The sequence below is a fragment of the Pseudomonas sp. SWRI18 genome, from assembly GCF_014268345.1.
In the GTDB taxonomy this organism is placed as follows: Bacteria; Pseudomonadota; Gammaproteobacteria; order Pseudomonadales; family Pseudomonadaceae; genus Aquipseudomonas; species Aquipseudomonas cedrina.
In genome coordinates this window covers 1-54,379 of the sequence record NZ_JACCQQ010000027.1, presented here as the reverse complement: position 1 = coordinate 54,379, position 54,379 = coordinate 1, and the positions used below count along the sequence as shown (strand labels likewise).

Below are 54,379 nucleotides of genomic sequence, written 5' to 3'. Positions count from 1 at the left end.
TGCTAGGTAGAAGACCATGGCACGACTAAAAGAGATTTACTGGAAAGAAATCGCACCGAAGCTTAAGGAAGAACTTAAGCTTTCGAACGTGATGGAAGTTCCACGCGTTACCAAAATCACCCTGAACATGGGTTTGGGCGAAGCGGTCGGTGACAAAAAAGTCATCGAGCACGCTGTTGCTGACCTGGAAAAGATCACCGGTCAAAAAGTCGTTGTGACTTACGCTCGGAAATCCATCGCTGGCTTTAAAGTCCGCGAAGGCTGGCCGATCGGCGTCAAAGTGACTCTGCGCCGTGAGCGTATGTACGAATTCCTGGATCGTCTGCTGTCGATCTCCCTGCCTCGGGTTCGCGACTTCCGCGGCCTGAATGCCAAGTCCTTCGATGGTCGTGGTAACTACAGCATGGGCGTGAAAGAGCAGATCATCTTCCCGGAAATCGACTACGACAAGATCGATGCTCTCCGCGGTCTGGACATCACCCTGACCACCACTGCCAAGAACGATGATGAAGGTCGCGCCCTGTTGCGTGCTTTCAAATTCCCGTTCCGCAACTGATTGGAGTAGGACCATGGCCAAGATGAGCATGAAAAACCGCGAGCTGAAGCGTCAGCTCACGGTTGCCAAGTACGCCAAGAAGCGTGCAGCACTGAAAGCGATCATCGTTGATCTGAACGCAAGTCCAGAAGCGCGTTGGGAAGCTACAGTTGCCCTGCAGAAGCAGCCACGTGATGCAAGCGCCTCGCGCATGCGTAACCGCTGCCGCCTTACCGGTCGTCCACACGGCGTTTACCGCAAGTTCGGCCTCGGCCGTAACAAACTGCGTGAAGCGGCAATGCGTGGTGACGTACCAGGTCTGGTTAAAGCCAGCTGGTAAGTACTTTCAGCGTCAAGGCGGTTGGTATCGCAAGATACTGACCGCCGGTGACCTTGAATCTGGAACAAGCCCCTTTTGGGGCTTGTTTCATTTCCGCAGTGTGTCTAAAATACGCGGCTCGCCTGAGCCCGTGTGTTTTATGCTCGGAGATTCTCGGCGACATATGTAGCCGCAAGGCTAATTTTTTTGTATTAGGAGCGTCTAGCCATGAGTATGCAGGACCCGTTAGCGGACATGCTAACTCGTATCCGTAATGCCCAGATGGCTGAAAAGTCCGTCGTAAGCATGCCATCTTCCAAATTGAAGGTAGCTGTTGCCAAAGTCCTCAAAGACGAAGGCTACATTGCGGGTTATCAGATCAGCAGCGAAATCAAACCTCTGCTGTCCATCGAGCTGAAGTACTTCGAAGGCCGTTCGGTCATCGAAGAAGTGAAGCGCGTTAGCCGTCCAGGCCTGCGTCAGTACAAGTCCGCTGAAGATCTGCCGAAAGTTCGTGGCGGTCTGGGCGTGTCTATCGTCTCCACCAACAAAGGTGTGATGACGGATCGTGCTGCGCGCGCTGCCGGTGTCGGCGGCGAAGTTCTTTGCACTGTGTTCTAAGGGGGGATAAGCATGTCACGCGTCGCTAAGAACCCCGTTAAGCTGCCAGCCGGTGTCGAAGTCAAATTCGCAGGCCAACAGCTTTCGGTGAAGGGTGCCAAGGGCACTCTTGAACTGAACATCCATTCGTCCGTTGAGATCGTTGAAGAAGCTGGTGAGCTGCGTTTCGCTGCTCGCAATGGCGATCAACAAACTCGCGCAATGGCCGGTACCACGCGTGCGTTGGTAAACAACATGGTCCAAGGCGTAAGCCAAGGCTTCGAGCGCAAGCTCCAGCTGGTCGGTGTTGGTTACAAAGCGCAAGCAAAAGGCACGGTTCTGAACCTTGCCCTTGGCTTCTCGCACCCAGTGGATTACGAACTGCCGGAAGGCATCACCGCTGAGACCCCTAGCCAAACCGATATCCTGATCAAGGGCATCGACAAGCAGCTGGTAGGTCAGGTGGCCGCTGAGATCCGCGACTTCCGTCCACCAGAGCCGTACAAAGGCAAAGGTGTGCGCTACGCGGACGAAGTCGTCCGTCGTAAAGAAGCCAAGAAGAAGTAGGGCATAGCAAATGACCGACAAAAAAGTTACTCGACTGCGTCGCGCTCGCAAAGCACGCCTGAAAATGCACGAACTCGAAGTCGTGCGTCTCTGCGTGTACCGCTCGTCGCAGCACATCTACGCCCAGGTCATCTCGGCCGACGGCAACCAGGTCCTGGCAAGCGCCTCGACTTTGGATAAAGAACTGCGTGATGGTGCCACCGGCAACATCGACGCGGCCACTAAGGTTGGCCAGCTGGTCGCTACGCGTGCTAAGGCCGCTGGCGTCTCGCAAGTGGCTTTCGACCGCTCTGGCTTCAAGTACCACGGCCGCGTTAAAGCGCTGGCTGATGCTGCTCGTGAAGCTGGGCTGGAGTTCTAAGTTATGTCAAATAACGACCAAAAGCGCGACGAAGGCTACATTGAGAAGCTGGTTCAAGTTAACCGTGTAGCCAAAACCGTTAAAGGCGGCCGTATCTTCACTTTCACCGCGTTGACCGTGGTGGGTGATGGTAAGGGGCGTGTTGGCTTCGGCCGTGGCAAGTCACGTGAAGTGCCTGCCGCGATCCAGAAGGCAATGGAAGCTGCTCGCCGCAACATGATCCAAGTTGATCTGAACGGCACCACGCTGCAGTACGCAATGAAGTCCGCCCATGGCGCTTCGAAGGTGTACATGCAGCCTGCTTCTGAAGGTACCGGTATCATCGCTGGCGGCGCTATGCGTGCTGTCCTCGAAGTTGCTGGCGTCCAGAACGTTCTGGCCAAGTGCTACGGCTCGACTAACCCTGTAAACGTGGTTCACGCCACTTTCAAGGGTCTGAAAGCTATGCAATCTCCTGAGTCCATTGCTGCCAAGCGCGGCTTGACTGTCAAGGAGATCTTCTGATCATGGCTACCGTTAAAGTAACGCTGATCAAAAGCATGACCGGCCGCATCCCTAACCACAAATTGTGCGTTAAAGGTCTGGGTCTGCGTCGCATCGGTCACACTGTAGAAGTCCAGGATACTCCCGAGAATCGCGGGATGATCAACAAGGCTTACTACATGCTGCGTGTAGAGGGTTAATCGATGAAACTCAATGATCTGAGTCCAGCGCCGGGTTCCCGTCGCGAAAAGCATCGTCCGGGCCGTGGTATCGGTAGCGGTTTGGGTAAGACTGGTGGCCGTGGCCACAAAGGTCAAACCTCCCGCTCCGGTGGCACCATCGCTCCAGGCTTTGAAGGCGGTCAACAGCCGCTGCATCGTCGCCTGCCTAAGTTCGGTTTCGTATCCCTGAAGGCCATGGACCGCGCAGAAGTGCGTCTGTCCGAGCTGGCTAAAGTGGAAGGCGACATCGTTACTGTGCAGACCCTGAAAGATGCCAACGTGATCAACGTCAACGTACAGCGTGTGAAAATCATGCTGTCCGGTGAAGTGACTCGCGCTGTCACTATCGGCAAGGGAATCGGCGCCACCAAAGGTGCGCGTTCGGCTATCGAAGCAGCTGGCGGCAAGTTCGAGGAATAAATGGCTAAGCAAGGTGCTCTCTCAGCGCTCGGCAAAGGCGGTATGTCTGAACTTTGGGCTCGTCTGCGTTTTCTGTTCCTGGCGATTATCGTCTACCGAATAGGCGCACACATCCCGGTTCCAGGTATCAACCCGGACCGACTCGCAGACCTGTTTCGACAGAATGAGGGGACCATTCTTAGCTTGTTCAACATGTTTTCCGGCGGCGCGCTGGAACGGATGAGCATCTTTGCACTGGGGATCATGCCGTACATTTCGGCATCGATCATCATGCAGCTGATGACCGCCGTCAGTCCGCAGTTGGAGCAGTTGAAGAAGGAAGGTGAAGCTGGTCGTCGCAAGATTAGCCAGTACACCCGCTACGGCACTGTCGTCCTCGCCCTGGTTCAAGCTATCGGCATGTCCGTTGGCCTGGCCGGGCAGGGCGTTGCGTTCACTGGTGACTTTGGCTTCCATTTCGTCGCGGTATCCACTTTTGTGGCTGGTGCGATGTTCATGATGTGGCTGGGTGAGCAGATTACTGAGCGTGGTGTTGGCAACGGTATCTCGATGTTGATTTTCGCAGGTATCGTCGCCGGTCTTCCGAGAGCAATCGGGCAGTCTTTCGAGTCTGCACGACAGGGTGATATCAATATCTTCGCCCTGGTTGCCATCGGTTTGCTGGCAGTAGCGATTATCGGTTTTGTGGTGTTCATTGAGCGTGGTCAGCGTCGTATTGCTGTTCACTACGCCAAGCGTCAGCAGGGCCGTAAGGTCTTTGCTGCGCAGACCAGCCACTTGCCGCTGAAAGTGAATATGGCCGGCGTTATTCCGGCAATTTTCGCGAGCAGCATTTTGCTGTTTCCGGCTTCGTTGGGTACCTGGTTTGGTCAGTCCGAAAATATGGGCTGGCTGCAGGACCTCTCTCAGTCGATCGCTCCTGGTCAGCCGTTGAATATTCTGCTGTTTAGTGCAGGGATTATTTTCTTCTGCTTCTTCTATACGGCGTTGATGTTCAATCCGAAAGACGTAGCGGAAAACCTGAAGAAGTCCGGTGCCTTTATTCCGGGTATTCGTCCAGGTGAGCAGTCTGCGCGCTACATTGATGGCGTTCTGACTCGTTTGACCCTGTTCGGTGCTCTATATATGACGGCCGTGTGTCTGCTTCCCCAGTTCCTGGTGGTTGCAGCAAACGTTCCGTTCTACCTTGGCGGGACCTCGTTGCTGATCGTGGTCGTGGTTGTGATGGACTTCATGTCCCAAGTACAATCGCACCTCGTTTCGCACCAGTACGAATCCCTGATGAAGAAAGCCAACCTGAAGGGCTACGGCAGCGGCATGTTGCGCTGAGTACCCCATAAGGTTCGAGGAGTTGGTGATGAAAGTTCGTGCATCGGTGAAAAAGCTGTGCCGTAACTGCAAGATTATTCGCCGCGAAGGTGTTGTTCGAGTAATTTGCAGCGCGGAACCGCGTCACAAACAGCGCCAAGGCTGAATGTGATCCGCTTGAAGCCCGGCAGCTAGTGCGCTGCCGGGTTGATTATTTGTTATTACAGCGATATTATCTCGCGCCCTATTTCTTGGCTTCCGGGGCGTAGGTAGCTGTCAATTGGAGTCCCACTGAATGGCCCGTATTGCAGGCGTTAACATTCCAGATAACAAGCACACTGTTATCTCGCTGACCTACATCTATGGTGTTGGTCGCACTACTGCGCAGAAAATTTGCGCAGACACTGGGGTAAACCCAGCCGCAAAGATCAAGGATCTGAGCGACGAGCAGATCGAGCTGTTGCGTGGCGAAGTGGCGAAGTTCACCACTGAAGGTGACCTGCGTCGCGAAATCAACATGAAAATCAAGCGTTTGATGGACCTCGGTTGCTACCGCGGTCTGCGTCATCGTCGTGGTCTTCCAGTACGCGGTCAGCGTACCAAGACTAACGCGCGTACCCGTAAAGGTCCGCGTAAGCCGATCCGCAAGTAATCGCCCACGCGAATCGACAGGAAAATTATCATGGCAAAACCTGCTGCTCGTCCTCGTAAAAAAGTTAAAAAGACAGTGGTTGATGGCATCGCCCACATCCATGCATCTTTTAACAACACCATCGTGACCATCACCGACCGTCAAGGTAACGCGCTTTCTTGGGCTACCTCCGGTGGTTCGGGTTTCCGCGGTTCCCGCAAGTCCACCCCGTTTGCTGCTCAAGTAGCTGCTGAACGTGCTGGCCAAGCTGCGCTGGAATACGGCCTGAAAAACCTCGACGTTAACGTCAAAGGTCCAGGTCCAGGTCGTGAGTCTGCTGTCCGTGCTTTGAACGGCTGTGGCTATAAGATCGCCAGCATCACCGACGTGACGCCAATCCCGCACAACGGGTGCCGTCCGCCGAAGAAGCGCCGCGTGTAATCCAGGAGATTGTAAAGAATGGCTCGTTACATTGGTCCAAAATGCAAACTCGCTCGTCGCGAAGGCACCGATCTCTTCTTGAAGAGCGGCGTGCGCGCGATCGAATCGAAGTGCAACATCGAAGCAGCACCTGGTATCCACGGCCAACGCCGCGGTCGCCAGTCCGATTACGGCACCCAACTGCGTGAAAAGCAGAAGGTCCGTCGTATCTACGGCGTTCTCGAGCGTCAATTCAGCGGCTACTACAAAGAAGCTGCTGGCAAGAAAGGTGCAACCGGTGAAAACCTGCTGCAACTGCTCGAATGCCGTCTGGACAACGTTGTATACCGTATGGGCTTTGGTTCGACTCGTGCCGAATCCCGTCAGTTGGTATCGCACAAGTCGATCAGCGTTAACGGTCAGACCGTAAACGTTCCGTCCTACCAGGTTCGTGCTGGTGACGTGGTCGCAGTTCGCGAGAAAGCTAAAAACCAACTTCGCATTGTCCAAGCTCTCGATCTGTGTGCCCAACGTGGCCGCGTAGAATGGGTAGAAGTAGACACTGAGAAGAAGTCGGGCGTTTTCAAGAACGTTCCTGCTCGCAGTGATCTGTCCGCCGACATCAACGAAAGCCTGATTGTCGAGCTCTACTCCAAGTAAGGGCTAGAAAATAGGTGCATCCATGCAGATTTCGGTAAATGAGTTCCTGACACCCCGCCACATTGATGTGCAGGTTGTCAGTCCAACCCGCGCCAAGATCACTCTCGAGCCTCTCGAGCGTGGTTTTGGCCACACCCTGGGCAACGCGCTGCGCCGCATCCTGTTGTCCTCAATGCCCGGCTGTGCAGTAGTCGAGGCCGAGATTGACGGTGTGCTCCACGAGTACAGCGCCATCGAAGGTGTACAGGAAGACGTAATTGAAATCCTGTTGAACCTTAAAGGTCTGGCTATCAAGCTGCACGGCCGTGACGAAGTTACGCTGACCTTGTCGAAGAAGGGTTCGGGGGTGGTTACCGCTGCCGATATTCAGCTGGATCATGATGTCGAGATCGTTAACCCCGATCACGTAATCGCTAACCTGGCGTCTAACGGCGCCCTGAACATGAAGCTCACCGTAGCTCGTGGTCGTGGTTATGAACCGGCCGACTCGCGTCAGAGCGATGAAGACGAAAGCCGCAGCATTGGTCGCTTGCAGCTTGACTCTTCGTTCAGCCCGGTTCGCCGTATCGCATACGTGGTGGAAAACGCCCGTGTCGAGCAGCGTACTAACCTGGACAAGCTGGTTATTGATCTGGAAACCAACGGTACTCTGGATCCTGAAGAGGCTATCCGCCGCGCTGCAACCATTCTGCAACAGCAGTTGGCTGCGTTCGTCGACCTCAAAGGTGACAGCGAACCAGTGGTAATCGAGCAGGAAGACGAGATCGATCCGATCCTGCTTCGCCCGGTTGACGATCTGGAACTGACTGTACGTTCGGCTAACTGCCTTAAGGCGGAAAACATCTACTACATCGGTGACCTGATTCAGCGTACCGAAGTAGAGCTGTTGAAGACTCCGAACCTGGGCAAGAAATCCTTGACTGAAATCAAGGACGTTCTGGCCTCCCGCGGTCTGTCCCTCGGCATGCGCCTCGACAACTGGCCGCCTGCAAGTCTTAAGAAGGACGACAAGGCGACTGCCTGATCGTCGTAATCACCGAACGTGAGTTTGGTAAGGAATGAACCATGCGTCATCGTAAAAGTGGTCGTCACCTGAGCCGTACCAGCTCGCACCGCAAGGCCATGTTTCAAAACATGGCGGTGTCGCTGTTCGAGCACGAGCTGATCAAAACTACACTGCCGAAAGCTAAAGAACTGCGTCGCGTTGCTGAGCCGCTGATCACTTTGGCCAAGACAGACAGCCTGGCTAACCGCCGTCTGGCTTTCGACCGTACTCGTTCGAAAGCTATCGTTGGTAAGCTCTTCAACGACCTGGGCAAGCGTTACGCTACCCGTGAGGGTGGCTACCTGCGCATCCTCAAGTGCGGTTTCCGCACTGGCGACAACGCGCCTATGGCGTACGTCGAGTTGGTTGATCGTGCTACTGCCGGCGAAGCTGTAAGCGCCGAGTAAGACGAACAAGCTGTATCGAAAAACCGGGCCTAGCGCCCGGTTTTTTGTGCGCGTAATAAAGCGCGATTTGTACAAGCTTCCCTGGGTAGCGCTCGGCACTATGAGGGGCCTGTTGGTAGTTATTTTCTATTGATGCCGACAATTTAATAAATTTGTAGCCGTCATGCTGATGATCAATACTCCTCCCAAGCCGATTAGCCGGCAGTTCCAAGCCCGACCTAAGGAAATTGCGCATGAGCCAGAATAAAGTCCTTACCACCGCCAGCGGTGCACCCGTTGCGGATAACCAGAATTCCCGTTCTGCGGGCCCGCGCGGCCCATTGCTGCTCGATGACTTCCACCTGATCGAGAAGCTGGCGCACTTCAACCGCGAGAACATCCCCGAGCGTCGTGTGCACGCCAAGGGGTCGGGCGCTTACGGCACCTTCACCGTCACCCAAGACATCACTCGATACACCAGCGCCAAGCTGTTTGAAGCTGTTGGCAAGCAAACCCCGACCTTCCTGCGGTTTTCAACCGTCGGTGGCGAACGCGGTTCGGCCGACACCGAGCGTGATCCACGTGGCTTTGCGTTGAAGTTCTACACCGAAGAAGGCAATTGGGACATCGTGGGTAACAACACCCCAGTGTTCTTCATCCGCGACCCATTGAAATTCCCGGATTTCATCCACACCCAGAAACGCCTGCCGCAAAGCAACCTGAAAAGCGCGCAGATGATGTGGGACTTCTGGTCACATTCCCCTGAGGCGCTGCACCAGGTCACCATTCTGTTCTCGGACCGTGGCATTCCCGACGGCTATCGTCACATGCACGGCTTTGGTAGCCACACCTACAGCCTGATCAACGCCAGCGGCGAGCGTCATTGGGTCAAGTGGCACTACAAGACCCAGCAAGGCATCAAGAACCTGGCGCCGGCTGAAGCTGCACGCCTGGCCGGCACCGACCCTGATTACGCCCAGCGCGATCTGTTCGGCGCGATCGAGCGCGGTGATTTCCCGAAATGGCGCGTCTGCATCCAGATCATGAGCGAGGCCCAGGCGAACGCTCATTATGAGAACCCCTTCGACGTGACCAAAACCTGGTCGCAGAAAGAATTCCCGTTGATCGAGGTTGGTGAACTGGAGCTCAACCGCAATCCGCAGAACTACTTCGCTGAAGTTGAGCAGGCTGCTTTTGGCCCGAGCAACATGGTTCCTGGTGTTGGCCTGTCGCCGGACCGCATGCTGCAAGGTCGTGTATTCGCGTACGCCGATGCCCACCGCTACCGCGTCGGCACCAATCACCAGCAACTGCCGGTGAATGCCCCGCGTAATCAGGTGAACAGCTATCAGCGTGACGGTTCGATGGCATTCGGCAGCAACGGTGGTGCGGCGCCCAACTATGAGCCGAACAGCTACGCCGATGCGCCGAAGCAGGCACCTCAGTATGCAGAGCCGGCTTTGGCCTTGAGTGGTGCCGCAGACCGTTATGATCACCGTGAAGACACCGATTACTACAGCCACGCCGGTGCGCTGTTCCGCCTGATGAATGATGAGCAAAAAGCCTTGCTCACCAGCAACATCGCGGGCGCAATGGGGGGCGTTTCCAGTGATGTGGTTCAGCGTCAGTTGCAGCACTTCTACAAGGCAGATCCTGCTTATGGAGAAGCAATCGCAAAGGCACTGGGCGTATCGCTTAACTAACTCTAAACGATAAGCAGAACCGCCCTCATTTGGGCGGTTTTTGCGTTATTTCAGCTACTTTTCTACGAAAACCTTCACTTTTCTGCCGTTGGTCCCGTGACCTTCGAGTCAGCATGGTTCAAACTACAGCCTTTAAAGCAGGGAGATGTAGGGCGATGCAAGGTCACCCCGACGTAATCGATTACCTCAACACGTTGCTGACGGGCGAACTGGCTGCTCGTGACCAATATTTCATCCACTCGCGCATGTACGAAGACTGGGGCTTTACCGAGCTCTACGAACGTATCAACCACGAAATGGAAGAAGAGGCGCAGCACGCCGACGCACTGATGCGCCGTATCCTCATGCTTGAAGGCACGCCGCGTATGCGTCCGGATGACTTGGATGTGGGCACCACGGTACCTGACATGCTCGCTGCCGACCTGCGCCTCGAGTACAAGGTCCGTGCCGCGCTTTGCAAGGGCATCGAGCTCTGCGAGCAGCACAACGACTACGTCACGCGGGAAATCCTGCGAGTGCAGTTAAATGATACCGAAGAAGATCACACCTACTGGCTGGAAAAGCAGCTGGGCCTGATCAAGCTGATCGGCCTGGAGAATTACCTGCAATCGCAGTTCTGATTCCCGGCTACGAAAAAGCCCCTGTCACAGCAAAGTGACAGGGGCTTTTCATTGGGCCCGGAAAAGTCAGGCCCGGTCGCGCTCCAGCAGCGGCTTCAAGTAGTAACCGGTGTGTGACTGCGGCATTTCGGAAACCTGTTCCGGTGTGCCTACCGCGATGATCTGGCCACCCTTGGAACCGCCTTCCGGCCCCAGGTCCACCAGCCAGTCGGCGGTCTTGATCACATCCAGGTTGTGCTCGATGACCACCACGGTATTGCCGTGGTCACGCAGGCGGTGCAGCACGTCCAGCAGTTGCTGGATATCCGCGAAGTGCAGGCCGGTGGTCGGCTCATCGAGGATATACAAGGTCTTGCCGGTATCGCGCTTGGACAGCTCGCGGGACAGCTTCACCCGCTGCGCCTCACCACCGGACAGCGTGGTCGCCGACTGGCCCAGTTTGATATACGACAAGCCCACATCCATCAATGTCTGCAGCTTGCGCGCCAATGCTGGAACCGCGTCGAAGAACACCCGCGCTTCCTCGATGGTCATTTCCAAGGTTTCGTGAATATTCTTGCCCTTGTATTTGATCTCCAAGGTCTCGCGGTTATAGCGTTTGCTCTTGCACACATCGCACGGCACGTAGATATCCGGCAGAAAGTGCATCTCCACCTTGATCAAGCCATCGCCCTGGCACGCTTCGCAGCGCCCGCCCTTGACGTTGAACGAGAAACGGCCTGGCCCGTAACCCCGCGAACGGGATTCCGGAACACCCGCAAACAGCTCGCGAATGGGCGTGAACAACCCGGTGTAGGTCGCCGGGTTGGAACGCGGCGTACGGCCGATCGGGCTCTGGTCGATATCAACGACTTTATCGAGCAGTTCCAGGCCTTTGATGCTGTCGTGGGGCGCCGCTTCAAGGGTGGTCGCGCCGTTCAAGGCGGTGGCACTCAAGGGGAACAACGTGTTGTTGATCAGCGTCGATTTGCCCGAGCCAGAAACACCGGTCACACAGGTCAGCAGGCCCAGCGGAATCTCCAGGTCGACATTGCGCAAGTTGTTGCCACGCGCGCCCTTGAGGTGCAGCGCCATCTTCTTGTTACGCGGCGTGCGCTTGGCCGGCACTGCAATTTTCACGCGGCCCGACAGGTACTTGCCGGTCAGCGAATCCGGATGCGCCATGACTTCGGCAGGCGTGCCCTGGGCGACAATATGTCCGCCATGCACGCCCGCGCCCGGGCCGATGTCGACTACGTAATCCGCCAGGCGAATTGCGTCTTCATCGTGCTCGACCACGATCACCGTGTTGCCGATATCGCGCAGGTGTTTCAACGTACCCAGCAAGCGATCGTTGTCCCGTTGATGCAAGCCAATCGACGGTTCATCGAGGATATACAACACACCCACAAGGCCGGCACCGATCTGGCTAGCCAGGCGAATCCGCTGGGCCTCGCCGCCCGACAACGTGTCGGCACTGCGATCCAGCGACAGGTAATCCAGGCCGACGTTGACCAGGAACTGCAGTCGCTCGCGAATTTCCTTGAGAATTTTGTCGGCGATTTCGCCGCGGCGGCCGGTCAGCTTGAGTACACCAAAGTACTCACAGGCATCGCCGATCGGCAGGTTGGTGACCGCAGGCAGCGTCTTTTCGCCGACCCATACATGCCGCGCCTCGCGACGCAGGCGTGTACCGCGGCAATCCGGGCAAGGCTGGGTGCTGAGGAATTTCGCCAGCTCTTCACGCACGCTGGCCGATTCGGTCTCGCGATAGCGGCGCTCAAGGTTCGGCACGATGCCTTCGAACGGGTGGGAGCGCTTGACGATATCGCCACGGTCGTTCAGGTACTTGAAATCTACGTTCTGCGAACCGCTGCCGTTGAGGATGACCTTCTGCTGGTCCGCCGGCAACTGGTTGAACGGTAGTTCGAGGCTGAACTTATAGTGCGACGCCAACGACCCCAGCATCTGGAAGTAGTAGACGTTGCGCCTGTCCCAGCCACGAATCGCCCCCTCCGCCAGCGTCAGGTCGCCGTTGACCAGCCGCTTGATGTCGAAGAACTGCTTGACCCCGAGGCCGTCACAGGTCGGGCAGGCGCCGGCCGGGTTGTTGAAGGAAAACAGCTTGGGTTCCAGCTCGCTGATGGCGTGGCCGCAGATCGGGCAGGCAAAGCGCGCGGAGAAGATGATCTCTTCGCCCGGCTCGTCGTCCATCGGCGCCACCAGGGCGATGCCATCGGCCAGTTTCAGCGCGGTTTCGAACGATTCGGCCAGGCGCTGCTGCAGGTCGGCGCGTACCTTGAAGCGGTCGACCACCACATCAATCGAGTGCTTCTTCTGCTTGTCGAGCTTGGGGGCTTCGTCCAGCTCATAGAGCTTGCCGTTGATGCGCGCGCGCACAAAACCTTGGGCACGCAGCTCTTCGAAGACGGAAAGGTGTTCACCCTTGCGCTCACGAATCACCGGGGCCAGCAGCATCAGCTTGGCGCCTTCCGGCTGGGCCAGCACCAGGTCGACCATCTGGCTGACGGTCTGGGCTTCCAGGGGAATATCGTGGTCCGGGCAACGCGGAATACCCACGCGTGCATACAGCAGGCGCAGGTAGTCGTAGATTTCGGTAATGGTGCCCACGGTGGAGCGCGGGTTATGGGACGTCGACTTCTGCTCGATGGAGATTGCCGGCGACAGGCCTTCAATGGTGTCGACGTCGGGCTTTTCCATCATCGACAGGAACTGGCGGGCGTAGGCCGACAGGGATTCCACATAGCGACGCTGGCCTTCGGCATACAGCGTGTCGAACGCCAGGGACGATTTGCCGGACCCGGACAAGCCGGTGATGACGATCAGTTTGTCCCGGGGCAGGGTCAGGTCGATGTTCTTCAGGTTGTGGGTTCTAGCCCCACGAATCAGGATCTTGTCCAAGATGGCCTCGCACGGCGGGCTTAAATAATGCCGGAGTATACGGCTAAAGACTGGATGAATATACACTGTCAAAAGGCCGCTTGCAGCCTTGGATGAAAGCTGCGCGGCAAAGCGCCGCATATACCCTCTCAATCGATGGGACTGGTAGAATCGCCGCCGGTTCACACGAGGTTTTTCCATGCACGATCCCCACAGCGAACGCATGAGTAGCGGCGAGACCCGAGCGGCAAGCGGTCTGGCCCTGGTGTTTGCCTTCCGTATGCTTGGCATGTTCATGGTGTTGCCGGTGCTGGCGACCTATGGAATGGATCTCGCAGGCGCGACCCCCGCATTGATCGGCCTGGCGATTGGCGCCTATGGGCTGACCCAGGCGATTTTCCAGATTCCGTTCGGGATCATTTCCGACCGCATCGGCCGCCGTCCGGTGATTTACCTCGGATTGATCGTCTTCGCCCTGGGCAGCGTGCTCGCGGCTCAATCCGATTCCATCTGGGGCGTGATCGCCGGACGCATCCTGCAAGGCGCCGGTGCGATTTCCGCCGCGGTCATGGCGTTGCTCTCGGACCTGACCCGCGAACAGCATCGCACCAAGGCCATGGCCATGATTGGCATGACCATCGGTCTGTCGTTTGCCGTAGCCATGGTGGTCGGCCCCTTGCTGACCCGCGCGTTCGGCCTGCACGGGTTGTTCCTGGCAACCGGCGGCATGGCGTTGTTCGGCATCGTGATAGTGGCCTTCATGGTGCCGCGCTCCACCGGCACGCTGCAGCATCGCGAATCGGGTGTCGCGCGCCAGGCGCTCTTGCCGACGCTCAAGCACCCCGACCTGCTGCGCCTGGATTTAGGTATCTTCGTATTACATGCAATGCTGATGTGCAGCTTCGTCGCCTTGCCCCTGGCGCTGGTGGAAAAAGCCGGGCTGCCCAAGGAACAGCACTGGTGGGTGTACCTGACCGCGCTGCTGATTTCGTTCTTCGCCATGATCCCGTTCATCATCTATGGCGAGAAAAAACGCAAAATGAAACGAGTTTTGCTCGGCGCCGTCGCGACGCTGATGCTCACTGAGCTATTCTTCTGGCAGTTCGGCGACAGCCTGCGGGCACTGGTAACCGGCACGGTGGTGTTTTTCACCGCGTTCAACCTGCTGGAGGCTTCATTGCCTTCGCTGATCAGTAAAGTTTCACCGGCCGGTGGCAAGGGCACGGCAATGGGGGTGTATTCCACCAGCCAGTTCCTGGGTTCCGCACTGGGCGGCATCATGGGTGGCTGGATGTTCCAGCATGGCGGTTTGTCGGTTGTTTTCCTGGGATGCGCCGGGCTGGCTGCACTTTGGCTGGCCTTTGCTGTTACCATGCGCGAACCTCCCTATGTGACGAGTCTGCGCTTGCCGTTATCGCCCGACGCGATGCGCGAAGCTGGCCTGGCCGAGCGCCTGAAAACCGTTACCGGGGTTACCGATGCCGTGGTTGTCGCTGAAGAAGCCGCCATCTACATCAAACTAGACACCGAATTATTGGATCGCGCGACGCTCGAGCAACTGGTCAACCCAGTGCCGACAGCGCGCCCAGCTTAGGAGAACGTTATGGCCCGTGGGGTTAACAAAGTCATATTGGTCGGTACGTGCGGCCAGGATCCCGAAGTTCGCTACTTGCCTAACGGTAACGCCGTGACCAACCTGAGTCTGGCGACCAGCGAGCAATGGACCGACAAGCAGACCGGCCAGAAGGTCGAGAAGACCGAATGGCACCGTGTGTCGATGTTCGGCAAGGTTGCGGAGATCGCCGGTGAGTACCTGCGCAAAGGTTCGCAGGTGTACATCGAAGGCAAGCTGCAAACCCGTGAGTGGGAAAAAGACGGCATCAAGCGTTACACCACTGAAATCGTGGTCGACATGCAAGGCACCATGCAACTGCTCGGCGGCCGTCCACAGCAGGGCGACCAACAAGGCGCAGGCAATAACTACCAGCAGTCCGCACCGGCCCCACGCCAGCAGGCTCCACGTCCGCAGCAGTCAGCACCGCAACAGTCGCGCCAGGCGCCGCCTCCACAACAGGCTGCTCCACAACCGGCTCCGGATTTCGACAGCTTTGATGACGATATTCCGTTCTAGGTCCAGGACACAGAACGAACAGAACCCCCGCAGGCTCAGGCCTCGGGGGTTTTTTATTGCGGTCAAATTGAGTCGCAGCCGCGAGTGCTCCAGCGCTGGCAATTGTTCTCACGGCCCACACGTTTTAGGCTGTACCCAATCCTCAATAAACCGGAACGCCGCGATGACCTGGTCAGCCCAGCAATACACCCTGTTCGAACAGCAGCGCACCCGTCCTGTCCGTGACCTGGTCGCGGCCATTCCAAACACCGAGGTGCGTAACGCCGTTGACCTGGGTTGCGGCCCCGGCAATTCCACTGAGGTATTGGCCGAACGCTTCCCGCACGCCCACGTCACCGGCCTGGACAGCTCCGACGACATGCTGGCCGACGCGCGCAAACGCCTGCCGGCGCTCAGCTTCGAGCTGGCGGATATCGGTGCCTGGAAACCTGCGCAAACCTTCGATGTGATCCTGGCCAACGCGTCCCTGCAATGGCTGCCGGATCACGCCACGCTTTACCCGCACCTCGTCCATCAGTTGACGCCCGGCGGCACACTGGCGGTGCAGACGCCTGACAACCTCGATGAGCCCGCCCACCGCCTGGCCCGCGAAGTCGCGGCTGACGGGCCGTGGTCGTCCAAAATCGGCGCGGTCAAGCACAATGAGCGCCACACGGCGAGCTATTACTACGCGTTGCTGGCTGAACACTGCAGCACCGTCGATGTGTGGCGCACCACTTATCTGCACCCGCTGGCGGATCACGCCGCCGTGGTGGAATGGTTCAAGGCTTCGGCGCTGCGGCCCTTTCTGGCTCCGTTGAGTGAGGCTGAAAAGACCGCCTTCCTACGTGAATATCAAGCGCGTATTACCCAGGCTTATCCCGCCCTGGACGATGGCACCGTGTTGCTGCCCTTTCCGCGCTTGTTCATCATCGCTGCACGCTGATACTCGAGTGGCGGTCAAGCGGCTGCCGCTTGCGCCTTCAGGTATTCATCTGCCGACACCACGCTTGCGTAACCAAACGCCAGCGACGCCATGTAAGCCCCGTGCACCTGCGCCGCTGGAATCACCTGCCCATTAAATTCCTGATCGCGCGTCGCGCACGCGTCATGAATCACAGTCACTGTGTAGCCCAGGTCCGCCGCCGCTCGCACCACGGCATCAATGCACATATGGCTCATGCTGCCGACCACGACCAGTTCCGTGATGCTGCGTTGTTCCAGTACCGCACGCAGATTGGTCTCGCGAAACGCATTCACGAAATGTTTGAGCACCACCGGTTCATTGGCTTCGTTCAGCACTTTGGTGTGCAGGTGCGCGCCCTCGGAGCCCGGCGTGAAAAACGGCGCGTCCTCGGAAGTAAACTCGTGACGCACGTGAATCACCGCATCGCCCGCCTGGCGAAACGCTTGCAACACGTGCGCGGCCTTGTCTGCCGCGGCCTCCACACCGTCGAGTGGCCACTTGCCCTGGGGGAAGTAGTCGTTCTGGATATCGATTAGGATGAGCGCTTGCTTGGCCATGTGTGTTGCCTCGTGATGGGGTGATGGGCTCAGTATGTTAGCTGGCGCCTGACTCCGGGATTGGCTGCACCGACAATAACAGGGGGAAAACTGACAATGGTCGTTGTTGAGTTGGGCGTGTTGATTTACCAGGGCGCGCAATTGGCCGCCGTGCATGGTTTGACTGATTTGTTCGGCGTGGCTAACCGCATTGCCGCCGAGCATCAATCGGCGCAACTGCCGTTGCTGCGCGTCAGCCATTGGCAGGTGGATGCGACCGGCCAGCCGGTGCGCGTATTCAGCAGCCATCCCGGCCCGGCTCAACCGATGATGGCCGTTCTGGTGCCGCCGTCAATGGGTGAGTTCACCGAAGAGCAGGCACCCCCTGCGTTGCTGGAGTGGCTTCGCCAGCAACATGCGACAGGCACCGTGCTCGGCGGCGTGTGCATCGGTTCGATCATGCTGGCGCGCAGTGGATTGCTTGACGGGCGTAGCGCCACCACGCACTGGTCTTCCGCCGAATCCTTCGCCGCCCGTTACCCGGCCGTGCGCCTGGAGGCGGACAAGCCCATCGTCGATGACGGCGACCTGATCACCACCGCCGGCTTGATGGCCTGGTCCGAACTCGGCCTGCGCCTGGTCGACCGCCTGATGGGCCCAAGCCTCGCGGCCGACACTGCACGCTTCCTGGTAATCGAACACAGTGACAGCGCCAGCCAGTGCGGCAGCAATTTCGCGCCGATTCTCGGCCACGGTGACGCTGCCATCCTCAAGGTCCAGCACGGGTTGCAGGCGAGCGGCGCGGTGGATGTTTCCCTGGCGGCGATGGCGCAGGAAGCAGGCCTGGAAGAGCGCACCTTCCTGCGGCGGTTTCGCAATGCCACTGGCTTGAAACCCACCGAATATTGCCAACACCTGCGAGTGGGCAAAGCGCGGCAGATGCTGGAGTTTACCAATGGCACTATCGACCATATTGCCTGGACCGTGGGTTACCAGGACCCCAGCGCGTTTCGCACCCTCTTCAAGAGAATTACCGGCTTGGCGCCAAGTGACTATCGCAGCCGCTTTGGGGTTTGAATCGTGCAGAACGCCGCAACGTCAACGCGGCGTCGTGCAGAATAAAACAGGCCAACTGCCATCTCTTCTTCGTTAACCGGCGGATTTGTAAAACCCTCCGTGCTGAAGAAGTCTTGGCCTGATCCCTGCAACCTTCTTGCCTCACCACAGCGGGATGGCCAAGGAGGATGCATGACCCCGACTCAGCGCAAGAAGCTGGTAGTCGCTCACTCCACGCGAGTCGGCGCGCCAACGCATGAGATCGAAACCAACCGGGCCTTGGCGCGCTGGCTGGCGCAGATACTGGGGCTCGAATTCGGCGGCAGCTACGACCCCGATCTGCACGCGGGACGAGCGTTGTACCTGTTGCCCACGCAGACCCTGATTGGCTCGGATCAGGCGCAGGCGCTCAGTGTCCGAGGGCCGGAGGATCTGTGGGGCGGCTACGTCGACCACGACTTCATCTGCACCAAAGCCATCACTCATGGCGTGATCGGCCCGCAGGCCAAAGCGCCCGAGGGCTGGTCGGCATTGTTCTGCGAGCGTGTGCGAGACGTCGTACTGGATGGCTTGAGCGTTTTCGCCCTGGAGGACGCCCGACCCGCCGCCACACGCTTGCTCTACAGCGGGCCCGTGCGCATGAAGCCGGTGCACGCCTGCGCGGGCCGCGGCCAGGAAGTTATCCACAGCCTCGACGAGCTCGATGCCGTGCTGGCTCGGCCCGATGCCGCCACACTCTTCAACGAAGGCGTGGTGCTGGAACAAGACCTGAAGGATGTGGTCACTCACAGTGTCGGCCAGAGCTTTATCGGCGCTCATGTGTTCAGCTACTGCGGCGAGCAATACCTGACTGAAGACGGGCAGGGCGCTGAGGTCTACGGCGGTTCCAGCCTGTTGGTGGTGCCTGGCGGCTACGCTGATCTGTTGAAGCTCGAACTGCCCGACGACGTACGCGAAGCCATCGGACAAGCCCAGGTCTTCGACAGCGCCGCTGATGAAGCCTACCCCGGTTTCTATGCGTCGCGACGCAACTACGACATCGCCCAGGGCCTGGACAGCGAAGGCCAACGTCGCAGCGGCGTGCTCGAACAATCCTGGCGCATGGGCGGGGCCAGCAGCGCGGAAGTCGCGGCGCTGCAGAGCTTTGTCAACGACCCGGGCCTCAAAGCCATTCGGGTGTCTTCGGTGGAAACCTACCAGGACCAGGCGTTGCCGGCCGATGCCATCGAGGTGTACCGCGGCCCGGCGGAAAGCAGCGACTTTCTTCTCAAGTACGTGACGGTTGAATCTTATGACGGCTAGAAGCGAAAGCATTGCGATCGACATCGACGACGAACAGATGAGCGGCACATTCCTGAGCCCCAAATCGAAAGTGCCGGGCGTGTTGTTCGTGCATGGCTGGGGCGGCAGCCAGGAGCGCGACCTCGAGCGAGCCAAAGGCATCGCGGGGTTGGGCTGTGTGTGCCTGACCTTCGATCTGCGCGGCCACGCGGGCGCCGGTATTCCGTTATCCCGCGTCACCCGTGAAGACAACCTGCGCGACCTGCTGGCGGCCTACGACCGCTTGCTTGCGCACCCGGCCATCGACACGTCGGCGGTGGCGGTGGTGGGCACCAGTTACGGCGGCTACCTGGCGGCGATTCTCACCTCATTGCGCCCGGTGCGCTGGCTGGCGCTGCGCGTGCCTGCGCTGTACCGCGATGAAGAGTGGCTCAAGCCCAAGCGCGACCTGGACAAGATGGACCTGATGGATTACCGCAGCACCTTGGTGCATGCCGAAACCAATCGCGCCTTGCACGCGTGTTCGGCGTTTACCGGTGATGTGCTGATCGTGGAGTCGGAGACGGACGATCACGTGCCCCACGCCACCATCATGAGTTACCGCGCGGCTTGCCAGCAGACGCATTCGCTGACCCATCGCATCATTGACGGTGCCGACCATTCTCTCAGCGATCCGGTGTCCCAGCAGGCCTACACCTCGATCCTGGTGGATTGGATTACCGAGATGGTGGTGGGGGAGCGGTTGAGCATCATCCAATCTCGATAAGTTGGTGGTCTTTAGACCGCCTTCGCGAGCAAGCCCGCTCCCACATTCGACCGCGTTCCAAAGGATGTACACGGTTAAATGTGGGAGCGGGCTTGCTCGCGAAGGCGATCGACCAGCCACTACAGCCTCAAGCCGGTGTCTTCTTCACCCGCAACGCCTTGGCCTTCGCCTCCACCCCCAGGTACATCACCAGCGCAATCAGCAGCGGCAAAATAAAGTAGATCGCCCGGTACGCAATCAACCCGGCCAGCAAACTGCCCCGCGACGCTTCATGCTGCAACAACGCAATAAACACCGCTTCCAACACGCCGAGCCCGGCCGGGATATGCGTAAGCACCCCGGCGATCGCGCTGATCAGCAACACCCCCAGCACCAGTGGGTAGTCCAGTTTGGACGGCAGCAGGGTGAAGATCACCGCCGCCATCAGCGACCAGTTCAGCGCGCCCAACATTAACTGCAAACATGCCATGCGCAGCGACGGCAGGTTGATTTCCATGCCGCGAATGGTCCACGCACGCTTTCTCGAAAACTGGCACGCCGCCAGGTAACCCAGGCTGGCCAGCACCAGCAACGCGCCGATGCCTTGCAAGGCCGTGGTGCTGACCTTCCAGCCCGGCGGCATGGTGACCAGGCCGCTGCTGAAAATCACCCCCGAGATGGCCATGTAGCCGAACCAATTGGTGGCCAGGCTCAGGCCGAGGATCTTGGCGATATTGCCGGTGCTCACCCCCAGCCGCGAATACAGCCGATAGCGCATGGCGATACCGCCGACCCACGCACTCAGGTTGAGGTTGAACGCATAGCTGATGATCCCCACCGGCAGGATCTGCTTCCACCTCAGGTTCTGGCGAATGTAGGTGCGGCCGATCAAGTCGAAGCTGGCGTACACCAGAAAGCTGCACAGCGTCAGGGCGCCCGCGATCAGAAGGGTGCGCACCTTGAATTCGCCCAGGGTCTGCAGCACTTCGCTCCAATCGATGCGCCGCGCGAGCATCGTGAACAGTACGATCAGCAGCAGGAAGAAGACGACAGTCAGCGGTTTCTTCCAGCGCTGGAACCGCGAGCCTTTGGTTTCAGACGTCATGGGGCTGGGCCTCAAAGGGTTTCAATCGTGGCTTGTGCGCAGGCAGCCAGCCGGTCAGCACAGGGAAGTGGCGCATCACATGGAACACCAGGAAACCCACGGTCAGACGCCACAGCCACAGGCGTGGCTTGCGCTTCTCCGGGATGGTCTGGCAATGATTCCTGGCCAGGGCTTCCAGGCTGTCATAAAGCTGTTGATTGAAGCCACGATCACGAATCAACACGTTGGCTTCCAGGTTCAGCGCCAGGCTCAGCGGGTCCAGATTGCTCGAACCCACGGTGCTCCAGTCGTCATCCACCAGCGCCACTTTGCCGTGCAGCGGGCGTTGGCAATATTCATGAATCACCACGCCATCCTTGAGCAAATAGTCATAGAGCATGCGTGCCGCCAGTTTGGCCAGCAGCACGTCGGGCTGGCCCTGCATGATCAGTTGCACGTGCACGCCACGGCGCGCGGCGTTGCGGATCTCGCGCAACAGGCGGTAGCCGGGGAAGAAGTAGGCGTTGGCAATCACCGCGCGTTTTTGCGCCTTGCTCAATGCGTGGATATACGCCTCTTCGATGTCGTCGCGATGCTGCAGGTTGTCGCGATAGATCAGGCGCACCAGGCCGTCGCCTTGCTCGCTCGACCACGCCGAAGGCCGTTGCTGGCGCCGTCGCCAGCCGCGTCGCGTGCGCACCTGGCGCCCGCTTTGTGCCAAGGCGAAATGATGCAGGTCGGCCACCACCGGCCCTGTCACTTGCACGGCGTAATCCTGCTTGGCTTCGGGGCCAAAATCGCCCAGGTGATCGGCGGAAAAATTGATCCCGCCGATAAACCCCACGCTGGCGTCCACCACCACGATCTTGCGGTGCAGGCGACGAAACCAGTTGGTGCGGATGCCCAGGGTCTTGGACGCGGGGTCAAACATCTGCACCATCACGCCGGCCTCGGCCAACTCACGCAGGAACGACGGGCTCAGCTCGCCGCAGCCAAAACCGTCCAGGCTTGCCACCACCTTCACGCCACGCTGCGCCGCCTCGATCAGGATGCCTTGCAGCTCGTGTCCAACCTTGTCTTCGAAAAGGATGAAGGTCTCCAGCAGGATCTCGCGCTGAGCCCGGCGCATGGCCTCGAACACCCTGGGAAAGTACGCCTCGCCGTTCTCCAGCAACTCGATCTGGTTGCCGCTCTGCCAGCCGTAATCCACGTCACGGGCCTTGGTTTCATCCGGCGGCTGGTCGGTGGAAATGTGTTCTACCGCGACGTTCATAACTCGACCTCCACCGACAGCGGCACATGATCGGATAAATGGGACCAGGGGCGCGTGTTCAGCACCCTGGGGTTATGCGCGGTCAGATTGCGTACGTAAATGCGATCCAGCGCCAGCAATGGCAAGCGCGCTGGAAAGGTGCGCGCGAGTTTGCCGTCGGCTTCGAAAAACACTTCCCTCAGGCCGCTCTGGCTCAGGTCGGCGCGCTGGCGCCAGTCGTTGAAATCGCCAGCCACCACCAGTGGCGCATCGGCCGGAATCTCGCTGATACGTTGCTCCAGCAGGCGCAATTGTTGCTGGCGATGCACCTCGCGCAAGCCCAGGTGCATGCAGATCGCGTGCACTTCCTGGCCGGTGCTCGGCAGGCGCAGCACGCAATGCAGCAGGCCACGGTTTTCGTGGCCGCTTTGGGAAATGTCGAGGTTGTCGTAGCTCACAATCTGGAATTTCGACATCAACGCATTGCCGTGGTCGCCGTGGGGGTAGACGGCATTGCGCCCATAGGCGAATTGCGGCCAGATACTGTCAGCGAGGAACTCGTACTGCGGCATTTTCGGCCAGTCGCTGTAGCGCTGCGGATGGCGTTCGTGGGTACCGTGGATTTCCTGCAGGAACACGATATCGGCGCCCACGCTGCGCACCGCTTCGCGTAACTCAGGCAGGATGAAACGTCGGTTCAGCGCGGTGAAGCCTTTATGGATATTCACCGTCAGCACCGTAAAGCGCTTGATGGCGGTGGTGGGCGCGGTGGGCATCAATTCCGGATGGGTCATGGCAACACCCCCGACGCAGGCAGTTTTCCGGGCTCGGTGGCGAGGTGTTTATCCAGCTCGAAACGCTGTAGCAATTGGCGTGCATCAAACGGCGCACGCACCTTGATGTCATTGTCGAAAAAGCAGAACACGTCCCGCTGTTTGCGGGCGCGGGGCTTGTGGTGCGGGTCGGCCAGCTTGGCGTCCGCAGGCTGCTTGCCCTGGCTCCAACGCTCGATGCGATCGCCCCAGCGCTTGAGGGCCTCGTCACTATAGCCACTGGCGTACAGCTCCTTGTCGCCGTGCAGGCGCAGGTACATGAAGTTGGCGGTGACATCTTCCAGGTAAGGCCACTTGCTGGCGGTGTCCGCTACCACGAGTGCCACTCCATACTTGTCCAGCATCTGCACAAACTCCGGCACGGCAAAACTCTGATGGCGGATCTCCACCGCGTGGCGCAGCGCGCGCTTGCCATGGGCTTGCATGCTCGCCTTGCCGTTCAGGCGCGGTTCATGCTGACGGGCGAGGGCGGCCGCCTGTTGGGTGTCGGTGGGCAGTTCCTGCAGAAAGGCTTCGAACAGCGGCGGGTCGAACTTGAAGCTGGGCGGGAACTGCCAAAGGATCGGGCCGAGCTTTTCCTTCAGCTCCAGTATCCCGGAGGCAAAAAAATTGGCCATCGGCGCATGCACGTCCCTTAACCGCAGGATGTGGGTAATGAAGCGCGGCGCCTTGACGCTGAACACGAAGCCTTCGGGCGTGTCGGCGTACCACTCGGCGTAGCGCTTGGGGGTTTGCAGCGCATAGAACGAGCCATTGATCTCAATGCTGTTGACGGCGCGTGACGCAAACTGCAGCTCGCGTTTCTGGGTCAGCCCTTCGGGGTAGAAATCCCCGCGCCAGGGCGTGTAGCGCCAGCCGGAAATGCCGATGTGAATCGCCGCCATGAATGCTCCCGTCAAAAAGGGTCGGTTGACCTCCGTTTTTGGATGACTGCGGCATCCGCCTGAAAGTTTCGCGCTTCCTACAGGCGGCACTTTCTCGGGAACGATCAGGCATCAAACCCGTCAGTTCCTTACAGAACCTTTTGCGGGAGCTCGGTGTGTTGCTGAATCTAAAGACTGCATTACTGCTGGGTGCGCTGATGTTTTGCGGCAGTGGCGCCCTGCAAGCGGCCGCGACCGCGCCAGAACCGGATGCGCCGGCCAAGCCGGAATTGCTGGTGGAAGGCGGATTGCTGGGGGCCATCAGTTCCAGCATTGATGACGTGCAGCAAAAGTTGGACCTCAATCAGGGCCTTGTTGATCAATGGCGTCTGCGCGCGGATCGGGCGGCAGATGAAGTGGGTCGCCTGGTCGACCAGACCGCTGCGCGTTCGCCCTGGAGCGTGGCGGGCGACTTTCTGTTGCTGTCCGGGGTCTGGATCGGCGCATTTGCGTTGCTGACGTTGCTGGGGCGCTTTGCCGTACGGCGTCTTGGCCAGCGCCTCTTTTTCGAACGACGTAAACGGCTGCTGGCCGTGCTTGGCTATGTGCTGCCCTATACGGTGCCGGCGCTGGTGTGCCTGCCGCTGACGCTGTATGTCAGCCACTTTCTGGCGACTTCCGTGGGCCGCGCGCTGGCGCTGTGTTTTGCCTACGCCACCAGCAGCGGCATCTTTTCCACCTCGATGCTGCTCTGCGTGATTGTCATGTTCAACGTCGGCCACAAGCGCCCGGCGGTGCAGATCATTCGCAGCTACTGCCCCAAGCCGCTGTTCCTGATCGGCTTTCTCGCAGCCCTCAGCGATGCCCTGACCAGCCCGCAGATCGCCCGCCAGTTGGGCGGCAATATCACCAGTAGCATCGCCGTGTTCACCGGTCTGTTCGCCGCGGTGATCTTCGGCGTGCTGGTGGTGCGCCTGCGCCGCCCGGTGGCCCATCTGATCCGTAACCGGCCATTGGCCCAACGCCTCAAACACCCGGCGTTGCAGCAGTCGTTGCGGGTGTTTTCCGGGCTGTGGTACTGGCCGATTCTGTTGATGGTGCTGGTCTCGGCGATCAACCTGATCGGCGCCGGCGACGATAATCAGAAGGCGCTGCGTTGCGCGTTGTTCACCACGATCCTGCTGATCGGCACGGTGTTCCTGAGCACCGTGCTGCAGCACCTGTTCAAGTCGCGCAGCCAGGTCGCGATCCAGCGCAGCAGTGCCTACAAGGAACGCTTCCTCAGCCTGTTGCATGCGATCCTGCGCATTGTCATGGCCGTTGCGTTCATTGAAGTGCTTGGGCGGATCTGGGGCGTGTCGCTGTTCGAGTTCGCCGAGCGCAACTCCATTGGCCGGGCGATCAGCGACTCTCTCAGCAGCATCGGCCTGATCCTGCTGATGACCTGGTTGTTCTGGGTGGTGCTCGACACCGCGATCCAGGAAGCGCTGAAGCCGCCGGTGAACAAACGCTCCAGCCGCCAGCCCAGCACGCGAATCAAGACCATCCTGCCGCTGCTGCGCAATGCGGTGAAGATTATCCTGGTGGTGATCTGCGCGATCACCACCATGGCCAACCTCGGCATCAACGTCGCCCCGCTGCTGGCCGGCGCCGGCGTGGTGGGCCTGGCGATCGGTTTCGGTTCCCAGCAACTGGTGCAGGATGTGATCACCGGCCTGTTCATCATCATCGAAGACACGCTGTCGATCGGCGACTGGGTGGTGCTCGACTCCGGCCATGCCGGCACCGTCGAAGGCCTGACCATCCGCACCCTGCGCCTGCGCGACGGCAAGGGCTTTGTGCACTCGGTGCCGTTCGGGCAGATCAAGGCCGTCACTAACCAATCGCGGCAGTTTGCCTATGCGTTTTTCTCAGTGCAGTTCACCTATGACACCGATGTGGACAAGGCGGTGGAGCTGATCCAGGAGGCCGGGCAGTCGATCCGTGATGACGTGTTCCTCAAGTACAACCTGCAAGGCCCTTTGGAGGTGTTTGGTGTCGACAAGATGGACCTTAACGGCGTGGTGCTGACCGCACAGTTCCGCACGGTGTCGGGTGGGCAATATGCGGTGAGTCGTGCGTTTAACCAGCGGTTGAAGAAGCTTGTGGATAACTGTGATGAGGTGCACTTTGCGCAGACTTATCCACAGCAGGTGCTGTTGCCCAAGCGCATGGCGCAGGATGAGGCCGTGGTGCTGACTGAACAGCCGCGCACCCAATGATCAGCCGTGCCTGGGCTGACGCCTTCGCGAGCAAGCCCGCTCCCACAGTTTGACCGTATTCCAAGGATGTACCCCGGTCAAACTGTGGGAGCGGGCTTGCTCGCGAAGAGGCCTTCAATGTCACCCCATTTCAATGCCTGATCAACTTCTCCTGCACCGCCAACTGATCCTCCTCCAGCAACACCTGCTGCTTGCCGGCCACCCTCACCGCCGCCGGCAACCCATCCCGGTACACAATCCGATTACCGCTCACCGCGGGCACCTTATCCCCCGGTAATAGCGTACCCACCAGATTCAACGGATCGGCCCCGCACACCGCAATCAAACTCCCATCATGGGGCCGACGCCGCACTTCACGCAGCAATGCAATCGCCTCCGGCAACGCAAACTGTTCCCCCGCCAGGCCGCTGACAAAGCGCCCGCCGCGAATGTCCCCGCGCGCTTCCAGGCGATGGAAGGTGCGCAGTAACTCGCGCCAGCTTGGCAACCAATCCGCCTCGCGCTCCAGCAAGCGCCAGAACACCACGCCATAACGGCGCAGCAGCGTCATCGCCACATGCTCCAGCGTCTCGGCCGAATGCGGGCCGGCGGCGGTTGATGAACGCCGCACCAGGGCCCAGCGCCCGGCGTCATCCATGCCGCCGATAAACGCACCGCGCCCACGCCGACTGCTGCGCGCCTGGCGTTTGCTCGCAGGGGTGGTGAGGGCGCGCAGCCCGGCGAAGCTGTCGGCGTTTACCAGCCCGGCACCCACTAATTCCTGCAGGGCGGTTTCCAGTTCGCTGCGCAGCAAGTGGGCTTCGTGCACCAGCTCATCGAAAAACAAGGCGCCTTGATCGCGCAGGGCTTGATGCACCTTCTGCGCCTTGGGCGACAGCGTTGCGGCGTCGGTGAGCTCGGTCAATCCGCTCCACAATCCCACCTGGCTACGTGGCAGCAACACCACCGGCGTGCTGCGCAAGGCCATGGCGCCGGCCTTGTTGCTCAAGCGCGTCCACACCAGCTTGCCGCTGCGGCACAGGTCATCCAGCCAGGTGGACGAATAATCCTTGAGCCGCGCACTGAGCAGGTCACTGTCCCACGCGGAGGTGGCGGCGGCGTAACCTTCGAACTGGCCGACGATCTGCGCCAACATCGCGCTGCCCTGGCCGCGGGTGCCGTCGGACAGGTGCTGCCAGTCGAACAGGAAACGCATGAAGTCCTGCAACGCCACCGGCTCGATTTCGCGGCGCAGGCGCTTGATCGTGTAGCGGTGGATGCGCGCAAGCAGGTGACGTTCGCACCATTGCTCTTCGGTGGCGTCGGGGCTGAAATGGCCGCGCAGCACGTAGCCTTCCTGTTCCAGGCGGGCCAGCGCTTGAGTGACATCCGCCAGCGGTAACGCGAGCGGTGTGGCGATTTCGGTCAACGTCAGGGGGCCGAACCCACCGAGGCGCGCGCGCAGCACTTCCACCACGGCCTCATCAAAGGTCCAGGGTTCATCGAAACCCGGCAGCAGTGGCAAGTTGCTGGGGTAGATCGCCTGCAAACAGCTCAGGCGCTCGACCGCGACCCACACGCCGTTGTGCAATTGATAGGCGCGGCCACCCTTGGCCAAGGCGTGCAGCCACTCGCGCCACTGCACGGTGACTTCGGCGTCGGCGATGCACGCCAGGCTCATCAACGCCTCATGCATTTCATCCACGCCGTTGGGCGCCGGCCACGCTTCTTCGCGCACCCCTGCGATGGCGTCGACATCCAGGGCGCCGAGGTCGTCGGTGCTCTGCGGGTCAGTCCAGCGTCGGTTGAACACCGCCTGGGTGCGGCGTTCTTCCAGTGGCGCGTCGTCGAGAAAGGTGTAGGGCCGCGCGCTGAGAATTTCCGCAGCCATGGGCGAGGGCGCCGGCAGGTCGCGGCTGATCAGGCGCACCTCGCCGCGCTCCATGCGCCGCAGCAGCGCCAACCAGGCGTCGCTGTCCATGGCTTCGTGCAGGCAATCGTCGAGGGTCTGTTCGATCAACGGATGGTCCGGGACTTCGCGTTCGCCGGCGAGGTTTTCCAGGCAGGCGATCTGATCGGGAAACACACTGGCGATCAGGTCTTCGCTTTTCATGCGCTGGATCTGCGGCGCTACCTTGCGTCCGCCGGTATAACGCGGCAGTGCCAGGGCCACACCGGCATTCCAGCGCCAGCGCACGCCGAACAGCGGCGCATCCAGCACCGCCTGGATCAGGATGTGCTCGGCGCTGTTGCTGTTGAGGTAACGCCACACCTCGTCCAGCTCGAAACTGTGGCTGGTGGACAGCGACAGCACGATGGCATTTTCGCTGGCCGCCGCCTGCAATTCGAAATTGAAGGTGCGGCAAAACCGCTTGCGCAGCGCCAGGCCCCAGGCGCGGTTGACGCGGCTGCCGAACGGCGTGTGGATGATCAGTTGGGTGCCGCCGGAAGCGTCGAAGAAGCGCTCCATGATCAACGTGTCCTGGGACGGCAACGCGCTCAGGGCCAGGCGAGTGCGCGCCAGGTAATCGAGGATTTGTTCGGCACTGGCGTGGTTCAGGCGCAGGGTGTCGGTGAGCCAGTCCAGGGCGGGTTGCAAGTCGCCAGGGGTGGCGCTGAGCAGCACGTCCAACAGGCCTTGCAGGCGCGCCACCGAGGCCGACAATTCGTTGCTGCGCCCCGGCGCTTCACCGAGCCAGAACGGGATGGTCGGGGGCTGGCCATGGGCGTCTTCGACCCGCACTTTGCCGGCTTCGACCCGCAGGATCCGGTACGACGTGTTGCCCAGCTGGAAGATATCCCCGGCGATGCTTTCCACCGCGAAGTCTTCGTTGACGCTGCCGATGTTCAGGCTCTGGGGTTCGAGCAACACGCTGTAGTCGGCGTTATCGGGAATGGTGCCGCCGCTGGTCACGGCGGTGAGTTTGGCGCCTCGGCGGCCGCGCAACGTGCGCGTTAGGGCGTCGCGGTGCAGGTAGGCGCTGCGGATGCCCTGGCGCCCGTTGTAGCCGTCGGCGAGCATTTGCAACAATGCCTGGTAGTGATGCTCATCCAGCTCGGCATAGGGCGCGGCGCGGTGGATCAGATCCAGCAACGCCTGTTCCGACCATTCCTGGGCGCTGACTTCGGCAATGATCTGCTGGGCCAGTACGTCCAGCGGCGCGACTGGTATGTGCAGGGTGTCCAATTCGCCCCGGCGCACGCAGTCGAGCAGCGCGGCGCATTCGATCAAGTCGTCGCGGGTGGTGGCGAACAGCCTACCCTTGGGCGTGCCGCCGACCTGGTGCCCGGAACGTCCGACTCTTTGCAAAAAACCATTGATCGAGCCGGGCGAGCCGATCTGGCAGACCAGATCCACATCGCCGATATCAATCCCCAGTTCCAGCGATGCGGTGGCGATCAGCACTTGCAGCTCGCCGGCCTTGAGGCGTTGTTCGGCATCCAGGCGCATCTCCTTGGCCAGGCTGCCATGGTGCGCAGCAACCGCCGTTTTGCCCAGGCGCTCGCTCAAATGCCGGGCCAGGCGTTCGGCCAGGCGGCGGGTGTTGACGAAGACCAATGTGGTGCGGTGTTCGCGGGCCAAGTCGGCGAGGCGGTCATAGACCAGCGCCCACACATCGTTGGCCATGACCGCCGAGAGCGGAACCGGTGGCACCTCGATATCCAGGTCGCGGGGGCGGGCGTGGCCGATGTCGACAATCGCGCAATCGCGGCCGCTGCCCACCAGAAACCGCGACACCGCCTCGATGGGCTTTTGCGTGGCCGACAGGCCGATGCGCGTCAACGGTTCACTGCACAGCCCCTGCAGACGCTCCAGGCTCAGGGCCAAATGGCTGCCACGTTTACCGGCGGCGATGGCGTGGATCTCGTCGACGATCACCGTGCGTGTGCTGGCGAGCATCTGCCGGCCGGAGTCCGAGCCCAGCAGCACGTAGAGCGATTCTGGAGTGGTCACCAGGATGTGCGGCGCTCGCTTGCGCATCTGTGCACGGTCTTTTTGCGGCGTGTCGCCGGTGCGCACGGCGGTGCGGATCACCAGCGGCGGCAGGTCCAGGCGCTGCAAGTGCTCGGTGATCCCGGCGAGCGGGTTTTGCAGGTTGATCTGGATATCGTTGGACAGCGCCTTGAGCGGCGACACATAGACCACCAGGGTTTCATCCGGCAGTTGCCCACTGTTGGCCAGGCCCTGGTGAACCAGGTCATCGAGCACCGCCAGGAAGGCCGTCAGTGTCTTGCCGGAGCCGGTGGGCGCGGCGATCAGTGTTGATTGACGCTGGCGGATCAACGGCCAGGCCTGGGCCTGGGCGCTTGTCACCGAAGGGAAGGTGCTGGCAAACCAGGCGCTGACGGCGGGGTGGAAACCGTTCAAGGCGCTGTCGGTGGATTCGGGTCGGTTCATGTAGTGATTGATACTGCCCGATCCAACAAGTTGCAATCGCGCAGTTTATCCGTGACGGTTGCGCTACAAACCCGCAAAATGCAACGATTCTGACAAATACCTGAACAACCTTCGTTCCACACTGACCGGGCCTGCTCAATCTATGCGAATGCGCCTTATGTTACTGGGCGGCGGGAATGCCCTCGGGCAGGCGCTGATTCGCCTGGGTGCAGAGGAAGACATCGGTTTCCTCGCACCCAAACCGCCCCAAGACGGCTGGGATGCCGCGAGCCTCACCCAATTGCTCGACGACACCCGTCCCGATGCCTTGATCAACCTCGCCTACTATTTCGACTGGTTCCAGGCCGAAGCGGTCAGCGAAACGCGCCTGGCCTCCCAGGAATTCGCCATCGAGCGCCTGGCCGAGCTGTGCCAGCACCACAACATCACCTTGCTGCAACCCTCCAGCTACCGCGTGTTCGATGGCTCCCGCGCCACCGCCTACAGCGAAAAGGACGAGCCGGTGCCCCTGGGCCTGCGCGGCCAGGCGTTGTGGCGGATCGAGCAAAGCGTGCGCGCCACGTGCCCGCAACATGTGTTACTACGGTTTGGCTGGTTGCTGGATGACAGCGTCGACGGAACGCTCGGGCGCTTCCTGGCCCGGGCCGAGAAACCGGACGAATTGCTGATGGCGGACGACCGTCGCGGCAACCCGACGCCGGTGGACGATGCCGCGCGGGTGATCATCTCGGTGCTCAAGCAACTCGATTGCGCGGCGCCGTTGTGGGGCACCTATCACTATGCCGGCCAGGAGGCGACCACACCGTTGGCGCTGGGCCAGGCGATCCTCACCGAAGCGCGCACCTTTCACCCGCTGGCGATCGAATCCCCCACCGCCCAGGCCCACGCGGCCCGGCCGGATGCCGGTGAAGAACCGCAACACGCGGTGCTCGCCTGCAAGAAAATCCTCCATACCTTCGGCATCAAGCCACGGGCGTGGCGGGCAGGGCTGCCGGCGTTATTGGACCGCTTCTATCGCCATAGCTGACACGCCTGAAAACCAAATGTGGGAGCGGGCTTGCTCGCGAAGGCGGAGTGTCAGTCAACAGATTCATGACTGATCCACCGCATTCGCGAGCAAGCCCGCTCCCACATTAGTTATGTAGTGGCAGTTAAAACCGGGTCAGAACTTATAGCCAATCCCCACCATGTAAACCATCGGGTCCACGTCCACATTGACCTTGGCGCGAGTGCCCGGCGCCACGCCGTTGTTTTCCACGGTGGCCTTGGTGCTGATGTCGATGTAGCGCGCCTGGGCGTTGATCATCCACTTGTCGTTGATCATGTAGTCCGCGCCGATCTGCGCGGCCCAGCCCCAGGAGTTTTCAGCCTTGAAGTTGCTGAAGCCGGCGCCTTGGGCACGGCTGCCGACGTGTTCGTCGTAGATCCAGGTGTAATTGATACCGGCGCCCACATAGGGTTGGAAGGCCGACTTGTTGTCCAGTGGGTAGTAGACAACGCTCAAGGTCGGCGGCAGGTGTTTGAGGGTGCCGAGCTTGCCGTTGGCTGGGCTCAGCGCGGTGCCCTTGATCTTCACATCGTGCTCGAACGGTGTAGCGGCCAGCAGTTCGATACCAACATGGTTGGTCAGCATGTAGGCGAAGTTCAGGCCCAGTTGAGTGTCGCTGCTCATGGTCGCCTTGCCGCCCAGGTTGGTGCCCGCCAAGGGGCCCTGGTCGACTTTGACGTGGCCGCTGTCCGCCTTCGGGTTCACCGTAATTGCACCGGCGCGAACCAGAATGTCGCCCGCTTCGTGAGCGTGTGCGACAGGGGCGACGAGGGCGAGCGCGAAAAGGGACGCGCCGAGCAGAGACTTGTTCATGGGAGCTCCAAAGGACGTTTAAAAGTTGTACGTCCAATGGTAAAGATCGTTCCGCCCGGTCTTTTGACTCAGCTCAATGAAAGCTTCATCAGCTCTATTCCGGCAGCTCATACATATAAATCTTCTCGGCCTCCATCTGGTAACCGGCGTCGGCCAGTTCGCTGCTCGACGGCTTGACCTGCATCGCGCCTTCGATCCAGTACGGCTGGTACAGCTCATCAAGCTTCACGCCGACTTCGCTGGTGACATGCACGATCTGGTTGGAAGGTGGCGGCGGCACATGGATGCAGGCGCCGAAATACGGCACCAGTAAAAACTCGGTGGTGCGGCCGTTCTCGCCGACTTCCAATGGCACGATATAACCCGGCAGGCGGATGTGCTTGCCGTCAAGGGCCGGCACCACAGGCGCGTGGGGCATTTCCTGCTTGGCCGCCGGCGCCGATTCCAGCGCATCGGCCATGCCGGATAAATTGTGCAGCGGCTGCATGTTCGGTACTTCCGGCTCGGCGTCCGGCGGGATCAGCTCCGACCAGGTCAGCTCTTTGGGCTCGGCGGCCCAGGCGGGCAGGGCGATCAGCAGCAACAGGGCAAACAGGGCACGGCGCATCGAAACCTTCCTCATAAACGGATGGACAGGCCATCGGCCAAAGACTGCCGGTAGGCGCGCCACGCGGGCACGCTGCCCATTAACAGCGCGGCGGCCAGGATACCGGCGAGCAGCGTCCATTCATATTCGCTGGGCCACGACATCGGCAGGTCCAGCCCGTAGTTGGCCTGCAAATACCCGCGCGAGGCGGCGATGCACACGTAGAGCATACCCACGCCCGCGACCACGCCGGACAAGGCCAGGGCGAACGCTTCGAAGATCAGTAACGTCGCGATATGCCACGGGCGGGCGCCCACCGAACGCAGGATCGCCATTTCGCGGCGGCGCTCGTTGAGGCTGGTGAGGATCGCCGTGAGCATGCCGATCAAACCGGTGAGCACGACGAACAGCGAGATCACGAACAGCGCCTTTTCAGCGGTGCCCATCATGCTCCACAACTCTTGCAGCGCCACGCCGGGTAGAATCGCCAGCATCGGCTCGCCACGGAATTCGTTGATCTCCCGTTGCAGGGCGAAGGTGGAAATCTTGTTGTTCAGGCCCAGCATGAACGCAGTGATGGCCTGCGGCGTGAGGTCCATATTGCGCGCCTGGTCGGCGCTGATCCGGCCTTTGCCCTGGGCCGGCACGCCGTTGTGCCAGTCGATATGGATCGCTTCCATCCCGCCCAGGCTGATATGCAGCGTGCGGTCCACCGGTGTGCCGGTGCGCTTGAGAATACCGACCACGGTGAAAGGTTTGTCATCGTGTTTGACCAGGCTGACCACCGCCACGCCATGGGCCAGCACCAGTTTGTCGCCGAGCTTGTAGTGCAGCGCGTCGGCCACTTCGGCGCCGAGCACCACTTCGAACGGGTCGGTGGCAAAGGCGCGGCCGCTGGCCAGTTCGAGGTTTTGTTTGCGTCCGTACTGGTAGTGTTCGAAGTAGGACGCGTTGGTGCCCATGACGCGGTAGCCGCGATGGGAGTCGCCGAGGGAAATCGGGATGGCCCACTTCACTTGAGGGCTGGCGGCGAAATGCTCGTAGCTGTCCCAGCGGATGTTGTTGGTGGCGTTGCCGATGCGAAACACCGAGTACAGTAGCAGGTTCACCGAGCCCGAGCGGGCGCCGACGATCAGGTCGGTGCCGCTGATGGTGCTGGCGAAACTGTTGCGCGCCTCAACGCGCACGCGCTCCACCGCCAGCAACAGGCACACCGACAGGGCGATGGCGAAGGCGGTGAGGATCGCGGTAAAGCGGCGGTTAGCCAGGCTGGCCATGGCTAGACGGAACAGATACATCTCAAACCTCTGCGGGCGTTGCGGCGCGATTGAGTTCGGCCAGCGACAGGTTGCGGTCGAACAGGGCGGCCAGGCTTTGGTCATGGCTGACAAACAACAGGCTGGCGCCTGCGTCGCGGCACTCGGCGAACAACAGCTGAAGGAAGGCTTCGCGGGCGTCGTAGTCCAGGGCCGAGGTGGGTTCGTCGGCGATCACCAGTTCCGGTTGGCCGATGAGTGCGCGGGCGGCGGCCACCCGTTGTTGCTGGCCGATGGACAGCGAGTCGGCGCGGCGTTCCAGCAGGTTGTTGTCGTTCAAGCCCAGATGCGCCAGCAAGGTCGCGGCGGCCCGGTCGACACTGCCGTGGCGCTGCTTTGCCCGTTGTGCGCGCAGTTTGGAAAAATGGCACGGCAACTCGACGTTTTCCCGCACCGACAAGAACGGCAACAGGTTGAACTGCTGGAAGATGTAGCCGGTGTGATCGACGCGAAAACGGTCGCGGGCCCCGGCGGAGAGTTCGGTCAGCTCCTGGCCCAGCAGGCGAATGCTGCCCCGGCTGGGTTTCTGCACACCGCCGAGAAGGCCCAGCAGCGTGGTTTTGCCGCTGCCGCTGGGGCCCTTGAGGAACAGGGTCTCGCCCGCTCCCAGGCGGAACGCGGGAATGTCCAGCAACTGCGGGTGACCGGGCCAGTTGAAGCCCAGGTCAGACAGTTCGATTAAGGCATGAGTCATGGGGAATCAATGTCACCGTTTTAGGACTTGACGCCGATCCTCTGTGGGAGCTGGCTTGCCTGCGATAGCATCACCTCGGTATCACTGATACACCGAGGTGCCTGTATCGCAGGCAAGCCAGCTCCCACATTGACCGTATTTTCAGCTTAGAACTTCAGGGTGGCAGCCTTGGCCGTCGCATCAACACCTTGTTGGCCGCTCGGGCCGATCAGTTGTACCTGAATTTTCTGGGTGGCGGGGAAGGTCTTGAACACCTGGGTCAGGTCAAGATTGCTCAGGGCCGTCGGCGTGGCGCAGGTGAACTGGTAGTGAGCGTGGATTTCGCTGTGGTCGTGATGGTGCTCGTGGGCAGCGTCTTTGGCGTCGTGATCATCATCATCGTCATGGTCGGCTTCGGGTTTGTCGCCGAACAATGGGCTGTTGAGTTCCTGGGAGCTGACCACGCAACCGGCGGCTTTGGGCAGGTTGAACAAGGCCGCCGGGTTCTCCAGCTGTTTGCGCGCGGCGGCGACCTTGGCTTTGTCGGCGGCGCTGGTAGCCACGTGTTCAAAACCCACCAGGTTCATCGCCGGGCTGTCCAGCTCAAGCTCCAGGACTTGGCCGTCGAGTACGGCGTTGAGTCGCCCGACGCCGTGCTCGTGGGCGCCGAGGCTGCCGTGTTCATGGTCGTGATCGTGTTCATCGGCCGCATGGGCAATGGCCAGTGGCAGCAGGGCAAACGGCAAAGCAAGCAGCAGACGGCGCATGGGAAAGCTCCAGGACATGAAAGTTTTGTTATGTGATCTTATAACAAATGGTGTCGAGAGTTTGACTGCCCGCTTGGCGTTGCGCAAGCCACATGGGAGCATGCCCGTCAGAAAAAAGTGCAGGAGTAGGACGATGTTGCGAATTCGTGGAACCGTCGGCGACCTGCCGGTGGACTTGACCCTGGAGTTGGACGACGGCGATTGGGCGCGACTGGGCGCGCAATGGCAGGCAACGCCCGTGCCCAGCACGGCCGCCGCGCCAGTAGCGCCGGTCAAGCACAATGATGACCTGTGGCAGAACGCCCAGGACCTGTTGCGCAAGGCCGGGCAACTCAGCGGCCTTGAGCTGCTCGACCAACTGGAAGGCTTGACCGGTGACGCCTCGGCGGGCAAACGCCTGCTGGTGCGCCTGCGCCACAGCGCCCAGGTTAAAGTGGCCAGCGGCGGGGATACGCCGCTGTACAGCTGGATCGGCGATTAGTACAGCGCGGCAAACATCTTGCGACGGTACACGGTCACCAGCGGGTGATCGTTGCCCAGCAGTTCGAATACCTGCAGCAAGGTTTTGTGCGGCAGGCCTTCGCTGTAGCCGCGGTTGCGGATAAACAGTTTGAGCAACCCTTCCAGCGCTGCATCGTACTGCTGACGCGCCAGTTGCTGAATCGCCAATTGGTAGGCCGCTTCGTCGTCCTGCGGGTTTCGCGCCAGGCGGCTTTTCAAGTCGGCGGCGTCCGGCAGTTCGGCGGCCTGACGCAGAAAGGTGATTTGCGCCTTGGCCCCGGCGAGGGCAGCTTTGTGGTCGTCGCTTTTTACCGCGTCCAGCACGGTCTGGGCTTCGCCCAATTCACCGCGCTCGGCCAGGCAGCGCGCGTACAGGATCAACGCGGCGGCATTGGTATTGTCTTCGCCCAGGAGCGCTACCAGCAGCCCTTCGGCGTCGCTGATGCGGCCTTCCGTAAACAACGCCTGGGCCTGCTCCAACGGATCTGCCGCAGCCGGCGGCGGCATCTGCACATGGGGTTCTAGCATCGCCCGCACCGCCGACTCCGGCTGCGCCCCGGCAAACCCGTCCACCGGCTGGCCGTCCTTGAACAGCACCACCGTCGGCAGGCTTTGAATGCCAAAGCGCGCGACGATATCCTGCTCGGCCTCGCAATCGACCTTGGCCAGCAGCAACTCTCCCTGATAACTCTCGGCGATCTGCGCCAGCATCGGCATCAAGGCCTTGCACGGTGCGCACCACTCGGCCCAGAAGTCCACCAGCACGGGTTTTTCGAAGGAATTCTGGATCACCGCCTGTTCGAAGTTGGCGGTGGTGACGTCGAAGATGTACGGGGTGGGCTCACTCATGGGGAATCTCGAATAAAGCGGGAATGGGGCAACTATAAGGGCTGGCGCAGCCTACCGGAAGCGGCAGGGTGTTCAGCCACGCAGCGCGTGCCAAAAAGGGTCTTGATACCAGTCGGTAGGGAACCCCATCGCTTTGAGGCTAACCTCGGGAAACTCATGGACGAGCTGATACAGGCGTTGATCCCAGCGAGCTGGCGGACTCACCTGATGCATCAAGTGATTCAGAATGCAAAGAACCGTAAAAATGCGGGTATGCGGCCCAGGCTGGAACAGATGCTCGGGCCATGGAAAATGGGCTTTCTTCGGTAATTCGGGACGAATACCCAACTCCCGGTTCCACATCCGCGAATGATGGGCGCAGATGTTTCGAATGATGGTCAAGGCGTGCAGCCATGACTGCATCAGGGGCGCCGCAAGTCCCAGGCGCTTGGCAATGGCTTTCTTGTCCGCGTCTTTGGCCAGGCCTTTATACAAGTGAGACAAGTCACCCAGCGTCAGTTCTTCCAGCATGGCCCAGCCAGGCATCAGAGGAGGATCAGCGTAGGTGGCAGGATAGTGGCGAGCGTAGTTTTCTCTCGCTCTCTGGCGTTTGAGGATGGTTTTTCTTTTGTCATCTGCGTGCAGCCTGTCGATGCGCTCGCATTCGCGTTGGTAGTCACGTGTTGCGTTGGATTGTTTGACCGACAGGTTTGCCAGCAGGCGCTGATGATCAAACGTAGGATGAAACATCCGGACGTTGATATGCCAGTGACTGCCATGGGCAGGTCCCATGTGGTTACTGATAACTGCGCGCGATGCAATTTCGACCCTTTCTATGGCATCCATCGTCAGTAGACGAAGTCGACGGTCAAAATCGTAGAGGCGGGTTAACTGACAAAATTGGCTACCGTTTCGAAAGCGATGGTCGATATCGTCCGGATGTTGGAGAGGCCGCATGTAGGGGCTTAAACGAAAGAAACTGACGGACCGCAAAAAAGCCTCGGCGCGAGCTTCATTTTGAATAAGCAAGCCGCGGCGCTTGAGCAGTTCCAACTGGGCAGGAACATCGATGGCGGGCTTACTGAATGACCTCATGCCCTAAAAGCACCAGGCATAAAAAACCCGCACAATTTGTGCTTGGCTACTGACGCAGCCAGAGGCATGGCGGGTGTATTGCCGCAGAGGTTAGGCAGCGGTCCGGGTTTTTGCAAGGCCTTTTTACAGGGGGCGGTGAGCGAAAACGTCTGGAAATGCATGCCGGTTGATTGCCCTAGCTGCGTGCGAAAGGAGCGCATTTTCCATAGCCTCACCTTTTCTGTCTCAGCCAACGTATTGCCAGACATTTGTAACGCTCGGGGCTTACCGCCGCGAATGGTACAGGCTCACCTTGCGAAACTCCCAAGGCTCGGCCAGGTCCGGCAAGGTCAGTGCCTCAAGTACCTTCAGGCGCTGATAATTCGGGTGTTGAAAATCCCTCACCCGAGAATCCGCCACCAGCGCTTCACGGCCCCGTGTCAGGAATTGGTCCAGCAGCGGCAGGTTCGCTCGGTCATAGAGCACGTCAGCCACCAGGATCAGGTCAAAGCGGTCGGCTTCGGCAAAAAAGTCCGCCGAATAACCCAGTTCCACTCCATTGAGTTGGGCATTGGCTTGGCAGGCTGCCAGCGCCAGAGGGTCAAGGTCGCAAGCGACCACTTCCGATGCGCCTGCCTTGAGCGCCGCAATCGCGGCGACCCCGGAGCCCGCGCCAAAATCCAGCACGCGCTTGCCGGCCACCCATTCAGGGTTCGCCGCCAGGTACCGCGCCAGTGCCAGGCCGCTGGCCCAGCAGAAACTCCAGTAGGGCGGTTCGTGCAGGATGCGCCGGGTTTCTTCGGGGCTGAAGGCGCGGTCCATGTTGTCCGCATCCAGCAGCCACAGCGACAGCGCCGTGCCCGGCAGTAGGCAGGGCACCAGGTGGGCGTCGCCGATCAGCTCGCTCAGGGCGTGCTGCAAGTCCAACGGTGGCGTCATGGTGCCTTGACGAGTTCCAGGGGGCCGGTGGTCTGGGTGATCGCCTGGGTGATGCGCACGGCGGGCAGGTGCAGGATCAACTGGCCGGACTGGCTGGCGCGGCCGCGCAATTCAACCCGCGCACCGGCCGGGAACGCCTCGGGGTTGAAGCGCAGGCGGAAGGCCAAGGGCTTGCCGTTGCCGGTCAGTACGCTGCTGGCGAGCAGCTGTTGCGGACGCGAACGGTCGTCGATCACCAGCAACGCCATCTCGACTTCTGCGCCGGCCGGCACGTTGGTCAGGCTGCCGTTGATCTCGCGCTGGTAGGCCGGCAACGGGCCAAGGTCTTCAATGCCCGGGACTTTTTTCTCTTGCGCGGGCGTGGGTTGTGGCGCGGAAGGCTTGGGGGCTTCGCTGCTGCAGGCGACCAGAACACTGAACAAGGTGAGTAAAACAAGTGGTCGTAACTGCATATACGGCTCCAGAAAGGACAAAATCCGTGGCTTGAATAATATGAAACATATAAGCCTGCCTATATACCGTAAAGGCTATGGCTTGTCTTGCCATGGGGATGCGCTACCATGGCCCTCCCTTTATTTGTTGCCTGCCAACCATGCACTGTCCCTTCTGCGGTGCCAACGACACCAAGGTCATTGACTCACGTCTGGTCGCCGAGGGCGATCAAGTACGTCGCCGGCGCGAATGCCTGGCCTCTGGCTGCGGTGAACGTTTCACCACCTTCGAAACCGCCGAACTGGTGCTGCCACGTCTGATCAAGTCCGACGGCAGCCGCCAGCCTTTCGACGAAGACAAACTGCGCGCCGGTATGCAGCGCGCCCTGGAAAAACGCCCGGTGAGTGTCGAGCGGCTGGAGGCGGCGCTGGCGCATATCAAGCACAAGCTGCGTGCCACCGGCGAGCGCGAGGTCAAGAGCCTGGTGGTTGGAGAGCTTGTGATGGGCGAGCTGCAAAAGCTCGACGAAGTCGCCTATATCCGTTTCGCTTCGGTGTATCGACGCTTCCAGGACCTCAATGAGTTCCGCGAAGAGATCGACCGCCTGGCCCGTGAGCCGATCAAAGAATGAATCCACCTTCCATGACAGAGCTGGCTGTCCTCGACGCCCACTACATGGCCCGCGCCCTCAAATTGGCGCGCAAAGGCCTGTACACCACCCATCCAAACCCACGGGTAGGTTGTGTGATTGTGCGCGATGGGCAGATCGTCGGCGAAGGCTGGCACGAGCGCACCGGCCAGCCCCATGCCGAGCCCAATGCCCTGCGCGCCGCAGGTGCCAAGGCCCGTGGTGCCACCGTGTACGTGACCCTTGAACCGTGCAGTCACCATGGGCATACGCCGCCCTGCGCCGATGCGTTGGTCACGGCCGGCGTCGCCCGCGTCGTGGCCGGCATGCAGGACCCGAACCCTGAGGTGGCCGGGCGAGGTATGCAGCGCCTGGCGCAAGCCGGGATCGAGGTGCGCAGCGGTGTGCTGGAAGCCCAAGCGCGGGCGCTTAACCCCGGTTTCCTCAAACGCATGGAACACGGCTTGCCTTTCGTGCGGGTCAAGTTGGCGATGAGCCTGGACGGTCGCACCGCGATGGCCAGCGGCGAAAGCCAATGGATCACCGGCCCCGCCGCCCGCGCGGCCGTGCAACGCCTGCGCGCCGAAGCCAGTGTGGTGTTGACCGGCGCCGACACGGTGCTGGCCGACGGTGCGCGCCTGACCGTGCGCGCCGCCGAGCTGGGCCTGGACGAAGCCACCACCGCCCTGGCCATGTCGCGCCCGCCGTTGCGCGTGCTGATCGACGGGCGTCTGCGTGTGCCGCTCAACGCACCCTTCTTCAAGGCCGGGCCGGCGCTGGTGATTACCTGCGTCACCCCGGAAAACCAGTTTCCCCGGGGCCCCGAGTGCCTGGTGGTGCCGGGCGTCGAGGGCCAGGTCGACCTGCGCTCGGCACTGGTCGCGCTGGCCGCCCGCGGCGTCAACGAAGTGTTGGTGGAAGCGGGCCCGAGCCTGGCGGGCGCCTTTGCCCAACAAGGCCTGGTGGATGAATATGTGATTTTCATCGCCGGCAAGTTCCTCGGCTCCGCCGCCCGCCCTCTGCTGGACTGGCCGCTTGAGAAACTGGCCGACGCCCCCCAACTCAAGATCACTGAAATGCGCGCCGTGGGCGACGACTGGCGAGTCACTGCCATCCCGCTACCCGCAGCGAGCGTATAATTCCCGGCCTGCGCTTTGCGCGTCAGCCCCGTTTTCAGGAGAACGAAATGTTCACCGGCATTATCGAATCCATCGGCAGCATCCGCGCCATGACCCCAAAAGGCGGCGACGTGCGCCTGCTGGTTGAAACCGGCAAGCTCGACCTGGGCGACGTCAAGCTGGGCGACAGCATCGCCGTCAGTGGCGTGTGCCTGACCGTCATCGAGTTGCCGGGCAACGGCTTCGCCGCCGATGTCAGCCGCGAAACCCTGGATTGCACCGCGATGAACGATCTTGCGGCCGGCAGCCCGGTGAACCTGGAAAAAGCCCTGACCCCGAGCACACGGCTGGGCGGTCACCTGGTCAGCGGCCACGTCGACGGCGTCGGCGAAGTGGTTGCCCGCAGCGAAAACGCACGCGCCGTGGAATTTCGCATCCGCGCACCCAAGGAACTGGCCAAGTACATCGCCCACAAAGGTTCGATCACCGTCGACGGCACCAGCCTGACCGTGAACGCCGTGAATGGCGCCGAATTCGAACTGACCATCATTCCCCACACCCTCAGCGAAACCATCATGGCCTCGTACCAGCCAGGTCGCCGGGTGAACCTGGAAGTCGACTTGCTTGCCCGTTACCTGGAGCGCCTGCTGTTGGGCGATAAGGCCGCAGAGCCTGCATCAGGGAACATCACTGAAAGTTTTCTAGCCGCCAACGGCTACCTCAAATCCTGACCAAGGGGGTGCCGCGTGGCGCTCAATAGCATCGAAGAACTGGTTGAAGACATCCGCCAAGGCAAGATGGTCATCCTGATGGATGACGAAGACCGCGAGAACGAAGGCGACATCATCATGGCCGCCGAGGCCTGCCAGGCCGAGCACATCAACTTCATGGCCAAGCACGCCCGTGGGCTGATCTGCATGCCCATGAGCCGCGAGCGCTGCGAGCTGCTCAAGCTGCCGTTGATGGCGCCGCGCAATGGTTCAGGCTTCGGCACCAAGTTCACCGTGTCCATCGAAGCCACGACGGGTGTCACCACCGGGATCTCCGCCGCTGACCGCGCGCGCACCGTGCAGGCCGCCGCCGCGAAAGACGCCAAGGCCGAAGACATCGTCAGCCCCGGCCACATCTTCCCGCTGATGGCCCAACCGGGCGGCACCCTGGCCCGCGCCGGCCACACCGAAGCCGCCTGCGACCTGGCGCGCATGGCCGGGTTCGAGCCGAGCGGGGTGATCTGCGAAGTGATGAACGACGACGGCACCATGGCCCGTCGCGCCGAACTCGAAGCCTTTGCCGCCGAACACGGCATCAAGATCGGCACCATCGCCGACCTGATCCACTACCGGATGATCCACGAACGTACCGTTCAGCGGATTGCCGAGCAGCCGCTGGACAGTGAACTGGGCCAATTCAACCTGGTGACCTACCGTGATTCGGTGGAAGGCGACGTGCACATGGCGCTGACCCTGGGCACCATCAGTGCCGATGTACCGACCCTGGTACGCGTGCACAACATGGACCCGCTGCGCGACCTGCTGATGGTCAAGCAGCCGGGCCGTTGGAGCCTGCGCGCCGCGATGGCGGCAGTGTCCGAGGCCGGCAGTGGCGTGGTGCTGCTGTTGGGCAATCCGGTCGATGGCGATGTGCTGCTGGCGCATATCCGTGAAACCGCCGAGCAGACCCAGGTGAAGACACCGACCACCTACAGCATCGTCGGTGCCGGCTCGCAGATCCTGCGTGACTTGGGCGTGCGCAAAATGCGCCTGATGAGCGCGCCAATGAAATTTAATGCGATATCCGGTTTCGACCTGGAAGTAGTAGAATACGTGCCCTCCGAATAAAGGCCGGCGATTGTCGCCCTTGTTCGCGGTTCAAATATCACTAAGGGGCGCGTCTTACGCGCGTCCCGGCTCTTTAAGAGATTTGTCGAATGACCCTGAAGACCATCGAAGGTACCTTCATCGCCCCCAAAGGCCGCTACGCCCTCGTAGTTGGCCGCTTCAACAGCTTCGTCGTTGAAAGCCTGGTAAGCGGTGCCGTGGATGCCCTGGTTCGCCACGGTGTGAGCGAAAGCGATATCACCCTTATCCGTGCCCCTGGCGCCTTCGAAATTCCACTGGTTGCGCAAAAAGTTGCTCAACAGGGCGAATACGCGGCAATCATCGCCCTGGGCGCGGTCATTCGTGGCGGTACGCCGCACTTCGAATACGTGGCTGGCGAATGCACCAAGGGCCTGGCCCAGGTGTCCATGGAGTTCGGCGTGCCGGTCGCGTTCGGCGTGCTGACCGTGGATTCCATCGAACAAGCCATCGAACGTTCCGGCACCAAGGCTGGTAACAAGGGCGCTGAAGCTGCCCTGTCCGCCCTGGAAATGGTCAGCCTGCTGTCGCAGCTGGAGGCCAAGTGATTTCCGACGAGAGCGACAACTTCAACCCGCGCGAACCACGCCCGGCGGACGCCGGCAAGCCATCCAAGAACGAGAAGCGCCGCGCGGCTCGTCAGTTGGCGACCCAGGCGTTGTATCAGCGCCACATGGCTGGCACTTCGCTGAACGAGATCGAAGCGCAATTTCGCGTCGATAACGACTTCACTTTCGCTGACCAGGACTACTTCCACGACATCCTGCACGGTGTTCCGGCCAACCTGTCGGAAATCGACGCGGCGCTGTCGCCATGCCTGGACCTGACTATCGAAGAGCTGGACCCGGTTGAACTGGCCGTACTGCGCCTGTCCACCTGGGAGCTGCTCAAGCGCGTCGACGTGCCGTATCGCGTGGTGATCAACGAAGGCATCGAACTGGCGAAAGTCTACGGTTCGACCGACGGCCACAAGTTCGTCAACGGCGTGCTCGACAAGCTGGCCCCGCGCCTGCGGGAAGCCGAAGTGAAGGCGTACAAGCGCTAATCCGCGCTTGACTCCCGAATGGGCGAGTTCGAGCTGATCCGCAAGTATTTTGCCGCCGCGCCCTGTGCGCAAGGCGGCGAAGGCATCGCCCTGGGGATCGGCGACGACTGCGCCTTGCTGGCGCTCCCTGCCGGGGAGCAGCTGGCAATTTCTACCGATACGCTGGTGGCCGGGGTGCATTTTGTCGACCCCTGCGACCCGTTCCTGCTCGGCCAGCGCTCGTTGGCCGTGGCGGTGAGCGACTTGGCCGCCATGGGCGCCCACCCGCTCGCGTTTACCCTTGCCCTTACCACGCCGACGGTCGATGCCGAGTGGCTGCAGCGCTATGCCGTGGGTTTAAACCTGATGGCGCAGAGCTGCGGTGTTGGCCTGGTGGGCGGCGATACTACGCGCGGGCCGTTGAGCCTGACCCTCACAGTGTTCGGCCGTGTACCGGCCGGGCAGGCGCTCAAGCGCAGCGGCGCACAACCGGGCGATCTGCTCTGTGTCGGTGGCGAGTTGGGCAATGCGGCCGGCGCCTTGCCGCTGGTATTGGGCCAGCGCTGCGCCGAAGCCGCCATCGCCGACTCGCTGCTGGCCCATTACTGGTCGCCGCAACCGCAATTGGCCCTGGGCCTGGCGCTGCGCGGCAGGGCCACAGCGGCCATGGATATCTCCGACGGGCTGCTGGCCGATTGCGGGCATATCGCCAAGGCGTCGCAGGTCAGCCTGCTGATCGAGCACCGCAAGCTGCCGTTGTCAAACGCCTTGCTGGCCTTTGTCGGCGATGACGCCGCGCGCGTGGCTGCATTGAGCGGTGGCGACGATTACGTGCTGGCCTTCACCTTGCCAACTGCACAATTGCCGGCGTTGCTGGCCGAGGGCTGGCCGATCCACGTGATCGGCCGCGTGCAGGCGGGGCAGGGCGTGACGTTACTGGATGCCCACGGCCAGGACATCACCCCGGCGGTACGGGGTTACCAGCACTTTTAGCGATGCGCCCCGACGCAGGTTGCATAGAACCGAAGCGAACACCAATCGAACCGATTGATCTTTATCAGCGATCATTCAGCTTAAGCGTCTGTAGGAACCTGCTGTTACAATGGCCGCCTTTGTAAAAACTGAAATCAGGAGCACACGGTGCCCGTCGTTTTCGTCGCCGCTTCCAAGCTGCCTACCCCTTTTGCCACGTTCACCATGAACGGCTTTCTCGAAGAAGGCACCGGGCGTGAACATGTTGTGCTCAGCCTCGGCGATATCGCTGACGGCGCGCCGGTGCTGGGGCGGGTGCACTCCGAGTGCCTGACCGGCGACGCGCTGTTCAGCCAGCGTTGCGACTGCGGTTCGCAACTGGAAGCCGCCATGCGTGCCATCGCCCGCGAAGGCCGTGGCGTGCTGCTGTACTTGCGCCAGGAAGGCCGTGGCATTGGCCTGATGAACAAAATCCGCGCCTACGAGCTGCAAGATGGCGGCGCCGATACCGTCGAAGCCAACGAGCGCCTGGGTTTTGCCGCCGACCAGCGTGACTACGCGATCTGCCTGCCGATGCTGCAACACTTGGGCGTCAAGTCCTTGCGCCTGATGACCAACAACCCGCGCAAGGTCAAAGCCTTGACCGAGATGGGCATCACCGTGGCCGAGCGCGTGCCGCTGCACACCGGGCACAACCCGCACAACAAACTCTACCTGGCCACCAAGGCCAGCAAGCTCGACCACATGATGGGCAACGAGCACCAGGGCGAGGTCGACCGCGCGTGACCCGAGGCCAGGTGAAACGGCGACTGTCCTTCAGTTGGTGGCAATACCTGGCGCTGGCGCTGCTGCCGTTGTTCGTGATCAACCTGGTATTTGGTCGCGGCGAGTCGCTGCTGCCGGTGCTGGCCATGCCGTTCTTCATTGCCGGCGTGGCCTCGATGTTTCTCAGCCTGCGCTACTTCAACGGCTATAAACACGCGTTGATCGCCACCTCCAAAGCCCTCGATACACCCGAAGAACCGGCCGCCTGGATCACCCTGGCGGCGCGTCGGCGCACGGCCTTGCTGGTGGCCGGCATCCCCGCCTGGATCGGTGCGCTGGCGGTGTTTGTCGGCCTGGAAGCGGTGCCGCTGTTTCTCCTGGCGCTGTCGACCACGGTGCTGTTTTACCTCTATCGCATCCCGCGTCAGCTGGGATGATGCGTCGCTGGCTGGCGCTCGTGCTACTGGCATTGAGCGCCCAGGCATTGGCGGCCGAGCGGGTCGTCAGCCTGGCGCCGTCCCTCTCTGAAATCGTGGTTGAACTGGGCGCTGCCGACTTGCTGGTGGGCCTGCTCGACGGCGGCGATCGCCCGCCCGCCCTGGCGCAAGTGCCGTCGGTGGGGCGTTACGGCCAATTGGACATGGAGCGCCTGCTCAGCCTCCAACCCGACCTGATCCTGCTGTGGCCAGGCAGTGTGGGCCCGGCGCAGCGTGAGCAATTGCAGCGCCTGAATATCCCGGTGTATGTCGCCGAACCCCATAGCCTTGAACAACTCGCTACCCAGGTCCAGGCCATCTCAGAGCAATTGGGCCGCGCTGAAGCCGGTCGTCAGCTCGCCACGCAGCTGCGCCAACGCCTGGCCGAACTGCGCCAGCGCTATCAGCGTGCCGAGCCGTTACGGGTGTTCTATCAGGTGTGGAACACGCCGCTGTATACCGTCGGCGGTGGGCAGATCATCAGCGATGCGTTGCGTGTGTGCGGTGCGCGCAATGTGTTTGATGACCTCAAGCTGCCGGCGCCGCAGGTGAGTATCGAGTCGGTGTTGCAGCGTGATCCCGAGTTGATTCTGGTCGGTGATCAAGCGCAGAAGGAGGCCTGGAAGGTCTGGCCGGCGATGGCTGAGCGTGTGCGGCTGGTTCCGGATAAAGGGCTTGAGCGGCCCAGTGGGCAGATGTTGGAGGCGGTGGCGCGGTTGTGTCAGGTGATTGCACCAAACCTGTGATACCGCTATCGCAGGCAAGCCAGCTCCCACCTTTTGAATGTGGTCGCAAATCAAGTGTGGGAGCGGGCTTGCCCGCGAAGAGGCCAGCACAGGCGACCCTTAAATTTCCGGTGTCCAGGTCACTCCCATCATCCACACTCGACTTTCTTCCCTGTAATCCTGATTATTCAGGAACGCCGGATCGTCATAGCTGTAACGCGCCCGCGCATAAGTCTTGCCCAGCAAGTTATCGACCTTCAACGACAACGCCACTTCCCGACTGAGCGCCCAGCTGCTGCGCAACCCCAGCAACGCATACCCGCCCAGTCGGTGGGTATTGTCTTCATCGTCATAGCTGCTGCTGATCGCCTGCCAGCTTGCGCCCACCCCGAGCTTGTCGAACTGCCGGTCCAGATCCAGGCTCAGCGTACGCCGTGCCCGACGGGCCAGGGTGTGGCCGCTGTCGCGGTCGCGTGGGTCGATGAGCGACAGTCCCAGGTTGCCTTGCCAGCCAAACAGCTCCTGCTTGAGCGCGGCTTCGAAGCCGTTGATGCGCGCGGTCGCCACGTTCTGCGGCTTGCCGGCGCGGTCGAGGATGATCGCGTCGCTCAAATCGGTGCGGTACAGCGAGGCTTCCAGGCGTGTGCTGTCGCTCAACTGGCTACGCCATTGCAGCTCGTAGCTCTTCGAGGTTTCAGGCTGCAGGTTGGGGTTGCTGTACTGGGTGTCGGGGTAATACAGGTCGTTGAAGGTCGGCGCGCGGAAGCCTTCGCTGTAACTCAGCAGCAGGTCATTGTCCGGGTTGAGCGGCAAGGTGACAGTGCCGCTCCAGCTGTTCTGGCCGCCGAACTGCTGGTTCTGGTCGCGGCGCAGCCCAAGCTCCGTGGAAAACCCGTCGCCGTGGAAGCGATGCTGCACAAACGCCGCGCGGTTCCAGCGACTGTTTTCGGTAAAGGTCGTGGAGCCGTGGAAGCGGTCTTCGTACCAGTCGCCGCCGAGGATCAGGCTGTTCTGCTCGTTCAGCGTCAGGTCGTTCTGCCAGTTGACCGAGTCGCGGTAGGTGTTGAACACGCTGAAGTCATCGCTGAGGGTGTCGCGCTTGGTATCGCGGTTCTCGCTGTGGCCCAACTCAAGACGCGATTGCCAGCGCTCGTTGAACCTGGCATCGACATAACCGCTGGCGCTGCTGACGGTGTAGTCGGTGTAAGGCTTTTGCCCGACGGTTTGCCCGCTGGCGACGTCATAACGGCCGAAGCTGTTGTCGTACTCTGACTTGCCACGGCTATCCAACAGGTTGAAGCCCACCTCCAGCCCATCGGTGAAAGCGTGGCTGAGGTTCACGCTCAGGGACTGGTTGCGATAGGCGTCATGGTCGCCATCGCTGGGGAATGAGGTGTGCGTCGAGTTAATGCCTGCGGTTTCATCCAGGCTGACGCCAAGGTTGAAGCGCGTGTGTTCATCGCCACCGGAGAGGCCGAGGCTGCGCTCCCAGGCCTGGTGGCTGCCAAAGCCCAGTTTCAGGCGCGGTTGCAGGCCTGGCTCGGCATTGCGGCGGGTGAAGACCTGGATCACCCCGCCAATCGCATCGCTGCCGTAGATCACCGAGCGTGAGCCGCGCAGTACTTCCACGCGTTCAATCTGGTCGACGTTCAGGTATTGCAGGCCGCTGTCGCCGGAGGTGGTGTTGGCGATGCGCTGGCCGTCCACCAGCACCAGGCTCTGGGCGGATTTGGTGCCGCGGATATAAATCCCTGGCAGACTGCCCCTGCCACCGGTTGGTGCCACTTGCACGCCGGGAGCGCGGCTGAGCAGATCGGTGAGGCTGGTGGGTTGCAGGCGGTCAATGTCGTCGCGGGTGAACACGCTGTTGGCGGCGCTGCTGTCGTTGCGTGCCTGGACCTGGCGGTTGGCGCTGATGACTACGTTGGGGAGTTTGAGGGCGTCGTCGCGGTTATCTGCGAGCAGGTCCGGGGAAGTCAGCAGCAGCAAGGGCAGGGCGAGGCGAAGGCGATTCATGGGCTGTCCATAGCTTTCAAGGTTGACACAAAACCAATGTGGGAGCGGGCTTGCTCGCGAATGCGGTGTATCAGTCAATGCATAGTTAACTGAACCACCGCATTCGCGAGCAAGCCCGCTCCCACATTTTGATCGAGGTTCTACAGGGCGAGCAGTGCCATGCGCTGACGTACAGCCGCTTCGATTCCTGCCTCATCCAACCCGCATTCGGCCAGCATCTGCGCCGGCTTGGCGTGCTCGACATACACATCCGGCAAACCCAGGTGCAGCACTGACTTGAGGATATTCTCCCGCGCCAGGAACTCGCTGACGGCCGCACCGGCACCACCCATGATGGCGTTTTCTTCGACGGTCACCAGCAACTCATGGCTGCCGGCGATTTCGCGAACCAAGGCTTCATCCATGGGTTTGACGAAACGCATGTCGACCACGGTCGCGTCGATTTTCTCGGCGACTTTCAAGGCTTCGGCCAATTGCACGCCAAACACCAGAAACGCGGTCTTGCTGCCTTGGCGACGCACAACACCCTTGCCGATCTCGATAGGCTCCAGGTCCTTCTCGATCAGCGCATTCGGGCCATTGCCGCGTGGATAACGCACGGCCGCGGGGCCTTTGTACAGGTGGCCGGTGCTGAGCATCTTGCGCAGTTCGTTTTCATCGCTCGGCGTCATCACCAACATGCCGGGGATGCAGCGCAGGTAAGAGAGATCAAAGCTGCCGGCGTGGGTCGGGCCGTCTTCGCCTACCAGGCCTGCGCGGTCGATGGCGAACAGCACGTCGAGGTTCTGCACCGCCACGTCATGCACCAGTTGGTCGTAACCGCGTTGCAGGAACGTCGAATAGATCGCCACCACCGGCTTGGCGCCTTCACAGGCCATGCCGGCCGCAAACGTGACGGCGTGCTGCTCGGCAATCGCCACGTCAAAGTAGCGCAGCGGGAAACGTTCGCTGAACGCCACCAGGTCGGAGCCTTCCTTCATCGCCGGGGTAATGCCTACCAGGCGCGAATCGGCGGCGGCCATGTCGCACAGCCATTCACCGAACACGCCGGAATACTTCGGCCCGCTGGCTTGTTTCGGCGCGGCGGCCGGGGCGTCCAGGGGGTCGAGCTTGGTGATCGCGTGGTAGCCGATCGGGTCGACCTCCGCCGGGGCGAAGCCCTTGCCTTTCTTGGTGACGATATGCAGGAATTGCGGGCCCTTGAGGTCACGCATGTTGCGCAGCGTGGCGATCAGGGTGGGCAGGTCGTGACCGTCGATCGGGCCGATGTAATTCCAGCCCAGCTCTTCGAACAGGGTGCCGGGAACCAGCATGCCCTTGGCGTATTCTTCGGTACGACGGGCAATTTCCCACGCGCCGGGCAGGCGCGAGAGCACCTTCTTGCTGCCTTCGCGCATGCTGGCATAGGTACGGCTGGAAAGAATCTTTGCCAAATAATTCGACAGGCCACCGACGTTGCGCGAAATCGACATGTCATTGTCGTTGAGGATCACCAACATGTTGGCGTCCACTTCCGGCGCATGGTTCAGCGCTTCGAAGGCCATGCCGGCGGTCAGCGCACCGTCGCCAATCACGGCAATCGCCTTGCGCTCGCTGCCTTGCAGGCGGGCGGCAATCGCCATGCCCAGCGCGGCGCTGATGGAGGTGCTGGAGTGGCCGACGCCAAAGGTGTCGTACTCGCTCTCGGTGCGGCGCGGGAAGGCGGCAATGCCGTCCTTCTGGCGCAGGGAGCCCATCTGCTCGCGGCGCCCGGTGAGGATTTTATGCGGGTACGCCTGGTGGCCCACGTCCCACACCAGCCGGTCGTCCGGGGTGTCGAACACGTAATGCAGGGCGATGGTCAGCTCGATGACGCCCAAGCCGGCACCAAAATGCCCACCGGTCTGGCCGACCGTGTAGAGCAATTCCAGGCGCAACTCATCGGCCAGGGTTTCCAGCTCGGCTTCAGCCAGTCGACGCAGGCCGGCCGGCGTGACAGCACGGTCAAGCAGGGGCGTGGACGGGCGCTTGCGGGGAATCTCTTGAAACGTCGTGGGCATCAGGCGAATCGTTATAGGTATAGAAGAAGCCGCAGTTTACCTCAAGCATCGCAAACTGCGCACGCCGAGCGCCGAACTTGGCGGATAGGTGGCCGCAATGGTCGTTGTATCAGTGCCGGCGTTCGACGATATACCGCGCCAGGTCACGCAGTGGCGTGGCTGCCGCGTCGAAAGGTCGCAGGGCGTCCAGGGCCTGGTCGCGCAGCTCAATGGCATACGCCTTGGCCGCGGCAAGCCCGAGCAGCGCAGGATAAGTCGGTTTGTCCCGTGCGATATCGGCGCCTTGGCGTTTACCCAGGGTCGCGGTGTCACTTTCCACGTCGAGAATGTCGTCCTGCACCTGGAAGGCCAGGCCGATGGCCCGGGAATAGGTCTGCAACGCGGCCAATTGCGCCGCTTCGGCACGGCCACTGGCCAAGGCGCCCAAGTGTACGGCCGCTTCGATCAGGGCGCCGGTCTTGTGCCGGTGCATGTGTTCCAGGGCCTGTTGATCCAGCTTGAGGCTGACCGAACCCATGTCGATGGCTTGCCCGCCGACCATGCCGGCCGGGCCGGCGGCCAATGCCAGGGCGGTGACCATGCGCAAGCGGATCTCGGCGTTGACGCTGCTCAAGCGCGGGTCCAGCAATGCGCTGAACGCCAGGCTCTGCAGGCCATCACCGGCCAGGATCGCGTAGGCTTCATCAAAAGCTTTGTGGGTGGTCGGCTGGCCACGACGCAGATCGTCGTCGTCCATCGCCGGCAAATCGTCGTGTACCAGGGAATAGGCGTGAATCAGTTCTACCGCGCACGCCGCACCATTCGCTTCTTCGGCTGGCGCGCCCAGCGCTTCACACGCCGCATACGCCAGCAACGGGCGCACACGCTTGCCGCCGTTCATTACGCTGTAGCGCATGGCGGCATAGAGGCGCTCCATTTCCGGGCTTGGCGCAGCAAACAAGGGTTCCAGCGCCGCATTCACCCGGGCTTGGCTACTGGCCTGATACGCGTCGATCATTCAGGTTGTTCCGCATCGAAAGGTTCTTCGGCCAACTCCCCATCACGTTCCAGCAAAACCTGCACCTTCTGCTCCGCCTGCGCGAGCGCGCTCTGGCAGTCACGGGTCAGGCCGATGCCTTGCTCAAACGCGGTCAACGAGTCTTCCAGCGACAACTCGCCGTTCTCCAGACGCTCGACCAGGGTTTGCAGGTCGGCGAGGGATTGTTCGAAATCGAGTGCAACTTTTTTGCGGGCCATGGCGGCTATTCCGGTAGACGGTAAACCCGCGCGACACTAGCAGACATGCGGATTCTGGGCAAATGAGCGGGGCGCTTCAATCGTCCAAGCGCTTGATTGATAGCGCGTGCTGCGGCCTCCGCCGCGCAAGCGCAGAAGGCAGTTCTTTTCCAGCATGTCGTCCAGGTGACGCGTCGCGGTGACCTTGGACACCTTTGCTACCGTTTGATACTGCGCGGCGCTGATGTCATGTTCAAAGCCCTTGTCCCTGCCGTCTAGCAGACGGTTGAGCACATTCATCTCAATGGGTCGAGCTTCGGTTGGGGTGGTCGATCGGGGAACTGCCTTGGTGTGAGCCGATTAAGCAGGGTATTCGGCTCATTCTGTGAGCCGATTGCGTATGCTTTCCGGCTCATCGCCTATGAGTATTTTTCGCTCATGCTTAGGTATTCAAGGACGAAGGACGGATTACCCTGTGCCCCAGAACTTACTGCGCTGATTGTATGCAGGATACGGTTCCTGTGTCCGCTAGAGCACTAGAGTATTTGTAATACGCTAAAAGTAGAAAAAAAGGCCTGTACGGTTTTTGATCGCAAGGGTGTTCAGGTTGATCAGCTTTTTCATTGTTAAGGAGTTCCCAGGCGTCAGATGGTCTTTGAGTATCGCTAAGCTTTTGTTGAGCTCATCAATGTTGTCGATGGCTTCGTCTTCGTAGTCATCAATCATTTTTTCAAGCGTATTGTTTATAGCTTCCAGTGCGCCTGACTCAAGAAGCTGCTCGTACTCCTCGTCGGTGAGGGTGACGCTTTCGAGTAAGGAGTCCGGGCAGTCGTTTATGTCTAATAAATTCATGGCCTCCAACGTAAGAGGTGTACAAATTATTTTCATTTTTTGTAATCTCCTTTGTTGAAATGGGTAGCTTCATTGTATTCGCTTTTCGTTCTGCCTATTTGCTTTCCAGAATGAGATATTTTGTTATTAGGGACTATGCCTTCAAGGCTTAAATAGCGTCGTTTACCTGGCAGTGATGGATCATAGATCCTGAAGTAGGCTCCATTGAGGTCCTCTACAATTTCAATGCCGTTGGTAGGGTTTTTGTATATCTTCTTGCCCTTATCTGTCGTCGTCACGATTGGGTTAGCGCTGGCAAATTTGACTACGTTTTCATCCAGGCTGGCTGTTTTCCAGTTTGAGGAATATTTAGCTGCTCGCTGAGCTCCTCCAGTTTTTGGTAGTTCAGCTTCTCCTTCATTCACTTGTGGCGATTTGGCCGGATCCTTGGCAATCGCCTCTGGTTTACATCCGTCTCCGCCAGGGCAAGAGTTCAAACCTAGGGGATCCACCCAACCGGTCGGGTTAGACACATATTGGTAGGCGTTGATGCCACCCGCTAACCTCACGGGGTCGGGCGTCAGGTAACGACCAATATCCGGATTGTAGTAGCGATGGCGGTTGTAGTGCAGGCCGCTTTCCTGATCGAAGTATTGGCCTTGGAAGCGCAGCGGGTTGTCGATTTTTCCTATGTCGAGGCGGCTGATTTCGCCATAGGCGCGGTGCTGCGCGGACCAGACGATTTCGCCATCCGGAGCGGTGAGTTCCTGGGGCGTACCGAGGTGGTCGAGTTGATAGTGGTAGGGCTTTGTCGCTTTTTGACCGAAACCTTCCAGCAGGGCCAGCGGGCGGAAGCTGTCCGGTTCGTAGAGATAGCTGCGGTGTCGCTCCGCATTGTGTTCGGCGATCAGCTTGTCGCCTTGCCAAAAGAACTCGGTGGTGATGCCGTCGACGGTTTTGCTGATGCGGCGACCAAACGGGTCGTAGCGATAGCTGGCGGTTTTTCCGTTGGGTTGGGTGATGCCGATCAGGCGGTGTTGGCAGTCGTAGTGGTATTCGGTGACGAGTTGTTGGCCTTTGCCGCGTCGTTCGCGGATGAGGTTGCCGAAGGCATCGTAGTCGTAGTGGCGGTCGCCCTGGATCATCAGGCGGTTGCCGGCGACGATGTCGGGGCCGGGGCGGTCTTGCATGAGCAGGTTGCCGGCCGGGTCG

General features: G+C 60.7%; 58 protein-coding genes and 1 pseudogene. 36 read left to right on the top strand and 23 right to left on the bottom strand.

Annotated features, from left to right (window positions below):
* The first annotated feature begins 16 nt into the window (after window positions 1-16).
* From rplE to bfr, 17 genes are all read left to right on the top strand, one after another.
* A complete protein-coding gene (gene rplE / locus H0Z09_RS24055; protein WP_003176415.1) occupies window positions 17-556 on the top strand; it encodes a 50S ribosomal protein L5 in 540 nt (179 codons plus the stop codon).
* Between the two features lie 13 nt (window positions 557-569).
* Window positions 570-875, top strand: coding sequence for a 30S ribosomal protein S14 (rpsN, locus tag H0Z09_RS24050; RefSeq protein WP_003176414.1), 306 nt, complete (start codon window positions 570-572; stop codon window positions 873-875).
* Between the two features lie 207 nt (window positions 876-1,082).
* Window positions 1,083-1,475 (top strand): 30S ribosomal protein S8, encoded by a 393-nt coding sequence (rpsH, locus tag H0Z09_RS24045; protein WP_003176413.1) that lies wholly within the window; start codon window positions 1,083-1,085, stop codon window positions 1,473-1,475.
* A 12-nt stretch (window positions 1,476-1,487) separates the two neighbouring features.
* A complete protein-coding gene (gene rplF, locus H0Z09_RS24040) occupies window positions 1,488-2,021 on the top strand; it encodes a 50S ribosomal protein L6 (RefSeq protein ID WP_003176412.1) in 534 nt (177 codons plus the stop codon).
* Window positions 2,022-2,031: 10 nt separating this feature from the next.
* Window positions 2,032-2,382, top strand: coding sequence for a 50S ribosomal protein L18 (gene rplR / locus H0Z09_RS24035; RefSeq protein WP_003176410.1), 351 nt, complete (start codon window positions 2,032-2,034; stop codon window positions 2,380-2,382).
* Window positions 2,383-2,385: 3 nt separating this feature from the next.
* Window positions 2,386-2,886: a 30S ribosomal protein S5 gene (rpsE, locus tag H0Z09_RS24030; protein ID WP_003176409.1), complete on the top strand. Its 501-nt coding sequence runs from the start codon at window positions 2,386-2,388 to the stop codon at window positions 2,884-2,886.
* Window positions 2,887-2,888: 2 nt separating this feature from the next.
* Window positions 2,889-3,065, top strand: coding sequence for a 50S ribosomal protein L30 (gene rpmD, locus H0Z09_RS24025; RefSeq protein ID WP_003176408.1), 177 nt, complete (start codon window positions 2,889-2,891; stop codon window positions 3,063-3,065).
* Window positions 3,066-3,068: 3 nt separating this feature from the next.
* Window positions 3,069-3,506: a 50S ribosomal protein L15 gene (gene rplO, locus H0Z09_RS24020; RefSeq protein WP_003176407.1), complete on the top strand. Its 438-nt coding sequence runs from the start codon at window positions 3,069-3,071 to the stop codon at window positions 3,504-3,506.
* Complete coding sequence (gene secY, locus H0Z09_RS24015; RefSeq protein WP_003194637.1) at window positions 3,507-4,835, top strand: preprotein translocase subunit SecY; 1,329 nt, start codon at window positions 3,507-3,509, stop codon at window positions 4,833-4,835. It abuts the gene before it with no gap.
* 28 nt (window positions 4,836-4,863) lie between these two features.
* On the top strand, window positions 4,864-4,980 hold the full coding sequence (rpmJ, locus tag H0Z09_RS24010) for a 50S ribosomal protein L36 (RefSeq protein ID WP_002555468.1): 117 nt from the start codon (window positions 4,864-4,866) through the stop codon (window positions 4,978-4,980).
* 129 nt (window positions 4,981-5,109) lie between these two features.
* On the top strand, window positions 5,110-5,466 hold the full coding sequence (rpsM, locus tag H0Z09_RS24005) for a 30S ribosomal protein S13 (RefSeq protein ID WP_003210063.1): 357 nt from the start codon (window positions 5,110-5,112) through the stop codon (window positions 5,464-5,466).
* Window positions 5,467-5,496: 30 nt separating this feature from the next.
* Window positions 5,497-5,886: a 30S ribosomal protein S11 gene (gene rpsK, locus H0Z09_RS24000; protein ID WP_002555466.1), complete on the top strand. Its 390-nt coding sequence runs from the start codon at window positions 5,497-5,499 to the stop codon at window positions 5,884-5,886.
* A gap of 18 nt (window positions 5,887-5,904) precedes the next feature.
* Complete coding sequence (gene rpsD, locus H0Z09_RS23995) at window positions 5,905-6,525, top strand: 30S ribosomal protein S4 (RefSeq protein ID WP_003176404.1); 621 nt, start codon at window positions 5,905-5,907, stop codon at window positions 6,523-6,525.
* Window positions 6,526-6,547: 22 nt separating this feature from the next.
* Complete coding sequence (rpoA, locus tag H0Z09_RS23990; protein WP_003176403.1) at window positions 6,548-7,549, top strand: DNA-directed RNA polymerase subunit alpha; 1,002 nt, start codon at window positions 6,548-6,550, stop codon at window positions 7,547-7,549.
* Between the two features lie 41 nt (window positions 7,550-7,590).
* Complete coding sequence (rplQ, locus tag H0Z09_RS23985) at window positions 7,591-7,977, top strand: 50S ribosomal protein L17 (protein ID WP_007918448.1); 387 nt, start codon at window positions 7,591-7,593, stop codon at window positions 7,975-7,977.
* A 233-nt stretch (window positions 7,978-8,210) separates the two neighbouring features.
* Window positions 8,211-9,659 carry a catalase gene (locus H0Z09_RS23980; protein ID WP_186694043.1) on the top strand — a complete coding sequence of 483 codons (1,449 nt, stop codon included), beginning with the start codon at window positions 8,211-8,213 and terminating at the stop codon, window positions 9,657-9,659.
* A 155-nt stretch (window positions 9,660-9,814) separates the two neighbouring features.
* On the top strand, window positions 9,815-10,279 hold the full coding sequence (gene bfr, locus H0Z09_RS23975) for a bacterioferritin (protein WP_003176400.1): 465 nt from the start codon (window positions 9,815-9,817) through the stop codon (window positions 10,277-10,279).
* A gap of 66 nt (window positions 10,280-10,345) precedes the next feature.
* Here the strand turns inward: bfr and uvrA are convergent, their stop codons facing one another.
* Window positions 10,346-13,180, bottom strand: a complete 2,835-nt coding sequence (gene uvrA / locus H0Z09_RS23970; protein ID WP_186694041.1) for an excinuclease ABC subunit UvrA — start codon at window positions 13,178-13,180, stop codon at window positions 10,346-10,348.
* A 178-nt stretch (window positions 13,181-13,358) separates the two neighbouring features.
* On the opposite strand from uvrA, the gene H0Z09_RS23965 reads away from it, so the two are divergent.
* The 3 genes from H0Z09_RS23965 to tam all read left to right on the top strand — a co-directional run bounded on the left by H0Z09_RS23965 (window position 13,359) and on the right by tam (window position 16,215).
* Entirely contained in the window at window positions 13,359-14,753 is a 1,395-nt protein-coding gene (locus H0Z09_RS23965; RefSeq protein ID WP_076952605.1) for an MFS transporter, read from the top strand.
* Window positions 14,754-14,762: 9 nt separating this feature from the next.
* Window positions 14,763-15,290, top strand: a complete 528-nt coding sequence (locus H0Z09_RS23960) for a single-stranded DNA-binding protein (protein ID WP_076952606.1) — start codon at window positions 14,763-14,765, stop codon at window positions 15,288-15,290.
* Window positions 15,291-15,453: 163 nt separating this feature from the next.
* Window positions 15,454-16,215 carry a trans-aconitate 2-methyltransferase gene (gene tam / locus H0Z09_RS23955; RefSeq protein ID WP_186694039.1) on the top strand — a complete coding sequence of 254 codons (762 nt, stop codon included), beginning with the start codon at window positions 15,454-15,456 and terminating at the stop codon, window positions 16,213-16,215.
* A 14-nt stretch (window positions 16,216-16,229) separates the two neighbouring features.
* Here the strand turns inward: tam and H0Z09_RS23950 are convergent, their stop codons facing one another.
* The gene (locus tag H0Z09_RS23950) at window positions 16,230-16,793 is read right to left on the bottom strand and encodes a cysteine hydrolase family protein (RefSeq protein ID WP_186694037.1); all 564 of its coding nucleotides are present in this window, start codon (window positions 16,791-16,793) and stop codon (window positions 16,230-16,232) included.
* Between the two features lie 96 nt (window positions 16,794-16,889).
* Here H0Z09_RS23950 and H0Z09_RS23945 point away from each other — a divergent pair, with 96 nt between their 5' ends.
* The 3 genes from H0Z09_RS23945 to H0Z09_RS23935 all read left to right on the top strand — a co-directional run bounded on the left by H0Z09_RS23945 (window position 16,890) and on the right by H0Z09_RS23935 (window position 19,875).
* On the top strand, window positions 16,890-17,849 hold the full coding sequence (locus H0Z09_RS23945) for a GlxA family transcriptional regulator (RefSeq protein WP_186694034.1): 960 nt from the start codon (window positions 16,890-16,892) through the stop codon (window positions 17,847-17,849).
* 171 nt (window positions 17,850-18,020) lie between these two features.
* Entirely contained in the window at window positions 18,021-19,130 is a 1,110-nt protein-coding gene (locus H0Z09_RS23940; RefSeq protein WP_186694032.1) for a DUF3182 family protein, read from the top strand.
* Window positions 19,120-19,875 carry an alpha/beta fold hydrolase gene (locus H0Z09_RS23935; protein WP_076952611.1) on the top strand — a complete coding sequence of 252 codons (756 nt, stop codon included), beginning with the start codon at window positions 19,120-19,122 and terminating at the stop codon, window positions 19,873-19,875. Before H0Z09_RS23940 ends, H0Z09_RS23935 begins: the two co-directional genes overlap by 11 nt.
* A 127-nt stretch (window positions 19,876-20,002) precedes the next feature.
* Here H0Z09_RS23935 and H0Z09_RS23930 read toward each other — a convergent pair whose 3' ends face one another.
* The 4 genes from H0Z09_RS23930 to H0Z09_RS23915 are packed head-to-tail and all read right to left on the bottom strand — an operon-like array spanning window position 20,003 to window position 23,907.
* Window positions 20,003-20,959, bottom strand: a complete 957-nt coding sequence (locus H0Z09_RS23930; RefSeq protein WP_076952612.1) for a lysylphosphatidylglycerol synthase domain-containing protein — start codon at window positions 20,957-20,959, stop codon at window positions 20,003-20,005.
* Window positions 20,949-22,211 (bottom strand): cardiolipin synthase ClsB, encoded by a 1,263-nt coding sequence (gene clsB / locus H0Z09_RS23925; protein WP_186694030.1) that lies wholly within the window; start codon window positions 22,209-22,211, stop codon window positions 20,949-20,951. The genes H0Z09_RS23930 and clsB overlap by 11 nt, the downstream gene beginning before the upstream one ends.
* Window positions 22,208-22,984 (bottom strand): endonuclease/exonuclease/phosphatase family protein, encoded by a 777-nt coding sequence (locus tag H0Z09_RS23920; protein ID WP_186694028.1) that lies wholly within the window; start codon window positions 22,982-22,984, stop codon window positions 22,208-22,210. Before H0Z09_RS23920 ends, clsB begins: the two co-directional genes overlap by 4 nt.
* Window positions 22,981-23,907 carry a DUF72 domain-containing protein gene (locus H0Z09_RS23915; RefSeq protein WP_186694026.1) on the bottom strand — a complete coding sequence of 309 codons (927 nt, stop codon included), beginning with the start codon at window positions 23,905-23,907 and terminating at the stop codon, window positions 22,981-22,983. The genes H0Z09_RS23920 and H0Z09_RS23915 overlap by 4 nt, the downstream gene beginning before the upstream one ends.
* A 158-nt stretch (window positions 23,908-24,065) precedes the next feature.
* On the opposite strand from H0Z09_RS23915, the gene H0Z09_RS23910 reads away from it, so the two are divergent.
* A complete protein-coding gene (locus H0Z09_RS23910) occupies window positions 24,066-26,147 on the top strand; it encodes a mechanosensitive ion channel family protein (protein WP_186694051.1) in 2,082 nt (693 codons plus the stop codon).
* A gap of 130 nt (window positions 26,148-26,277) precedes the next feature.
* On the opposite strand, the gene H0Z09_RS23905 is transcribed toward H0Z09_RS23910, so the two are convergent.
* Window positions 26,278-30,525, bottom strand: coding sequence for a DEAD/DEAH box helicase (locus H0Z09_RS23905; RefSeq protein ID WP_186694023.1), 4,248 nt, complete (start codon window positions 30,523-30,525; stop codon window positions 26,278-26,280).
* A gap of 142 nt (window positions 30,526-30,667) precedes the next feature.
* Between H0Z09_RS23905 and H0Z09_RS23900 the strand changes: the two genes are divergently transcribed.
* On the top strand, window positions 30,668-31,552 hold the full coding sequence (locus tag H0Z09_RS23900; RefSeq protein WP_076952617.1) for a sugar nucleotide-binding protein: 885 nt from the start codon (window positions 30,668-30,670) through the stop codon (window positions 31,550-31,552).
* A gap of 135 nt (window positions 31,553-31,687) precedes the next feature.
* Here the strand turns inward: H0Z09_RS23900 and H0Z09_RS23895 are convergent, their stop codons facing one another.
* The 5 genes from H0Z09_RS23895 to H0Z09_RS23875 form a co-directional block, all read right to left on the bottom strand.
* Entirely contained in the window at window positions 31,688-32,386 is a 699-nt protein-coding gene (locus H0Z09_RS23895) for an OmpW family outer membrane protein (RefSeq protein WP_016978527.1), read from the bottom strand.
* Between the two features lie 94 nt (window positions 32,387-32,480).
* The gene (locus H0Z09_RS23890; protein WP_076952618.1) at window positions 32,481-32,993 is read right to left on the bottom strand and encodes a DUF3299 domain-containing protein; all 513 of its coding nucleotides are present in this window, start codon (window positions 32,991-32,993) and stop codon (window positions 32,481-32,483) included.
* Between the two features lie 11 nt (window positions 32,994-33,004).
* Window positions 33,005-34,270: an ABC transporter permease gene (locus H0Z09_RS23885; RefSeq protein ID WP_186694020.1), complete on the bottom strand. Its 1,266-nt coding sequence runs from the start codon at window positions 34,268-34,270 to the stop codon at window positions 33,005-33,007.
* Window position 34,271: 1 nt separating this feature from the next.
* The gene (locus tag H0Z09_RS23880; RefSeq protein WP_186694017.1) at window positions 34,272-34,982 is read right to left on the bottom strand and encodes an ABC transporter ATP-binding protein; all 711 of its coding nucleotides are present in this window, start codon (window positions 34,980-34,982) and stop codon (window positions 34,272-34,274) included.
* Between the two features lie 146 nt (window positions 34,983-35,128).
* Complete coding sequence (locus tag H0Z09_RS23875; protein ID WP_186694014.1) at window positions 35,129-35,728, bottom strand: DUF2796 domain-containing protein; 600 nt, start codon at window positions 35,726-35,728, stop codon at window positions 35,129-35,131.
* A gap of 133 nt (window positions 35,729-35,861) precedes the next feature.
* Between H0Z09_RS23875 and H0Z09_RS23870 the strand changes: the two genes are divergently transcribed.
* Window positions 35,862-36,209, top strand: a complete 348-nt coding sequence (locus H0Z09_RS23870; protein WP_186694012.1) for a hypothetical protein — start codon at window positions 35,862-35,864, stop codon at window positions 36,207-36,209.
* On the opposite strand, the gene trxA is transcribed toward H0Z09_RS23870, so the two are convergent.
* The 4 genes from trxA to H0Z09_RS23850 all read right to left on the bottom strand — a co-directional run bounded on the left by trxA (window position 36,206) and on the right by H0Z09_RS23850 (window position 39,522).
* Window positions 36,206-37,078 (bottom strand): thioredoxin, encoded by an 873-nt coding sequence (gene trxA / locus H0Z09_RS23865; RefSeq protein ID WP_186694010.1) that lies wholly within the window; start codon window positions 37,076-37,078, stop codon window positions 36,206-36,208. The two genes, H0Z09_RS23870 and trxA, sit on opposite strands and share 4 nt — an antisense overlap.
* 72 nt (window positions 37,079-37,150) lie before the next feature.
* A complete protein-coding gene (locus H0Z09_RS23860) occupies window positions 37,151-38,152 on the bottom strand; it encodes an Abi family protein (protein WP_186694008.1) in 1,002 nt (333 codons plus the stop codon).
* 264 nt (window positions 38,153-38,416) lie between these two features.
* Complete coding sequence (locus tag H0Z09_RS23855; RefSeq protein WP_186694006.1) at window positions 38,417-39,070, bottom strand: 50S ribosomal protein L11 methyltransferase; 654 nt, start codon at window positions 39,068-39,070, stop codon at window positions 38,417-38,419.
* The gene (locus H0Z09_RS23850; protein ID WP_076952626.1) at window positions 39,067-39,522 is read right to left on the bottom strand and encodes a YbaY family lipoprotein; all 456 of its coding nucleotides are present in this window, start codon (window positions 39,520-39,522) and stop codon (window positions 39,067-39,069) included. Before H0Z09_RS23850 ends, H0Z09_RS23855 begins: the two co-directional genes overlap by 4 nt.
* Window positions 39,523-39,662: 140 nt before the next feature.
* On the opposite strand from H0Z09_RS23850, the gene nrdR reads away from it, so the two are divergent.
* The 10 genes from nrdR to H0Z09_RS23800 all read left to right on the top strand — a co-directional run bounded on the left by nrdR (window position 39,663) and on the right by H0Z09_RS23800 (window position 47,087).
* Window positions 39,663-40,133 carry a transcriptional regulator NrdR gene (gene nrdR / locus H0Z09_RS23845; protein ID WP_186694004.1) on the top strand — a complete coding sequence of 157 codons (471 nt, stop codon included), beginning with the start codon at window positions 39,663-39,665 and terminating at the stop codon, window positions 40,131-40,133.
* Window positions 40,130-41,269 (top strand): bifunctional diaminohydroxyphosphoribosylaminopyrimidine deaminase/5-amino-6-(5-phosphoribosylamino)uracil reductase RibD, encoded by a 1,140-nt coding sequence (gene ribD, locus H0Z09_RS23840; protein WP_186694001.1) that lies wholly within the window; start codon window positions 40,130-40,132, stop codon window positions 41,267-41,269. Before nrdR ends, ribD begins: the two co-directional genes overlap by 4 nt.
* 47 nt (window positions 41,270-41,316) lie before the next feature.
* A complete protein-coding gene (locus H0Z09_RS23835; RefSeq protein WP_186693999.1) occupies window positions 41,317-41,979 on the top strand; it encodes a riboflavin synthase in 663 nt (220 codons plus the stop codon).
* Window positions 41,980-41,994: 15 nt separating this feature from the next.
* Window positions 41,995-43,086 carry a bifunctional 3,4-dihydroxy-2-butanone-4-phosphate synthase/GTP cyclohydrolase II gene (gene ribBA / locus H0Z09_RS23830; protein ID WP_169378021.1) on the top strand — a complete coding sequence of 364 codons (1,092 nt, stop codon included), beginning with the start codon at window positions 41,995-41,997 and terminating at the stop codon, window positions 43,084-43,086.
* Between the two features lie 89 nt (window positions 43,087-43,175).
* Window positions 43,176-43,652 carry a 6,7-dimethyl-8-ribityllumazine synthase gene (gene ribE, locus H0Z09_RS23825; RefSeq protein WP_003194576.1) on the top strand — a complete coding sequence of 159 codons (477 nt, stop codon included), beginning with the start codon at window positions 43,176-43,178 and terminating at the stop codon, window positions 43,650-43,652.
* A complete protein-coding gene (nusB, locus tag H0Z09_RS23820) occupies window positions 43,649-44,149 on the top strand; it encodes a transcription antitermination factor NusB (RefSeq protein WP_186693997.1) in 501 nt (166 codons plus the stop codon). Before ribE ends, nusB begins: the two co-directional genes overlap by 4 nt.
* Window positions 44,150-44,167: 18 nt before the next feature.
* Window positions 44,168-45,121: a thiamine-phosphate kinase gene (gene thiL, locus H0Z09_RS23815; RefSeq protein WP_186693995.1), complete on the top strand. Its 954-nt coding sequence runs from the start codon at window positions 44,168-44,170 to the stop codon at window positions 45,119-45,121.
* A 147-nt stretch (window positions 45,122-45,268) separates the two neighbouring features.
* Window positions 45,269-45,886, top strand: coding sequence for a GTP cyclohydrolase II (gene ribA, locus H0Z09_RS23810; RefSeq protein ID WP_076952633.1), 618 nt, complete (start codon window positions 45,269-45,271; stop codon window positions 45,884-45,886).
* The gene (locus tag H0Z09_RS23805) at window positions 45,883-46,302 is read left to right on the top strand and encodes a nuclear fragile X mental retardation-interacting protein 1 (protein WP_186693993.1); all 420 of its coding nucleotides are present in this window, start codon (window positions 45,883-45,885) and stop codon (window positions 46,300-46,302) included. The genes ribA and H0Z09_RS23805 overlap by 4 nt, the downstream gene beginning before the upstream one ends.
* Window positions 46,299-47,087, top strand: coding sequence for a cobalamin-binding protein (locus H0Z09_RS23800; RefSeq protein WP_186693991.1), 789 nt, complete (start codon window positions 46,299-46,301; stop codon window positions 47,085-47,087). Before H0Z09_RS23805 ends, H0Z09_RS23800 begins: the two co-directional genes overlap by 4 nt.
* 99 nt (window positions 47,088-47,186) lie before the next feature.
* Here the strand turns inward: H0Z09_RS23800 and H0Z09_RS23795 are convergent, their stop codons facing one another.
* The 7 genes and pseudogenes from H0Z09_RS23795 to H0Z09_RS23765 form a co-directional block, all read right to left on the bottom strand.
* Window positions 47,187-49,082 carry a TonB-dependent receptor gene (locus tag H0Z09_RS23795; protein WP_186693989.1) on the bottom strand — a complete coding sequence of 632 codons (1,896 nt, stop codon included), beginning with the start codon at window positions 49,080-49,082 and terminating at the stop codon, window positions 47,187-47,189.
* A gap of 140 nt (window positions 49,083-49,222) precedes the next feature.
* Window positions 49,223-51,121 (bottom strand): 1-deoxy-D-xylulose-5-phosphate synthase, encoded by a 1,899-nt coding sequence (gene dxs / locus H0Z09_RS23790; RefSeq protein WP_186693987.1) that lies wholly within the window; start codon window positions 51,119-51,121, stop codon window positions 49,223-49,225.
* A gap of 109 nt (window positions 51,122-51,230) precedes the next feature.
* Window positions 51,231-52,118, bottom strand: a complete 888-nt coding sequence (locus tag H0Z09_RS23785; RefSeq protein ID WP_186693985.1) for a farnesyl diphosphate synthase — start codon at window positions 52,116-52,118, stop codon at window positions 51,231-51,233.
* Window positions 52,115-52,357 (bottom strand): exodeoxyribonuclease VII small subunit, encoded by a 243-nt coding sequence (locus H0Z09_RS23780; protein WP_003176346.1) that lies wholly within the window; start codon window positions 52,355-52,357, stop codon window positions 52,115-52,117. The genes H0Z09_RS23785 and H0Z09_RS23780 overlap by 4 nt, the downstream gene beginning before the upstream one ends.
* Before the next feature lie 36 nt (window positions 52,358-52,393).
* A pseudogene (locus tag H0Z09_RS23775) lies at window positions 52,394-52,639 on the bottom strand (hypothetical protein); the annotation flags it as partial.
* A gap of 252 nt (window positions 52,640-52,891) precedes the next feature.
* Window positions 52,892-53,224, bottom strand: coding sequence for a hypothetical protein (locus H0Z09_RS23770; protein ID WP_186693983.1), 333 nt, complete (start codon window positions 53,222-53,224; stop codon window positions 52,892-52,894).
* Window positions 53,221-54,379, bottom strand: a 1,159-nt coding sequence (locus tag H0Z09_RS23765) for an RHS repeat-associated core domain-containing protein (RefSeq protein ID WP_186693981.1), incomplete at its 5' end; no start/stop codon positions are given. The genes H0Z09_RS23770 and H0Z09_RS23765, both read right to left, overlap by 4 nt.

Bases quoted from the DNA above. Each gene is read 5' to 3' on its own strand.
- H0Z09_RS23895 (WP_016978527.1), bottom strand. From the start codon at position 32,386: ATGAACAAGTCTCTGCTCGGCGCGTCCCTTTTCGCGCTCGCCCTCGTC.
- rplO (WP_003176407.1), top strand. From the start codon at position 3,069: ATGAAACTCAATGATCTGAGTCCAGCGCCGGGTTCCCGTCGCGAAAAG.
- H0Z09_RS23875 (WP_186694014.1), bottom strand. From the start codon at position 35,728: ATGCGCCGTCTGCTGCTTGCTTTGCCGTTTGCCCTGCTGCCACTGGCC.
- rpoA (WP_003176403.1), top strand. From the start codon at position 6,548: ATGCAGATTTCGGTAAATGAGTTCCTGACACCCCGCCACATTGATGTG.
- trxA (WP_186694010.1), bottom strand. From the start codon at position 37,078: ATGAGTGAGCCCACCCCGTACATCTTCGACGTCACCACCGCCAACTTC.
- H0Z09_RS23950 (WP_186694037.1), bottom strand. From the start codon at position 16,793: ATGGCCAAGCAAGCGCTCATCCTAATCGATATCCAGAACGACTACTTC.
- H0Z09_RS23850 (WP_076952626.1), bottom strand. From the start codon at position 39,522: ATGCAGTTACGACCACTTGTTTTACTCACCTTGTTCAGTGTTCTGGTC.
- H0Z09_RS23980 (WP_186694043.1), top strand. From the start codon at position 8,211: ATGAGCCAGAATAAAGTCCTTACCACCGCCAGCGGTGCACCCGTTGCG.
- rplF (WP_003176412.1), top strand. From the start codon at position 1,488: ATGTCACGCGTCGCTAAGAACCCCGTTAAGCTGCCAGCCGGTGTCGAA.
- H0Z09_RS23960 (WP_076952606.1), top strand. From the start codon at position 14,763: ATGGCCCGTGGGGTTAACAAAGTCATATTGGTCGGTACGTGCGGCCAG.
- rpmD (WP_003176408.1), top strand. From the start codon at position 2,889: ATGGCTACCGTTAAAGTAACGCTGATCAAAAGCATGACCGGCCGCATC.
- H0Z09_RS23930 (WP_076952612.1), bottom strand. From the start codon at position 20,959: ATGACGTCTGAAACCAAAGGCTCGCGGTTCCAGCGCTGGAAGAAACCG.
- rpsD (WP_003176404.1), top strand. From the start codon at position 5,905: ATGGCTCGTTACATTGGTCCAAAATGCAAACTCGCTCGTCGCGAAGGC.
- rpsN (WP_003176414.1), top strand. From the start codon at position 570: ATGGCCAAGATGAGCATGAAAAACCGCGAGCTGAAGCGTCAGCTCACG.
- rpsK (WP_002555466.1), top strand. From the start codon at position 5,497: ATGGCAAAACCTGCTGCTCGTCCTCGTAAAAAAGTTAAAAAGACAGTG.
- H0Z09_RS23920 (WP_186694028.1), bottom strand. From the start codon at position 22,984: ATGACCCATCCGGAATTGATGCCCACCGCGCCCACCACCGCCATCAAG.
- H0Z09_RS23945 (WP_186694034.1), top strand. From the start codon at position 16,890: ATGGTCGTTGTTGAGTTGGGCGTGTTGATTTACCAGGGCGCGCAATTG.
- ribD (WP_186694001.1), top strand. From the start codon at position 40,130: ATGAATCCACCTTCCATGACAGAGCTGGCTGTCCTCGACGCCCACTAC.
- nrdR (WP_186694004.1), top strand. From the start codon at position 39,663: ATGCACTGTCCCTTCTGCGGTGCCAACGACACCAAGGTCATTGACTCA.
- bfr (WP_003176400.1), top strand. From the start codon at position 9,815: ATGCAAGGTCACCCCGACGTAATCGATTACCTCAACACGTTGCTGACG.
- H0Z09_RS23890 (WP_076952618.1), bottom strand. From the start codon at position 32,993: ATGCGCCGTGCCCTGTTTGCCCTGTTGCTGCTGATCGCCCTGCCCGCC.
- tam (WP_186694039.1), top strand. From the start codon at position 15,454: ATGACCTGGTCAGCCCAGCAATACACCCTGTTCGAACAGCAGCGCACC.
- rplE (WP_003176415.1), top strand. From the start codon at position 17: ATGGCACGACTAAAAGAGATTTACTGGAAAGAAATCGCACCGAAGCTT.
- thiL (WP_186693995.1), top strand. From the start codon at position 44,168: ATGGGCGAGTTCGAGCTGATCCGCAAGTATTTTGCCGCCGCGCCCTGT.
- rpsH (WP_003176413.1), top strand. From the start codon at position 1,083: ATGAGTATGCAGGACCCGTTAGCGGACATGCTAACTCGTATCCGTAAT.
- H0Z09_RS23965 (WP_076952605.1), top strand. From the start codon at position 13,359: ATGCACGATCCCCACAGCGAACGCATGAGTAGCGGCGAGACCCGAGCG.
- H0Z09_RS23905 (WP_186694023.1), bottom strand. From the start codon at position 30,525: ATGAACCGACCCGAATCCACCGACAGCGCCTTGAACGGTTTCCACCCC.
- H0Z09_RS23785 (WP_186693985.1), bottom strand. From the start codon at position 52,118: ATGATCGACGCGTATCAGGCCAGTAGCCAAGCCCGGGTGAATGCGGCG.
- rpsM (WP_003210063.1), top strand. From the start codon at position 5,110: ATGGCCCGTATTGCAGGCGTTAACATTCCAGATAACAAGCACACTGTT.
- clsB (WP_186694030.1), bottom strand. From the start codon at position 22,211: ATGAACGTCGCGGTAGAACACATTTCCACCGACCAGCCGCCGGATGAA.
- H0Z09_RS23915 (WP_186694026.1), bottom strand. From the start codon at position 23,907: ATGGCGGCGATTCACATCGGCATTTCCGGCTGGCGCTACACGCCCTGG.
- rplQ (WP_007918448.1), top strand. From the start codon at position 7,591: ATGCGTCATCGTAAAAGTGGTCGTCACCTGAGCCGTACCAGCTCGCAC.
- H0Z09_RS23795 (WP_186693989.1), bottom strand. From the start codon at position 49,082: ATGAATCGCCTTCGCCTCGCCCTGCCCTTGCTGCTGCTGACTTCCCCG.
- rpmJ (WP_002555468.1), top strand. From the start codon at position 4,864: ATGAAAGTTCGTGCATCGGTGAAAAAGCTGTGCCGTAACTGCAAGATT.
- dxs (WP_186693987.1), bottom strand. From the start codon at position 51,121: ATGCCCACGACGTTTCAAGAGATTCCCCGCAAGCGCCCGTCCACGCCC.
- H0Z09_RS23940 (WP_186694032.1), top strand. From the start codon at position 18,021: ATGACCCCGACTCAGCGCAAGAAGCTGGTAGTCGCTCACTCCACGCGA.
- H0Z09_RS23870 (WP_186694012.1), top strand. From the start codon at position 35,862: ATGTTGCGAATTCGTGGAACCGTCGGCGACCTGCCGGTGGACTTGACC.
- H0Z09_RS23780 (WP_003176346.1), bottom strand. From the start codon at position 52,357: ATGGCCCGCAAAAAAGTTGCACTCGATTTCGAACAATCCCTCGCCGAC.
- H0Z09_RS23835 (WP_186693999.1), top strand. From the start codon at position 41,317: ATGTTCACCGGCATTATCGAATCCATCGGCAGCATCCGCGCCATGACC.
- H0Z09_RS23860 (WP_186694008.1), bottom strand. From the start codon at position 38,152: ATGAGGTCATTCAGTAAGCCCGCCATCGATGTTCCTGCCCAGTTGGAA.
- rplR (WP_003176410.1), top strand. From the start codon at position 2,032: ATGACCGACAAAAAAGTTACTCGACTGCGTCGCGCTCGCAAAGCACGC.
- H0Z09_RS23900 (WP_076952617.1), top strand. From the start codon at position 30,668: ATGCGAATGCGCCTTATGTTACTGGGCGGCGGGAATGCCCTCGGGCAG.
- H0Z09_RS23885 (WP_186694020.1), bottom strand. From the start codon at position 34,270: ATGTATCTGTTCCGTCTAGCCATGGCCAGCCTGGCTAACCGCCGCTTT.
- H0Z09_RS23800 (WP_186693991.1), top strand. From the start codon at position 46,299: ATGATGCGTCGCTGGCTGGCGCTCGTGCTACTGGCATTGAGCGCCCAG.
- H0Z09_RS23855 (WP_186694006.1), bottom strand. From the start codon at position 39,070: ATGACGCCACCGTTGGACTTGCAGCACGCCCTGAGCGAGCTGATCGGC.
- rpsE (WP_003176409.1), top strand. From the start codon at position 2,386: ATGTCAAATAACGACCAAAAGCGCGACGAAGGCTACATTGAGAAGCTG.
- H0Z09_RS23880 (WP_186694017.1), bottom strand. From the start codon at position 34,982: ATGACTCATGCCTTAATCGAACTGTCTGACCTGGGCTTCAACTGGCCC.
- secY (WP_003194637.1), top strand. From the start codon at position 3,507: ATGGCTAAGCAAGGTGCTCTCTCAGCGCTCGGCAAAGGCGGTATGTCT.
- H0Z09_RS23935 (WP_076952611.1), top strand. From the start codon at position 19,120: ATGACGGCTAGAAGCGAAAGCATTGCGATCGACATCGACGACGAACAG.
- H0Z09_RS23770 (WP_186693983.1), bottom strand. From the start codon at position 53,224: ATGAAAATAATTTGTACACCTCTTACGTTGGAGGCCATGAATTTATTA.
- ribE (WP_003194576.1), top strand. From the start codon at position 43,176: ATGACCCTGAAGACCATCGAAGGTACCTTCATCGCCCCCAAAGGCCGC.